Raw genomic sequence first — 56,219 nt, 5'->3', positions numbered from 1 at the left:
CACCACCAACCACCCAGCGAAAAGGCCAGCCCCGCGAAGACGAAGGTCAGCGCGGTTCCTACATAATGGATCGAGCGCGTCGCGGGGCGCGCGTGCTCGCGCAGATAATAGGGCCAGAAATCGGCATAGCGCGTGATCGGGCGGTCCATCGGGGAATGCTATTCCCATATTGTCGACACCGCAAACTCAGGCGGCGATCATCAATCGGTCCCGCCCCGCATTCTTGGCGGCATAAAGCGCGGTGTCCGCCGCCTTGAGGATACGGTCGGGATTGGCATGGCCGTCGAAGCTGGCGACACCGGCGCTCACCGTCACGCGAATGCTCGCATTGCCCCAGAACAGTGAGGTCTCCCCCACGGCGATGCGAAGTCGGTCGCAGATATAATGGGCCTGCTCGATCGTCACGCCGGGCAGGATGATCGCGAACTCCTCGCCACCCAGTCGCCCGATCAGATCAGAATCGCGCACGGTGCGCTTGGCGATCGAGGCGAAGCTTTCCAGCACCTGGTCACCGGCGTCATGCCCATAGGTATCGTTGACGCGCTTGAAATGATCGACGTCGAAGATCGCGAGGCAACCCTTGAGCCGGGATCCGCGCGCCTCCACGAGGCGCCGGTCAAGTTCCGCATTGAAACCGCGCCGGTTATAAAGACCGGTCAGCGGATCGATGGTCGCCGCGCGCGTCAGCTCGGCCTCGACCAGCTTGCGGTGGGAAATGTCTCGGATGGCGCTGACGACGCCGACGATCCGGCCGGCCTCGTCCAAAACGCTGCGCGTGGTCGTCTCGAACCAGCGGACGGTGCCATCGGCGGTCACGCCGCGATACTCGACCATGAAGGTCTGGGCAGGCGCGCCCAGCGCCGCGACATGGACCGCGCGAACGCGCTCGCGATCCTCGGACGCCACCAGTTCGATCACCGGCTTGCCCATCAACGCCTCGACCGAATAACCGCCGATCTGGACGATGGACGGGGAGACGTAGCGGATGGTCCCGTTGGGATCGAGATTCATCACGATGTCGGTCGAATTGTCGGTCATCAGGCGATAGCGCGCCTCACTGTCGCGCAGCCTGTCGCCCAGCCGTTTGCGGCGCTTGAGCTCGGCCGCGATCGGCAGCGCCGAGAGCACTGTCGCCGCCAGATAGAACTGGAAGAACTGGACGTGCGCGAGTGTGCCGCCGTCGATCAAATAGATCGGCCCCATGCCACGCGCGGTGAGCGCACCGCCGATGATCGCGATCAGCACCACCGAAACCGCCGCGCCCAGCCGACCGAGCCAGAAGGTCGCCAGGATCACCGGCAGGATCGGCACGAACAGGATCGGAAAGCGATCCTGCACGAACACCGTGAGCGTCGTCAGGCCAACCAGCGTGAGCACCGCGATCCCCTCGCTCAACTGTCGCCGCCCCGCCCCGCCGATCCAACGCTTGATGTCGCCGTTCAGGATGAAGGCGAAGACGGGGAAGAAGGCGAGTGCGCCGAGCGCATGGCCCAGGAACCAGTTGACGATGTTCGACCAGAGCGGCGTCGAAGAGGCGAGCGAGGCGGTCAAGCCGCCCGCCAGTGCACCAACGGCGGGCCCGGCCAGACCGGCGGCAAGCACGAAGGCAGAGAATTGCGACAGCGAACCCAGCGCATCCTTGCGCAGTCGCCAGCGCGCGAGCAGCGCGGCCGAGATCGCGACTTCGGTGAGGTTCGACAATGCCAGTGGCAGGGACGGACCAAAGCCCAGGCCGAAAAAGGTTGTCGCCGCCATGCCCGCCGCACCGCACACGAGCATCGGCGCGAGCCAGTCGCTGAACAGGCGGGAGGATAGCGCCGCCAGCAGCAGGGCGTTGGCGATCCAGAGGCAGGCCACCCCGCCTTCGAAACGGGTCAAGGCGACCGCGGCGCTCGCCGCCGCGAAATAGGCCAGGCCCAGCAAAACCACCCGACGACGGCGAGCGGCAGTCCCAAGAGAACGCGGCGCAAACATCATCACGGTCCTAACCGATCGCGGTTAACAAAGATTAACAACCATGGCCGGATCGGGTCGTTCCCCTACGGTAATTCGTGAACGCCCAAAATGTTCACTGTATGTTCCAAATGTGCTACTCCCCCTGGATGCAGACCGACTCGCCCCTGGCCTTTCCGCCGCGCCCGCTGCGTTGGCTCTATGTCGATCTGAACAGCTATTTCGCGGCGGTCGAACAGCAGCTCCAGCCCGCGCTTCGCGGCAAGCCTGTCATCGTGGCGCCGGTTGGCAGCGACACGACGGTCGCGATCGCCGCCTCGGTCGAGGCCAAGCGCTACGGCATTTCCACCGGAACGCCGGTGTGGGAGGCGAAGCAATTGTGCCGCGACATCGTCGTCACCCCGGCCCGGCACATGGAATATGTCCGCTTCCACGATGCGATCGTGGCCGAGGTGGAACGCCATGTACCGGTCCATGCGGTCTGTTCGATCGACGAGGTGGCGTGCCGCCTGCTCGACAACGAGAATGACGAGCTGGATGCGCGCGCGCTTGCCGGCCGGGTCAAGGCAGGGATCCGCGCCAATGTCGGCGATTGCCTGACGGCGTCGGTGGGCATCGCGCCCAACCGGCTGCTCGCCAAGCTGGCGTCTGACATGGTGAAGCCCGACGGGCTCGTCATATTGCGTGCGGAGGATCTTCCCGGCCGGTTGTTCGGCCTGCCACTACGCGCGATCGCCGGGATCGGCGCCAAGATGGAAAGGCGCCTGGCCCAGGACGGCATCAACGATATCGCGCAGCTCTGCGCGCGACGACCGCGCGATGCCGGCAATGCCTGGGGCGGCACCAATGGGGACCGGCTCTGGTATCTGCTGCACGGCGTCGACCTGCCCGACAAGCCGACCCAGCATCGCACGATCGGGCACAGTCATGTCCTGTCACCCGCGAAACGCGGACCGGAGGCGACGCGGCTTACCGCGCGCCGGCTCGCGCTCAAATGCGCCAGCCGTTTGCGGCGCAAGGGCTGCCGGGCGCGGCTACTGGTGCTCCACGCCAAGTTCGAGGACGACAAGAGCAACTGGCGCGCGAGCCACAAGCTGCCCGCCACCGAGGACAGTTTCGCCATCCTCGCCGCGATCGACAGCCTGTGGCCCAGATTGCGCGAGGCCGGATCGGCGCGCCGCGGCGGTTTCCGCATGCGCATGGTGGGCGTCACCATCGCCGGGATCGAGCCCGCCGAAGGCGAGCAGCCATCGCTTTTCGCGCACCTGGATCCGGACGATCCGCTGGCGCGCGAGGTCCGCAACCTGTCGCTGAGCCGCGCGATGGACCGGATCAACGAGCGATTCGGCCGCAACGCCGTCAGCGTGGGGCCATTGCATGGCGGCCGGATCGATCATGTCGGCGCGCGCATCGCGTTCGGACGTATCCCCAGCATGGCCGAATTCCACGAATAGATACGTTACACCGCAACTTTATTGCGCCGCACAAGGAAAATCGCCGGCTGTCACGGAAGTGAACTTGACGAACGGCGCCGCAGCCGCAAAGCGTCAGCCCGCTATGAAGATTCGATTCACCCTTCCCTTCGCCGCGGCTTCCGCACTCCTCGCCCTTTCGGCGTGCAACACCGAACCCGAGACCATCGTCGGCGGCGGCACGCCCGACGACATGGCCGCGGAACTCGCCAACGCGGCGCCGGTCGAGCTGCCGCCGTCGGTGAAGGAGAGCAAGACCTATCGCTGCAAGGACAGCAGCCTGGTCTATATCGACTGGCTGTCGGGCGATAAGTCGGCCAACATCCGCACCGACAAGGCCGGCATGCCCACACTCGTTAAGGCTGAGGAAGCCGGCAAGCCGATGGTCGCCGAAGGCTATTCGCTCGAGGGTGGCAAGTCGTCGATCACGATCACCCTTCCCGGCAAGGGCAGCCAGAGCTGCAAGTCCTGATCTTCAGATCCTGTTGAACCGGAAGGGGCCGGCGGAGCGATCCGACCGGCCCTTTTCTTTTGCGGGATACGCTCAGCGCAGCCCGATAACGCGCTTGCCACGACCGGCGGAGGCCCAGAGCGATTCCGCCAGCCCAGGTTCGATCGACTGGAACGGCGCGACCAGTGCGCACGCCTCCTCGATCGGCACCGGATGCGCGAACAGATAGCCCTGGCCATATTTCAGACCGAGATCGCGCAGGATACCAAGCTGGACCTCGGTCTCGATGCCTTCGGCGATGATGTTGATATCCAGGCTCGCGCCCAGATTGATGATCGCGGTGACGATCGCGAGATCGTCCTTGCTCTCCGCCAAAGTACGGATGAACGACTGGTCGATCTTGAGCGTATCGACCGGCAACTGACGGAGATGGACCAGCGAGGCATAGCCGGTGCCGAAATCGTCGAGCGCGATCTTGAAGCCCAGCCGGTCGAGCGTACGGATCGTTTCCGAGACAGTATCGACCTGCCGACCGAGGAACACGCCCTCCGTCACTTCGATCATGACTTCGCTGAACGAGATGCCGGCATCCGAGATGCGATTGGTCAGCCGGTCGACAAAGGTGGTGCTGCGGAATTCGGCGGTCGAGAAATTGACGCTGACCGTGCCCAGGTCGGTGCCCTGCTGCTTGGCGCGCACCATGTCCTTCAGCACGGCGCGCAGCATCGCGTCGCCGATCGCCTCGGCGACGCCGGCATCCTCGAACGCGGCGGCGATGCTTGATGGTGCGCAGATCCGGCCCTGGCGATCCTTGCGGCGCAACAGCGCCTCGAACCCGATCGGGCGGTTGCCGTCGAGCGAGACCTGCATCTGATAATAGGGAATGATCGAATCGGTCTCGACCGCCTTGCGGCCCAGATTGATCATCGCGACGCGGCGCTGCGTCTCCTGCTTCATGTCGAGCGAGAAGATCGTCATCTGGCCGCGCCCCCGCGCCTTGGCCTGATAGAGCGCGATATCGGCGTTCTTGAACAGCTCCGTCGGGCTCTGGCCGTGGAAGGGGAAGATCGACGCGCCAATCGAGACGCGGCATTCCACGCTCTGCCCGTTCACCGTCACGGGATCGCGCAAAGCCTCGAAGATCGTCGCGCTGACGTCGTGCAACTCGCTCAGCGGGCCGTCGAACGGCAGGATGATCGCGAACTCATCGCCACCGATGCGCGACAGCAGCGCCTTTTCGGGAAGCACGCGGCCGATCAGGTCGCCGAACGCCATCAGCAGCGAATCGCCGGCATCATGGCCGAGCACATCATTGACGTCCTTGAAGTTGTCGACATCCGCCAGCAGGATCGCAACCTTCAGGCCCAGCTTGTTCTCCTCGCGGATGATCCGTTCGAGCTGGCGGTTGAAGACCATGCGATTGGGCAGACGCGTCAGCGCGTCATGCTCGGCAGTCCAGCGGATCTGCTGTTCGATCAGGACATGGTCGTCGATGTCCTCGCTGTAACCGAACCAGCGGATGACCTTGCCGTTGTCGTCGCGCAGGGGATAGGCGGTCGCGCGCATCCAGCGATAGGCGCCGGCCGCGGTCCGCACGCGGCAACGCACGTCGAGGACGGTGCCGGTCATCACCGAATGAATGGTCCGGTCGCGCGTCACTTCCAGATCGTCGGGATGGACGACGAGCTCCCAGCCGCCGCCGACCAGTTCTTCCTGCGTGCGGCCGGTGAATTTCTCGTAACGCTCGGTGAAGGCGATGATGTTGCCGTTGGCATCCGCCAGCCAGGGAAGCTGGGGATTGAGCTCGACCGTGTGGCGCAGGTGATCGCGCTCGATCTCCAGGCTCTCTATATATTCGGTCTGGGCGGTATTCTCGCGCATGACGACGAAATAGCCGTCGCCCTTCTCGTCCGCCGACAGGCTCATCTTGATGAAGCGCCGTGCGGCGGCGCCCGCCTTTACCGGCACCACCATTTCGGCGCCCTGCTCGCCTTCGCCGGCAAGCTGCTCGTCGAAGAAGCGGACAAGCGCGCGACGCTTGCGGCGGTCCACCGTGCGCAACGCCTGTTCGATGGAAACCACGGTGTTGCGCGCGCCGAGCAGCGTGCGCGCGGCATCGCCGAGCACGAGCTGGCGCTCGGCACGCAGCAGATACGCCATCGCGACGCCCGCATCGGCGAGCGCGGCGCGAATCGGCGCCGGTACATCCTCGATCCTCTCAAGCACGCTTTGCACGCGGCCGGGATCGAGCGTCGCTATGGTGGAACGCGCGTTCGTCATGTCCCCATCAAGGCTGGCAGCCGGATCATCATCTACCCCCATAAGGCGAGGGACCTGCAAATCGGTTAACGCATCTGTAAATTCGCGCTTTGGTCTTTTTTAACGTAACGCGGCGATAACCATCGCATCGAAAGAGGATGCTATGGCGCGAGCGACCCGCTCCCTTACCAAACAGGATGAACATACCGTTCCCATGACGATGGGCGCGCTCCATGCGCGTGCCCAGACCATGGAAACGCTTGAGGGGCTGACCGAAATCTTCAGCGAATCGATCGCGACGGACGGATTTCAGTCGCATTTGTGCTTCGGAATCGGCGACACCGGCCAAATCGAACCGCTGTTCGGTGATGCCCGTTCATTATCGGTGCGCGCGCCCTTCGACGCGAATAGCTGGAATCGGCCAGGCCATCTGCTGCTGAAACTGCACGGCTGGTACGAGGGCGACCTGTTCATCAGCCTTGACGGGCGGCGCGTGCCGATCGGTCCGGCGCTGCGCGCATCGCTGCAGGGACGATCGGAAGTCTATGCCACCTATGGCCTGTCGCTGCTCGAGCGCGAACGCGATGTGATAACTGCATCCGGATTGGGTCTGGTTCAGCGCCAGTGCCTCGCCCGGCTGCTGACCGGCGAACGCGATCCGCAGATCGCCGAAGCACTGGGCCTTACTCCGCTCGCCATACGCGGACATATTGAAAGCGCTATGAAATTTCTGTCCGCGCGTAGCCGCGCCGAGGCGGTTTCGATCGCCGCGCGACGGGGCTGGCTGGCGGGGCTCGATCGCGAGCCGGAGATTCTTTTCGCACCAAATTAGATGTAATATGGTTAACTGATTGATAACCACCTGCATTCCGATCTAGACTCCTGCGAAACAAATCGGGGGTCTTTCGCACCGTGGTCATGCATCTGATCAATGCAGGCAATAAGCATCTCTACGGGCCGGAGCTCGAAGACCTGTATCGCGCGCGCAAGCAGATCTTCGTCGACGGATTCGGCTGGGATCTGAAGCTCACCAACGGCATGGATATCGACCAGTTCGACGACGAGCGCGCCGAATATGTCGTCGGCTATGATTCGGCGCTCAATTCGGTGATGTCGCTGCGCCTGCGCCCGACCGACGACATCTCGTTGCTCGGCGATCTGTTCGGCCACAGCCTGCCGGCCGACATGCGGCCGCTGACCGACGGCAAGACCTGGGAAGCGACGCGCGGCTTCTGCCTGGAATATGGCCGCAAGCCATGGAACATGCAGCGCAAGGGCGCCTGCATGTCTGCGCCGTTCGAGATCATGCACGCGCGCGGGCTCGACCGGCTCGTCGCCTTCACTGATACGCGCATGTTCACCTTCGTCGTCAATATGGGCTGGCAATTCCGCATCCTGGGCGATGCCGTGCCCTATGGCGAAGGATCGGGCTTCGCACTGGAAGTCGACGTCAACGACGCGCTGATCAAGTCGATGCGCGACATGTGGGGGCTGCCCGGCCCCGGCTATGTCTATGTCGAATCGCTCGAATCCGGCGAGACGGTGCACGGCGCCGCGATGCGGCTGGCGCGCGCGCAGGGAATCGATTTCCTGGCGGCACGCGACGACCTGAGCCGCTTGCGCCGCGATCGCTCCAAGCCCGCGGCGGAAGCGGCGGCCGCCTGAGCCGTACCGGGTGGCCAACGTCCGATTCGCGTCTTGACCAATGCCGGGGACGATCAAGGTCTAGTCGAACCGCGCCGCCCCCGCTAAGGCGCGGCGCATGACCGAGATCACGCCCGAAATCGTCGCCGAACACGGCCTGTCCCCCGAGGAATATGATCGCGTGCTGCACGCGATGGGGCGCACGCCCAATCTGACCGAGCTCGGCATCTTCTCCGTGATGTGGTCCGAGCATTGCTCGTACAAATCGTCGCGTATCCATCTGAAGAAGCTGCCGACGACCGGCCCGCAGGTGATTTGCGGCCCCGGCGAGAATGCCGGCGTGGTCGATATCGGCGACGGCCAGGCCGCCATCTTCAAGATGGAGAGCCACAACCACCCTAGCTATATCGAACCCTATCAGGGCGCGGCCACGGGCGTTGGCGGCATATTGCGCGACGTGTTCACCATGGGCGCCCGCCCGGTCGCGAATATGAATGCACTGCGATTCGGCCGGCCCGACCATCCCAAGATGCGCCACCTGATCGCAGGTGTGGTCCATGGCATCGGCGGCTACGGCAATTGCGTGGGCGTGCCGACGGTGGGCGGCGAGGTGAATTTCCACCGCGCCTATGACGGCAACATCCTGGTCAACGCGATGACCGTAGGCGTCGCGCAGACCGACAAGATCTTCTATTCGGCGGCGTCGGGCGTCGGCAATCCGATCGTCTATGTCGGCTCCAAGACGGGCCGCGACGGCATCCATGGCGCGACCATGGCCAGCGCGGATTTCGGCGAGGATGCGGAAGAGAAGCGCCCCACCGTCCAGGTCGGCGATCCCTTCACCGAAAAGCTGCTGATCGAGGCGTGCCTGGAACTGATGGCATCCGACGCGATCGTCGCCATCCAGGACATGGGCGCCGCCGGTCTCACCTCCTCTTCGGTCGAGATGGCCAGCAAGGGCGGCGTCGGCATCCGGCTCGACATGGACAAGGTGCCACAGCGCGAAACCGGCATGACCGCCTATGAGATGATGCTCTCCGAAAGCCAGGAGCGCATGCTGATGGTCTTGAAGCCCGGCAAGGAGGCCTTCGCCGAAGCGATCTTCCACAAATGGGAGCTCGATTTCGCGGTGATCGGTGAGGTCACGGACACCGGCCGGATGGTGCTCGTCCATCACGGCGAGACGGTGTGCGACCTGCCGCTCGCACCGCTGGCGGACGACGCGCCGCTTTACGATCGCCCGGCGATGGCGCGCGACGATTACAAGGCCTGGTCTGGCGTGAAGCCACTGGGCGACGTGCCCGAAAGCACCGACATCGCGGCCGATCTCGTCACGCTGATGGGATCGCCCGACATCGCCAGCCGTCGCTGGATTTGGGAACAGTACGACCACATGGTCGGCGCCGATACCGTCCAGCGCCCCGGCGGCGACGCGGCGGTGGTGCGCGTGCACGGCACGCAGAAGGGCATCGCGATCAGCACCGATTGCACGCCCCGCTATTGCTATGCGGATCCCTATGAAGGCGGCAAGCAGGCGATCGCCGAATGCTATCGCAACCTCTCCGCGGTGGGCGCCACGCCGCTCGCCGTCACCAACTGCCTGAACTTCGCCAATCCGCAGCGTCCGGAGATCATGGCGCAGTTCACCGGCTGCCTCGACGGCATGGGCGATGCCTGCCGCGCGCTCGATTTCCCGATCGTGAGCGGCAACGTGTCGCTCTACAATGAATCAAAGGCGACCGGCGGCGGCTCCGCCATCCTGCCGACTCCGGCGATCGGCGGCATCGGCCTGCTTTCCGACTGGTCGAAATCGGCGACGATCGCGTTCAAGAACGAAGGCGACGCGATCTGGTTGATCGGCGGGGATGGCACGCATCTCGGCCAGTCGATCTGGCTGCGCGAAGTCCATGGCCGCGAGGACGGTGGCGCACCGGCGGTCGATCTCGAACAGGAAAAAGCGCGCGGCGCGGCTGTCCGCGACCTGATCGGATCGGGCGCGGCCAATGCGGTCCATGACATCAGCGATGGCGGCCTGCTCGTCACGCTCGCCGAAATGGCGCTGGCCGGCAATCTCGGCTGCGAGCTCAGCATCGCGCTCGATGCCGCCAAGGCCTTTGGCGAGGATCAGGGCCGCTATGTCGTGACCGGATCGGCCGACGCCACGTTCGAGAACGCCGTCCGCATCGGCACGGTTCGCGGCGTCACCGTGGCGGGCGTGTCGATCGCCGACCTCCGCAAGGCGCATGAAGGCTTCTTCCCTTCGCTGATGGGGGCGGATGCCGCGCTTGCCTAAATGACGGTCCTGTTTCGTGTCCTGACCGGGCTGTTGCTTGCCTTGTCCGCGCTTCCCGCGCAGGCGGCCGGGCCGGCCACGGCACGCGTCAGGATCGAAACCAGCCTGGGCGTGATCACCGTGGAGGTCGATCTGAAACGCGCGCCCATCACATCGTCCAATTTCCTCGCTTATGCTGAGGAAAAGCGCTTCGACGGCACCACCTTCTATCGCGCCGCGCGCAACAAGGGCGATCCGACGCGCGGGCTGATCCAGGGTGGCATCGACAGCAAGGTGCGCAAGGCCCGCTGGCCGATCGACCATGAGCCGACAAGCAAGACCGGGTTGCGGCATGTCGACGGCACATTGTCGATGGCGCGCAACGCGCCGGGCAGCGCGATGGGCGATTTCTTCATCACCATCGGCCCGTCCTCCTATCTGGACGCACGCGAAGGCAGCCCCGGCTATGCCGCGTTCGGTCGCGTCGTCGGCGGCATGCCGGTCGTCCACCGCATCCTCGCGTTGCCCACCTGGCCCGGCGGCCGATCGATCACCACCAAGGGCCAGCATATCAAGCAACCGATCCGCATCATCAGTGTGCGTCGCGTTCGTTAGTCATTTTGCACCGCCGGAAGCGGATCGAATCCGGCGACAATTATCTGATCAGGACCATATCATCCCCATCAGGTTGCACGTGGCCGTGAATTGAGTCATGATCCCTCGATATAATCGGGGGAGCCGGCCATGATCTCGTTTGCGCGCGTAAGGCATATTGTCCTGTCCGCCATGGCCATCGCGCTGATCGTGCCGGCCATGGCGCTGACCCAGCCCCCGGTTCCAGCGCCCACCCCACCGACCGCCATCTCGCCACAAACGCCGAGCCTCGAGCGCGCCGATGTCGATGCCTGGCTCGACGGCCTGATCCCGGCAGCGATGCGCAGGGGCAAGATCCCTGGAGGCGTGGTCGTGGTGGTCAAGGACGGCCAGATCCTCACCGAGCGCGGCTTCGGTTATGCCGATATCGCGAAGAAGCGGAAGGTCGATCCGAGAGCGACGGTCTTCCATCCCGGCTCGATTTCCAAGACCTTCACCTTCACGGCGGTGATGCAACTTGTTGAACAGGGCAAGATCGACCTCGACGCCGACGTTAACACCTATCTCGATTTCAGGATCCCGCCGCGTGACGGCAAGCCGGTGACGATGCGACAGATCATGACGCACACGCCGGGCTTCGAAGAATCGATCAAGAATCTCACCACGGGCAGCCGGCCGTCGCCGCCGCTCGGCACCTATCTCAAGACCTGGGTGCCGGAACGCATCTTCGCGCCCGGCACGGTCCCCGCCTACTCAAACTATGCATCGGCGCTTGCCGGCTATGTCGTCCAGCGCGTGTCCGGGCAGGACTATTACGATTATATGGACGCTCATGTCCTCGGCCCGCTCGGCATGACGCTGTCCAGCTTTCGCCAGCCGGCACCCGCGAAGCTGCAACCATTCCTCAGCCAAGGCTATCCGGCGGGTTCGGAAGAGCCCAGCTATTTCGAGCATTGGAGCGTCGCGCCTGCCGGCAGCCTGCTCGCGACCGGCCACGACATGGCCAGCTTCATGATCGCGCATCTCCAGCAGGGTAGCTTCGGCGGCGCGAAGATCCTGGCGCCCGCGACGGCCGTACAGATGCAAACCATCCAGCCGCGTATCTTCCCCGCGCTCAACGGCATGGCGCTGGGGTTCTACGAGCATAGCCGCAACGGCCATCGCATCCTCGCGCACAATGGCGGCACGCAGTTCTTCCATAGCGACATGCACCTGTTCCTCGACGACGGCGTCGGCATCTTCATCTCACTCAACAGCCCAGGCCTGGAGGGTGCGGCATCGGGCCTGCACGATGCGTTCTTCCGCGGTTTCACCGATCGCTACTTCCCCGCCCGCCCATCCGCGAAGCCGAGCGGCATTGATACCGCGACGGCGATGCGCCACGCCCAGCTCATGGCCGGGCCCTGGGATTCGAGCCGCCGTTCGGATTCCAGCTTCCTCCGCCTGGGCAGCCTGATGGGGCCGTTCACGATCGCGACGAATGCCGACGGCACGATCGGCTTCGACATGCCCGGCCAGGGCATGACGAAGTGGCGCGAAATCGCGCCCTTTGTCTGGCAGGATGTCGACGGAGCCGACAAGATCCAGGCGCTGGTGAAGGACGGGCGACCGATCATGCTCGGTTTCGACATAGCCGCGCCCCAGGCGTTCATCCCCGTACCGGCCTGGCGCTCTCCGTCATGGCTGATGCCGGCGCTGCTCGCATCGCTCGCCCTGTTGCTGATCAACGGCCTCGCCTGGCCGGTTCGCGCCATGATGCGGCGGCGCTATGGTGCGGCGCTGGCCTATGCGGGCCGCGCGGCGACCTTTTACCGGCTCACGCGCGCGCTGAGCTTGGCCGCGATCGCCATCATCCTGACCTTCCTTGCGACACTGACCTACATGGCGGCCGATATCGAGCGATTCAGCGAAGCGATGGATCCGTGGCTGCTGTGCGTGAAGCTGGCAGCGGTCGCGATCTTCGCCGGCGGATCGGCGGCGGCGCTCTACGATCTGGTCGCGCATTGGTCTGCGCGAAAGGGCTGGGCAAGCAGGCTCTGGTCGATCCTGATCGCACTGGCATTCATCGTGCTGCTCTGGATCGCCTTCGCATTCAACCTGACCAATTTCAGCAGCCATTACTGAAATCAGGCGCGCATTCTCACGCCGCGCGCAATGGACTAGAACCTACCCTACAAAGGGGAGGATCTTATGCTCAGACCCATTGCGCTGGCGACGCTGATCGCCGGAACGCTCGATATCATCTCGGCCTTCGTCTTCGCCGGCATGGCCGGCATGTCCCCCATGGCCGTGCTCGTCTTCGTCGCGAGCGGCCCATTCGGCGACGCGCCGACCGCCACGATGGGCTGGGCAGCCGCCGGGCTGCTCGTCCACTACGCGATCATGACCTGCATGGCGGCGGCCTATATGATCGCCGCCCCCCGCATTCCAGCGCTGCTGCGCCATCCGGTGGTCGCTGGCATCGCCTATGGCGTGTTTCTGTGGATCGTCATGTACTGGATCGTCCGCCCGATGCGCTGGCCGGAAATGCCGCTGCCCCACACCGCCTGGGGCATCGGCAATGCGCTGTTCTCGCACTGCATCCTGGTCGGGATCCCGATTGCGCTGGTCGCCAGACGGTATTTTGCGGGGCGGGCGTGACCGCCGGCTATTCGGGCACGCCTCTCGCCAAGAAATTGTCGCTGAAACACGGGCAACGCACCTGGTTCGACAGCATGCCGGACAGCGTGTTCGCCGAAATCGGCGATGTCGGGCTCGATCGCCTGACAGCCCCCGCCGCGCCGATCGACGCGGCGCATATCTTCGTGACGCGGCGGGTGGAGATGGAAGCGAAGCTTGCCATGCTGCGTCCATTGCTCTCGGCGACCGGCTTCATCTGGGTGAGCTGGCCAAAAAAGGCATCGAAGCAGCCCACAGACATCACCGAAGACGTGATCCGCGCGGTCATCCTTCCCGCATCGGACCTGGTGGACGTGAAGGTGTGTGCGGTCGATCAGATCTGGTCCGGGCTCAAGCTGATGATCCGTAAGGATCAGCGGTGAGGATTACAGCACTGAATTCGTTGTAATCCTTCGATGTCGCTCCAGCGAAAGCTGGAGCGACAGGCAGGAACAGCCCGGATCAACCCGTCTCGTCCAGCCATCGACTGAACAGCGTGTGCGCGATGGCATAGGGCGGCGGCGGCAGGAAACAGGCGTCGGGATCGCCGTTCATGCTCGCCATAACCTCGTCGCGGGTCACCCAGATCGCGTCCTCCAGTTCGGTATAGTCGATGGTGAGCGCGTCATCCTCGACCTGAGCGATGCAGGCCATCATCAGCGACGATGGAAACGGCCAGGGCTGGCTGACGATATAGCGCACGCTCCGCGTCTTCATGCCCGCCTCCTCATGAAGCTCACGCGCGACGGCTTCCTCGATCGATTCGCCGGGCTCCAGAAAACCGGCCAGCGCCGAATAGCGGCGCGGCGGATAGCGCGGCTGGCGGCCGACGAGCACCCGCCCCTCATATTCGGCGAGCATGATCACCACCGGATCGACGCGTGGAAAATGCTCGGCGCCGCACGCACCGCAATTCCGGCCCCAGCCGCCGCGGAACATCGCGGTCGCTGTCCCGCATTTCGCGCAAAAGCCGTGGCGGATATGCCAGTCGATCAGGCTGCGCGCGGCGGCATAGGTCGACGCCTCCTCGGGCGGAAGCAGATCGAGCACGCGAAAGATCGCCATCGATCGCGTCGCGCCCTCGGGCAAATCAGGTCGCACCTCGGTGAAGCGCGGTCTGCCGTCGAGCACGCCAAGGAAGATCAGCTCGCTTTCCGGATCGGCTTCCGCCAGGCTTTTCCAGCCGAGCATCCCCATATCGTCGAGCACCGGATCGATTCCGTCGAGCGCCAGCAACCGCGCCGACAGGCTCGAGGTCATCGCCGCCAGCCGATCGGGATCGGTGCGGATCAGGTCCTCGCGATCGAGCGCGCTGCCGGTGAAGCCCGGCTGGTGACCGTCATGCCACAGGGTCATGCGAGATCCGCATAGACGGCCTTCGCGAACTCCTTCGGAAAACCGAAGGCGCTGTCGGGCATATATTGCGCGAAGCCCGCGCCGCGAATGCCGCGCGTCGGATCGACCCACGCGATGGTGGCGGCGGCGCCGCCCCAGCCATAGGTTCCCATGCCCTGCCCGCCCGGCGTCGGCTTGATCGTAACGCGGCCGCCCGCGCCGAAGCCCTGCCCCTCCGCGAAGGTGCCGGCGGTATCGACGCCGGGCGCCAGCAGGTTGGACATACCGAGCCTGACTGTTTCCGCCTTCATGATCCGCTTGCCCTCCACCGCACCCTGACCTGCAAGCATCAGCAGGAAACGATCATAGTCGCGCGCGCTCATCACCAGCCCCGCTCCGCCAAAGGGAAAGGCCGGCTTGTCGAGATAGATGCTCGTCGCCCCAGGATCGATCGGGATCAGGCCGATCGCGATCGCGAAATGATTGGTCACCAGCCGGTGCGCCTCGCTCGCCGGCACCTGCCAATAGGTGCTCGTCATGCCCAGCGGATCGAAGATGCGTTCCTGCAGGAACGCGTCGAAGCTCTTGCCCGACGCCAGTTCGATCACGCGCCCGAGCAGGTCGAGCGACACCGAATAGCTCCATTTCGTGCCCGGATCGGCGATGATCGGCAATGTCGCCAGCCGATCGGCGAATTCGGCCAGGCTTGGCGCCGTCGGAAAATCGGGGGCGCCGGGCATCTTCTGGCGGCTGAGCTGAGCGGGCAATATGCCGAGCCGGTTATAGGCGTCGAGCAATGGCCCCTTGGTGATGATCGAATAACCGAGCCCTGCGGTATGGGTCAGCAGGTTGCGGACCGTGATCGGCCCTTTGGCCGGGCGGCTTTCAAGGCTCTTGTCCGGATCGACAAGCACTTTGGGCGCCGCGAAGCCGGGAATGAAATCCGCGATATTCTGATCGAGCTTCAGCTTGCCATCCTCGATCAGCATCATCGCCGCCATGCCGGTGATCGGCTTGGTCATCGAATAGACACGCCACAGCGTATCCGCGTCGATCTTGACGGTGCTGTCCTTGGCGAGCGTGCCTGCGAACAGGAAATCGGCTGGCGCGGTCCCCTTCCCGATCGCGCCGGCAAGCCCCGGAAGCTTTGCGGGCGCGAGCGAATCCAGCAGTGCCTGGACGAGCGGCCAGTCGCCACCGGCAGCGCGCGCAAGTGCGGACGCGGGAAACGTTCCCGCAAGTCCCAAGGCGATCAGCGCGCGCAGGAAATCCCGCCGTTCGAACATCGTCTCAGCCATCCGCTTCTCCCTCGATCGCCCGCCGGGCCGCCTTGGCGAAGACGGTCGGCAAGCCTGCCGTGTCCAGCCGTTCGATACCCCACCATTCTCCGTCCAGTTGCGAGACGCAACCCTTTTCCGGCGCGCCCCGCACGACGCGAAGTTCAAGCGCGAAATGCGTGAAGACATGCTCGACATGTCCGCCGATCCATCGCCAGTCGAGCGCCGCCGGCGCATCCACCAACCCCGGATCGGTATCGGCCCAGGGGCCGGTCGGCAGCGCGCGCATGCCGCCGAGCAACCCCTTGTCGGGCCTGCGGACAAGGAGGACCGCGCCGTCATGCTCGATCCAGAAGATGGTCCCGTATCGGCGCGGGCGTGCCGCCTTGGGCGCCTTGCGCGGCAGGCGGGCGGGATCGCCCGATGCACGCGCCTTGCAATCGCGATCGAGCGGGCACAGCGCGCAGAGCGGGTTGCGTGGCGTGCAGATCGTCGCGCCCAGATCCATCATCGCCTGCGCGAAGTCTCCCGGGCGCTCGGAGGGCGTGATCCCACCGGTCAGCGCGTAGAGTTCGGGCTTGGCGGCGGGCAGCGGCGTTTCCACCGCGAACAGGCGCGCGACCACACGCTCGACATTGCCGTCCACCACCACGGCACGGCGCCCGAACGCGATCGCGGCGATCGCGGCGGCCGTGTAGCGTCCGATGCCCGGCAGCGTCAGCAGCCCCTGCTCGTCATCAGGGAAATGTCCGTCATGATCGGTGACGACCGTACGCGCGCAGGCGAGCATGTTGCGCGCGCGGGCATAATAGCCAAGCCCGGCCCAGGCGGTCATGACCTCTTCGTCGGGGGCCGCAGCCAGATCCCGTACGGTCGGCCAGCGCTGGATGAAACGCGCGAAATGCGGCCTGACCGCCGCGACCGTGGTCTGCTGGAGCATCACTTCGGACAGCCAGACGCGATAGGGATCGGGCGGCGGCGTCCCCGGCGGACTACGCCAGGGGAGCACGCGCGCATTGCGACCGTACCAGGCGAGCAAGTGCGATGCGAGCTTCACCGGCCCGCCCCTTTCCGAAATCCGTGGATAAGTCTTCGCGCGAACTCGACTGGCATGGGTCGGCTATGGCATGGAGTACCGGATGAGCGAAGGGCGTACACGAAAATCGGGAACCAACCTGGCTGAAGGACCGCGCGGCGGACGCACGCGTACCGTTGCCGAGATGCTGCCCGATATCGGCCGCGCCGCCTATCGCCGCTTCGGTTTCGTGCAAAGCGCGGTGGTCAGCCGCTGGTCTGAAATCGTTGGCGATCGCTATGCCGGGGTCTCGACACCCGAATCGATCCGTTTTCCCCAGGGCCAGCGTGCCGATGGCGTGCTGACGCTTGCCGTTGTCGGGGCGCATGCGCCGATGATGCAGCATGTGGCGCCCGAAATCGTCGAGCGCGTGAACCGGTTCTTCGGCTATCCGGCGGTCGCGCGCGTCGTCATCCGCCAGGGCGGCGCACCGAAACCGGCCACGCCGCGCAAGGCACCACCGTCGCTGAAGCCCCTGCCGATCGATCTTGGCGATAGCCTGCGCGCCATCGGCGACCCCGAACTCAAGGCCGTGCTCGAATCGCTCGCGCGCGGCGTCGCCGCGACACATGGACCGCCCGTTTTCGAAGGAGACGCATGATGAGGCGCTTCGCGATCCTCGCCTCGCTCGCGCTGGCGGGTGTTGCCGCCGCCGGGCTGGCCGCGCCGGCGCGAGACTGGGTGCGTACAGTGGCGCCGACAAAGGCCGGCACCTATGTGTTCGGCAACCCTGCGGCGAAGGCGAAGCTGGTCGAATATCTCAGCTATACCTGTTCGCACTGCGCGCATTTCACCGAGGAAGCGTGGCCCGCGCTGAAGCGCGACTATCTGGCGCGGGGCACCGCGAGCATCGAAGTGCGCCATGCACTGCGCGATCCGATCGACATGGCGGCGGCATTGCTCGCGCGTTGCGACGGCCCCGCGCGTTTCCTGGATCATAGTGAAGCGATCTTCGCGGCACAGCGCGACCTGCTGGCCAAGGGGCAGCAATTCATGATCGCCAATGGCGAACGCGTCCGCAAGCTGCCCGAAGTCCAGATCGCCAGCGAATTCGCAAATGGATCGGGGCTGGTCGCGCTCATGCGTTCGCGTGGCATGCCACAGGCGAAGATCAATGCCTGCCTGGCGAACAAGGCGCAGCTCACCGTGCTTGCCGCCATGGCCGACGAGGCATGGAAGGTTCGCAAGGTTCCCGGCACCCCCGCTTTCCTGATCAACGGCGCGCTGGCGCCCGACACCAATGACTGGGCTGCGCTCAAGCCGAAGCTCGACGCTGCCGCCAAATGATGTTCCAAGGAGCGACCACCAAGATGAAAAGCCTTACCGCCCTTCCCCTGATCGGCCTTGCACTGGCGCTCGCCGCATGCGGCAAGGATGCCGGCGACAACAACGCGACCGCGGCGAACAGCACCGCGAGCGCGGTATCGGCGCCGGCCGGCTCGGCCTGGACCGACACCGTTTCGAAGACGGCCGAGGGTGGTTTCGTCATCGGCAATCCCAATGCGGCGGTGAAGCTGATCGAATATGGCGCACTGAGCTGCAGCCACTGCGCCGAATTCTCCGAAAAATCGCATGACAAGCTTATGGGCTATGTCTCCAAGGGTACGGTGAGCTTCGAGTTCCGGCCGTTCATGCTGAACTCCTACGATCTGCCCGCGTCGCTGCTGGCGCGTTGCGCCGGCCCCGGCCCCTTCTTCGCCATCGCCGAACAGATGTTCGCCGCGCAGAGGGAATTCTTCACGACGGCGCAGTCGGTCCCTCCCGCCGTCCAGCAAAGCTGGCAGGGCCTGAAGGAAGATCAGCTCGCGGCCGCGCTCGCAAAGGCATATGGCTTTGACAGCTTCGTCCAGCAGCGCGGCATCAGCACCGCCCAGGCGAACGCCTGTCTCGCCGACACCGCCGCGATCAAGGAACTCAACGATATCCTGCAAAATGGCGTCAAGCAGTTCCAGATCACCGGCACCCCGACCTTCATCGTCAACGGCAAGAAAGAGGACGTGAACACCTGGGAAGCCGTGGAACCCTTGCTGATCGCGGCCGGCGCCTGACGGAAGCAGGCCAAAGAAAGAGGGGGCGCCAGACCAGGTGAAGATCAAGCGCCTCAAGCTTTCCGGGTTCAAGAGCTTCGTCGAGCCGGCGGAGCTCCGGATCGAGCCGGGGCTGACGGGCATCGTCGGCCCCAATGGCTGCGGCAAATCCAATCTGCTGGAAGCGATCCGCTGGGTGATGGGCGAATCCAGCGCCAAATCCATGCGCGGCGGCGGCATGGAGGATGTGATCTTCGCAGGGACCGACACCCGGCCCGCGCGCGCATTCGCCGAAGTCGCCATCCTGACCGAACGCCCGCCCGGTGAGACGCCGGGGCCGATCGCCGCCGCCAATGACGGCGATGTCGAGGTGATCCGCCGGATCGAGCGCGGCGCCGGCTCCGCCTATCGCGTCAATGGCCGCGACGTACGCGCCAAGGATGTCGCGCTGCTCTTCGCCGACGCCGCGACCGGCGCGCATTCGCCGGCCCTGGTCAGCCAGGGCCGCATCGGCACGGTGATCGCGGCCAAGCCGGCGGAACGCCGCCAGATGCTTGAGGAGGCGGCCGGCATCGCCGGCCTGCACGTCCGCCGCAAGGACGCCGAACAGAAGCTGCGCGCGACCGAGACCAATCTGACCCGGCTCGACGAACTGCTTGCCGACATGGAGGTGCGCGCGGCCGCGCTCAAGCGGCAGGCGAAACAGGCCGAACGCTATCGACTGCTGACCGACCAGATCAAGATCGCGGAGGCGCGCCTGATCTACGCGCGCTGGCGCGACGCGGCGGCGGCGGCGGATGCTGCGCGCAAGGAAGCCGAAACAGCCGAAGCGGCGGTTGCACGCGCAACCGAGGCCCATCGCGGCGCCGCTGCCTGGCAGGCGCAGGCCGTGCAGGTGCTGGCGGACAAGCGCTCCTCTGCACAGGCCGCGCGAGAAAAGGCCTCGGAAGCCGGGCATGTGCTTGCCACGCTGCGTAGCGAACGCACCGCGCTCGACCGGCGGATCGCCGAACTGGCCGCGCAGAAGGAGCGGATGGCGCAGGACCGCGAGCGTGAAGGTGCGCTCGCCAATGACGCCGCCGACGCGCTCGCCCGGCTCGGCGACGAAGTGAAGATGCTCGACGCACGCATCTCCGCATCGGAGAAGGATCGCCCCGGTCTCGAGCGCCGCGTGCTCGAGGCGGAAGCCGCCGCGCGCGATGCCGAAGTGAACCTGGCCAAGGCGATGGCGGCGCAGGCGAGCGAACAGGCGGAAGCGCGCGTCGCTCAGGCCGCGCTCGGCAACGCGCGCGCGCGCCTCGAACGCGCCGAACGCGAGACCACCCGCCTCGCGGGCGAACGCGATGCATTGGGTGACGAAGCGCCGCTGATCGCTGCGCGTGATGCGGCGGTCGCTACACGCGAAGCGGCGGAGGCCGAAGCCGGCGGCGCGACCAGCGCGATCGGCGACGCCGAACGTCGCCGCGACGAGGCCGCAACCGCGCGCCAGATCGCCGAAAGCGCAATGGCGTCGGCTAAGGCCGATCTGTCCGCACTGGAAGGTGAAGCCAAGGCGCTCCTTCGTGCCGTCGAACAGGGCGGCGGCAAGGACCGGCTGCTCGACCGGATCAAGGCCGCCCCCGGCTATGAGCGCGCGCTGGCGGCGGCGCTGGGCGACGATCTCGACGCCGGCATGTCGACGCAAGCCAAGCGCTATTGGGCAGGCGCGGAACCGCAGTCCGGCGATCCGGCGCTGCCCAAGGGGGCCACGTCGCTCGCCGATCATGTCAAGGCGCCCGACGCGCTCGCACGGCGGCTGGCGCAGATCGCGGTGGTCGAGGCGGATGACGGCACGCCGCTGGCGGTCGGGCAACGGCTGGTAACCCTGGGTGGCGTGCTGCGCCGCTGGGATGGCTATGTCGCGATCGAAGGCGGTGCCGCCGCCGCCGAGCGGCTGATCCGGCTGAACCGGCTTGCCGAGATAGAGGAACTGCTGCCTGCGGCACAGGCCGCGGTCGCGCACGCCGGCGAAGAGGCTGATGCGGCGCGGATCACCGTCGAAACCGCGCGCGCCGCCGCCGATGCCGCACGCGCGGCGCTGGCCCGCGCCGAACAGTCCGCACGCAATGCCGCGCGCGAAGAGGATCAGGCGAACGGACAGATCGAGCGGCTGGCGGCGCGACGCGCCGAAATGGCCGAACGGATCGCCCGCGCGAACGCGGAAACCGCCGAAGCCGGCGAGGAAGTCCGCCGGGCCGAAAGCGCGGTGGCCGCGTTGCCCGACGGTTCGGCGACCGCGCAGCAGGTTTCGGCGCTCCAGTCGGTGAACGAAGCCGCACGTACGACGGTCGGCCAATTGAAGGCCGAAAGCGCCACGATCGATCGCGCCATCGCCACCGATCGCGAACGGCTGTCGGCGGCGCAGGCGGAGGCCAAGGGTTGGCGCGCCCGCGCGGGCGAAGCAGCCAAGCGCATCGAGGAAATGGCGAAGCGCAACGAGGCGGCGGAAAAGGAAGCAGCGAGCCTTGCCGAAGCACCCGCCGCGCTCGACGCGAAGATCGCCGCGCAGGACGAAGCGAGCCGCACACTGACGCAAAGCGCCGAGACCTTGCTGGTCGAGGAGCGCGAGGCCGATGCGGCGCTGCGCAAATCCGAAGCCGCGCTGGCCGAAGCGGGGGAAGCCATGGCCGTGGTGCGCGAGGCGCGCGCTGGTGCGGTGGCGCGCGCGGAGAACCAGGAGCAGCGCCGCATCGAGATGAGCCGGATCTCGGGCGAGCGCTTCGAATGCCCGCCGCCAGTGCTGCCGGAGAAGATCGGCTTCGCCAGCGCCGATGTCGGCGATGCCGATGCGGAATCGGCGCGCAACGACAAGCTGGTGCTCGACCGCGAGCGGATCGGCCCGGTCAATCTGATCGCCGAACAGGAACTGGCCGAACTGGAGGCCGAGCGCACCACGTCCGCCGCCGAGCGCGAGGAACTGGGCCAGGCGGTCAACCGGCTGCGCGGGTCGATCGGCAGCCTCAATCGCGAAGGGCGGCAGCGCCTGCTTGCTGCCTTCGAAGCGGTCGACGGGCATTTCCGGCGGCTGTTCACGACCTTGTTCAACGGCGGGCAGGCGCATCTGGAGCTGGTCGATTCGGACGATCCGCTCGAAGCCGGTCTGGAAATCATGGCGCAGCCGCCGGGCAAGAAGCTGTCGACCCTCACCCTGCTTTCGGGCGGCGAGCAGGCGCTGACGGCGGTTGCGCTGATCTTCGGTCTGTTCCTCACCAATCCGGCGCCGATCTGCGTGCTCGACGAAGTCGATGCGCCGCTCGACGACGCCAATATCGAGCGTTTCTGCGACCTGCTCGATGTGATGGTGGGCGAGACCGAAACCCGTTATCTGATCGTGACCCACAATGCGGTGACGATGAGCCGCATGCATCGGCTGTTCGGTGTGACGATGGTCGAACGCGGGGTCAGCCGGCTGGTCTCGGTCGACCTGGGCGGCGCGGAACAATTGCTGGCGGCGGAATGATCGGCCGCGAACCGGAGCACCATCGCATGCGTATCGCCTTCCTTCTGTTTCCCGACGTCACCCAGCTCGATCTGACCGGCCCCGCACAGGTGTTGTCGCGGATCGGCGACGTCTCGGTCGAACTGGTCGCGAAAACCCGCGATCCGGTGCGGACCGATGCGGGCTTCGCACTGCTGCCGACCGCGACCTTCGACGAGATCGATATCGCCGATATCCTTTGCGTACCTGGCGGGTTCGGCACCGTCGCGGCGATGGAAGACGCGGAAACGCTGGATTGGGTGCGCCGTATCGCCGCCGATGCAGAATGGGTGACCAGCGTCTGCACCGGATCACTCGTCCTCGCCGCCGCCGGACTGCTCAAGGGATATCGTGCGGGGTGCCATTGGGCGTCGCGCCATCAGCTCGAATGGTTCGGCGCGATCCCGGTGGCCGAGCGCGTGGTGTTCGATCGCAACCGCGTGACCGGTGGCGGCGTGACCGCCGGCATCGATTTCGGCCTGTCGCTTGCTGCCGCGATCCGTGGCGAAGAGCATGCCCGCTTCATCCAGCTCAGCCTGGAATATGACCCCGCACCGCCTTTCGATTCCGGATCGCCCGACAAGGCGACACCGGAAACGCTCGCCGCCTATCGCGCACTGGTGGCCAAACATGCGCCCGGACGCGAGGACAAGGTCAAGGCGATCGCGGAGCGGCTGAGATTTGCGGACTGAAACCTGAGACTGAACGGTAGATTGGCCCGTTCGTATTGAACTCCCGACGATTCACCCCACACCACGCGCCGCCATCCGCAGTTCCTCGACAAAGCGCACACGTTCGGTCTCCACATCGCCCTGCATGCGCAACAGATAGCTGGGGTGGATGGTGATCCAGGCTTCGCCGCCATCGGGCAATGCAATCGCCCGGCCCCGGCTTTCGCCGATCTTCATCGCACGGCCGAAAAGCGATTGCGCGGCGGTGGCGCCCAATGCCACCGTCACCTTCGGGCGGATCAGCAGGCTTTCCTGCTCGATCCACCATTTGCACGCCTTGATCTCGCTCGTCAGCGGGCGCTGATGGATGCGGCGCTTGCCGCGCAGCTCATATTTGAAATGCTTGACGGCATTGGTGAGATAGACGCGGCCACGATCGATCCCCGCCTCCGCCAGGGCCTCGTCGAGCACCTTTCCGGCCGGCCCGACGAACGGGTGCCCCTGGAGATCTTCCTGATCGCCGGGCTGCTCTCCGACCAGCATGATCTCGGCATCCAGCGGTCCCTCGCCAAAAACCGTCTGCGTCGCGTGCTTGTAGAGGTGGCAACGCGTGCAGCCTTCGGCTTCGTCACGCAAGGCGGCCCATGCGGCCTCGATATTGGTTGAAGGCTTGGCCCTTGCCGTCCGGATCATGCCGCTCTCCCGCGCCTGCGCACCCGCGATCAATTGCGGCACCAACGCGGTTTCGGGCATGTTGTGCCAGTATCGGCGCGGCATTTCCTTCAACATCATGCCAGGCTTCAACCGTGCCGGATTGAAGATCGAGGCATAATAGGTCTTCCACACCGCTTCGACCGGATCATCGCCAGGCGCATCCTCGCGGCATGCACCCGGCCCCTCGGAAAGCGTTTCGTCATCCCAGTGCAGCGACAATTCGGGCGTCAGGATCGACCAGCGCATATTGGGGAAACGACGGACGAAGAAGCCGGCATTGGCGCGCACGATATGATGTTCGGGCTCGAACCAGGCGACGAAGCGCGGCCCTTCCGCATCGGACGTTTCACGAAAGCGCAGGAAAGCGCGCATCTTGTGCATGTCGCGCCGCACCGATCCCGCCATATCGATCAGTCTCCGGACGAGCGGATCGGCACGGTCCTCGATCAGGCCGGGCTGGCGCCTCGCCCGCAACAGCAATGTGTAGAGCAGCGCAAAACGCTCCCGATCGCGGTGAAGGATCGCGGATTCGGCGAGAGCGAGAAAGGCACGCGGGACCGAAAAGGCCGCATGATCCGTCGGCACCACCGGCATATCGGCAAACAGGTCGGTCGCGGCCGCGCCGACCTGCCATGTCACCTGTCCGGGCGGCACGCCGGCGATCGCCAGCGTTCGGGCATCGCGGCGCCAGCCTTCGAAATCATCCTCGCCGGCCAGCGCAGCGACCTGCATGCCCTGACCTATTTGGCCCGTTCGAGTTCGGCGGGTTTTCGACGCTTGAAGACCTCGGCCAGCCGCGCCTCCTCGGCATCGGTCAATTCCTTCGCCGCGTCTGGGAACATCTCCTCCTCTTCCTCGTCGATATGATGCTCGTAGCGATCGCGCATCGCGCGAAAGCGCGTCAGCCAGCCGGGTGACGAGAATTCCATCTCGTCGAGCTCCTCCAGGAAATCGTCGATCTCCTTATGCTCGGATACCGAATGCTGGGCATCTTCGCGCAGATCGGGCTTCGCGAGCATCGTCGCGTAGAGCGATTCCTCCTCTGCGGCGGCATGCGCGGTCACTTCGACGCGAAATGCCTCGAACAGCGCGCGCCGTTCCGCGCTGTCGCCCTTGGTCTCGTCGATCTTCGCCAGCATCGTGCGATGCCGGTCGTGATCCTGCTTCAGTCGTTCGAAGATTTCCGGGGTTGCCATCGACCTGCCTCCATTCAGTACGGAGGATCAACGGCCGGAGCCCGGTCCGGGTTCAACCGATCAAGCGATAGAGCCCGCTCCAGAGGAAAGGCACGACCACGGCGGCGCCCCACAGCAAGGCCGCGGCGCCGCGAAAACCGCTCGCATCGCGCCGGGCGAGCCAATGCGCCTCGAAGCGCGCCATGAGCGGGATCGCTCCAGCCACAGGCACGACGAGCGCGATCATGTGAGACACCGCCGCATGGCCCGATGCGGCCGCGACGCAGAGAATATGCAGCAGGGCGAAGACCACCAGCGCGCCCGCGCAATTGTTGGACACCCGCCGTTTCCAGACATCTTGATCGAAAGGCTGGGATGCCATGATTTCTCCCTCGACTCGCCCCTAATGAAGCCGAGTCGGAGCGCCATGGCAAGAGCGCATGAACGCGACGATCCGGATTGTTCATGCGCCGAACAGTTCGAGCTGCTGCCGGCGCCTAGGCGCGACCAGCGGGCGGATGTCCGCAGCGTCGGACAAAGCGACCGGCCGCCAGTCCTCCGCGATCAGAAACGGACGCAACCTGGCGACCGAACTGGTCAGCCGTGCAAGGTCCGCAAGCCCCAGCCGGCGCCAGCGCCGTGCGGTCAGGATCGCATCGACCGCCTTGACGCCGAGCCCCGGAATCCTGAGCAGCAGCGCACGCGGCGCGCGATTGATGTCGACGGGAAAACGGTCGCGATGCTTGAGCGCCCAGGCGAGCTTGGGATCGATATCGAGCGGCAGCATGCCCGTATCGCTATCGGCGGCCGCCACCACCTCCTCCGCCGCGAAGCCATAAAAGCGGATCAGCCAGTCAGACTGGTAAAGGCGATGCTCGCGCATCAGCGGCGGCCGGCTGAGCGGCAGCACGGCGCTGGCATCGGGTATCGGGCTGAAGGCCGAATAATAGACGCGGCGCAGCGCGAAACGATCGTACAGGCTGTTCGCGCGCATCACGATATCGCCATCGGTCGCGGCATCGGCGCCGACGATCATTTGGGTCGACTGGCCCGCCGGCGCGAAATCCGGCGCATGGCGGTAGCGACCGCGCGCATCGGCGGTGTCCGCGATCGCGGTTCTGAGCCCAGCCATCGCGCCCTCGATCCGCACGCCCGATTTTTCGGGCGCCAGCCGCTTGAGGCCGCGCTCGGTAGGCAATTCGACATTGATCGACACGCGATCGGCGTGGCGCCCCGCCTGGTGGATCAGTTCGGGATCGGCGTCCGGGATCGTCTTGAGATGGATATAGCCGCGAAAATCGTGATCCTCGCGCAACGATCGCGCCACCTCGACGATCTGCTCCATCGTGTAGTCCGAGGATCGGATGATGCCCGAGGAGAGGAACAGCCCCTCGATATAGTTGCGCCGGTAGAAAGCGAGCGTCAGGTCCACCACCTCCCTGGCGGTGAAACGCGCGCGGCGCACGTTCGAACTCTTGCGGTTGATGCAATAATGACAGTCGAAGATGCAGCTGTTGGTCAGCAGGATCTTGAGCAGCGAGATGCAGCGCCCGTCGGGCGCATAGGCATGGCAGATGCCCATGCCCTCGGTCGATCCCATCCCCTTGCCCTTGGCCGAGTCGCGCTTGACCGTTCCCGATGACGCGCATGACGCGTCGTATTTGGCGGCATCGGCGAGGATTTCGAGCTTCTGGCGGACATCGAGCTGAGACATTTGTTCACTGTACGTTCTGACAATCGACTTGTCGCTGATTTTGATCAATCCAGTGGTGGTTCGGGTCAGCATGATCCGGTTCGCATCGAACCGGATCATGCTGCATCGCCTCTGTCTGCCGTGGTCCCGAGCCGGCAGATGAACCATCTGCCTCGGAATCACTTCAGAAACCGATCCGCCCCGCCATGCCGGGTTTCGCCTGCGCCTCGCTTTCAAGCAGCGCGACAATGACCTGCGGCTCCAGTCCGGCGCGAAATCGAAGCTGGCGTTTCACCACCGCGAAATCGCCGGGGGTCAGATTGTCGGGCATCGGCACACCGGCCGGAGCCGCCATGCCGAAGAAGCGTTCGAACGCCCTTGTCGCGCGGATCCTCGACAGCGGCCGAAGCGACAGCTTGAACACGAAGCGCCGCAGCGCGGCGGGATCGAGCCGCCCCGGATGGTTGGTCGCCGCGAACACTGGCAACCCATGGCCGTCGAGCCAGGTCAGCAGTTCGTTGACCTGCGCGACTTCCCAGGATCGCGTGGCATCCGCACGATCGAACAACAGCGAATCGACCTCGTCGAACAGCAGCACCGCGCCATCGCGCCGGGCATCCTCGAATGCATCGGCGATGTTACGCTCGGTCTCCCCCACCCATTTGCTCAGCACGTCCGACGTCCGCTTGACGTGGAGCGGACGATCGAGCCCGCGTGCGACATGGCCGACCAGCGCGGTCTTGCCGGTGCCGGGTGGGCCGGTGAGCAACATCGAGAAATCCACGGGGGCGCTAGGCATCGTCAGCCTTTCGACCAGTTCGGCGACTGGCGGATCGCTCTCGAACAGGTCGAGATCGAGCAGCGGTTTCGCCGTTTCACGCGGGCAACCATCCTCGTCGCGCAGTCCGCGCACCAGCGCACCCGCGACCATGGCGGCCTCGCCCGCGTCGCCGCCGGCGATCCGCGCTGAGCGCAGCGCCACACGGGCGATGCTCGGCAGTTCGACGGCGTCCCGCGCCAGCACGGACAGCGGTTCGGCCGCGCCCGGCATCTCCTCCAGCGCAGCGATCCGCGACAGGATGCGCGCGCGGTCGCGTCCGCGCGGATGGTCGAGCTTCAGGACGAAGCTCATCCGCCGCAGATGCGCCGCATCGATCATCGAGATGGCATTGCTCGTCCAGATCACCGGGACCGCGTTGGTCTCGAGCATGCGGTTCACGAAGATCTTCGAGCCCATGCGCGCGTCCGAATAGCCATTGCCGCCCTGCCGCGTGCTGCCGATCAGATCCTCCATCTCGTCGAACAGCAACAGCGTCCCGCCGCGCCGCTCCATCGCACGCTGGGCGCGACGGAGCGCGGAGATACGATCGAAGCGCGAAGGCTCGTCGCCATCCTCGTCAACCTCACCCACGGCATGGAGCGCCGCGCCGGCGGCGGCGGCCAGCGTCCTTGCCAGTTCGGTCTTGCCTGTGCCCGGCGGCCCGTGGATCAGGATATTGACGCCACTCTCGCGCCCGATGACCGCACCTTTCAGCAGCCGCACAAGCAGGCCGGCTTCGGCGACGCCCGAAAAATCGTCGAGCGTCAGCACCGCGCCCTGGCGCGGACCGGCAAGCGCATCGGCAAGCCAATCGGCCTCCGGAATACCGCGATTGAGCAACCGCTCGAACGTCCAGGTCAGATCGAGATCGACGCCGCCGAGAGATTTCATCGCGACCTCCAGCAGCCCGAGACCGACCGGCAGGCTGGTGCGCACCGCAAAGGCCGCCCGCCCCGGCTCCGCGCCGGCCAGCATGCCGAAGAGCACCGGCATGTCGGCCCGCTCCTTTTCGAGCGCCGCGCGCAGCCCGGTCAGCCGGTTGGCGCGATGGAAGCCGATCACGGCGACAAGAAGCGCGCGATCGAAACCATCGAGCGCCAGTACGTCGGCGATCGCCCCGGCAAGCCGCAGCGGCGTGCCCGGCGCTTCGCAGGCCGCGATCCGATCGGCGAAAGCGCCGATCATTTCCCAATCCACCGCCTCGGGCGCTTCGCCCGACGGCCACAGCCAGTCGCGATGCTTCTCGATCCATTCGACCAGCGCCTTTCCGGCACCGGACTCCGCTTCGATATGTTCGCGCAGCAGCAGGATCATGCCCCGCGCAAGGTCTTTCTCGCCCATGTTTTCACCCGGTCGGCCCGTCGGACGCAAAGCGCCACGGGCATTGATTCTGGAATTTTCGGGATGATGGCAGCCGGATCCACGGACCCGGCCGAGGGCGCGACTAGCGCTTCGGCGAGGTCCGGACGGCCGCGGGGATCAATCCCGGCAGATGCAAGCGTCCGAACATTGCAGTTCCTTTCGCCCGCCGGGATTGGCGAGCGGGCGCGTCGTTAGCGATGCGAAACGGCAAAGTCAATCGGCGCCCGATCTCAGAGTCTGTTTGGGAAATGTGCGGAAGAGCACATTTCCAGAGCCGCACCGGCCCGCTCCCCCACCCGGCCTCCCAACGGCAGTATCTTGTGGGAGGCCGGGTGGGGGAGCGGGCCGGTGCGGCAATGCGCTATCGGCGCATTTCCAAACAAACTCTCAGGCGTCGTTCGCCTCTACACCAAGTTCACGGGCACGCATGGCCAGCCTGACGGCCTCGTCGATCAGCAACGCGGCCATATCCGACTGTGCTTCCCGAACCGCGATGGCCAGGCAATTTTCCGCTTCACGCCGCAACTTGCCGGAGCGCCGCAAGCGGCGCGCCTCGATACTCATCCCGCTCATGGCGCATAGAATGGACATGCCCGCCCGCGGGTTCCGGATTCAGATCACCGTTCGTCGCATCGCGGTCCGGACGGTCGGGAGTAGGCATGGGGCAAGGATTTGATTAGCGTTGCGGCCTTCCACCTTCCCGCAAGGAACATCGATGCGCCGCTGGCTTCTGACCGCCCTGTTCCTGTCCGCCAGCCCCGTGGCCGCGGCGCCCACCGACGATTTCAAGCGGCTGCAGGATGATTACGAAGCGTGGATGCTGCGTGAATCGCCGACGCTGGCGACATCGCTCGGCGTGCGGGACCATGACGATCGCATCCGCGACATCAGCCTGGCGGCGGCGGACCGGCGCGCCGCCGACAATGCCTCTTTCCTGACGCGGCTGGAGGCCATCCCCGATGCCGGCCTGTCGGCCGCCGACCGCGTCAACAAGGCGATCCTGCGCCGCACATTTTCGGAGGCGGTCGAGGAGAACCGGTTCGGCCAGCGCACCATGCTCTTCACCACCTATTATGGCTGGCATCAGGGCTTTGCCGGCATGGCGGACGACCTCCCCTTTCGCACGCGCGCCGACTATCAGAGCTATCTGACGCGGATCGCGCAATATCCCAGGCTCAACGACGAAGCGTTGAAGATCACGCAGCAGGCGGTCGATGGCGGTTATGTTCTGCCCTGTATCGCGCTCCAGGGTTATGAAAGGGGCATTATCGGCGTGGTTTTCGCCGACCCGGAGAAATCGCGCTTCTATGCTCCGTTCCTGAAACCCCGCCCCGCCGACATGACCGATGCCGACTGGACGGCGATGAAGGCACGAGCGCGGGCGATCGTGACCGATGTGATCAACCCCGCCTACGCCAAGCATCACGACTTCTATCTCGGCACCTATGCGAAGAAATGCGCGAAAGCGCCGGGCATTTCGGCGCAACCGGGCGGTGCCGCCTATTATGCGTTCCGCATCCGGCAGGAGACGACGACCGACCTCAGCGCCGATGCGATCCACCGGATCGGCCTGAGCGAGGTGGCGCGGATCCGCGCCGAGATGGAGGGTGTTGCGAAAAAGGCGGGTTTCGCGAGCCGGGAGGCGATGATCGCCGACATGCGGACCAATCCCATCTATTTCGCGAAGACGCCGGAGGAACTGCTCGAAAAGTCCGCACGCATGGCGAAGACGATCGACGGCATGATGCCCGGCCTGTTCGGCAAGGTCGCCCGCTTGCCCTATGGCATCCGCGCCATCCCGGCGGAAACCGCCGAGCGCACGACGACCGCCTATTATGGTCCCGGATCGCCCGTCACGGGCATCGCCGGCACCTATTATGTCAACACATCCAAGCTTGACCAGCGCCCCTTCTGGGAGATTCCGGCACTCACCAGTCATGAAGCCGTGCCCGGTCATCACCAGCAGATCGCGCTCCAGCAGGAACTCGATATCCCGCTCTGGCGGCGCTACGGCAACGGCTTCACTGCCTTCACCGAGGGCTGGGGCCTTTATTCGGAGCGGCTGGGGATCGAGACCGGCATCTACGACACCCCGCAAAAGGACATGGGCAGGCTGTCATACGAGATGTGGCGCGCCTGCCGGCTGGTGGTGGACACCGGCATCCACGCCAAGGGCTGGAGCAAGGACCAGGCGGTCGCCTTCATGAAGGACAACAGCGCGTTGACCGACGCCAATATCGACGCGGAGGTCAATCGCTACATCACCTGGCCGGGCCAGGCGCTTGCTTACAAGTTGGGCGAACTCAAGATCCGCGAATTGCGCGACCGCGCCGAAAAGTCGCTGGGAGGCCGGTTCGACCTGCGCCGCTTCCACGACGCCGTGCTCGGCCAGGGCGCAGTGCCACTCGACGTGCTCGACGCGCAGATCAACGACTGGATCGCTGGAGAGGCGGCACGCACAAAATAGCCGGTTGCCAACAGGCCATTGGCCGCATGCGACCGCCGACTTTTGTACCCGTTCAATCGTCGCTCCAGCGAAAGCTGGAGCGACAGAATGTTATTTCGGCTGCTTCGCGGCTTCGGCTTCCCTGGCAGCCTTCGCCGCTTCTTCCGCCTTCACGCGCGCTTCGATCGCATCTGAATCCGCGTCGATCCGGCCGACGCGCTCCTCACGCGCCTTTTCGACCAACGCGACCCAATTGGTGCCATCGCCCTGTGCACGCTCGGCACGTGCCTGACGGACGAGCTGGTTGAAGCAGCCGCTCATTCCGCCGGAACCTGTGGGCGTGCAACTGCCGATGCCATTGCGGCCGACATATTCGAGCTGTTCCGCGCGTGCGCCCCAGGCCGCATTTTCCGGTGCGTTCGGGTTGCTGCGCAGGGGCTTGGGAATACGATAAGGATCCGCGCGCCGTTCGCAGATGACGATCTCGTCGGCGGCGCCCTTGGGGCATGGCTGATCGCCATAGACGATCACCTGATTGATCTTCTCATTCTCGCCCGGATCGGGCACCGCCTGGGCATGCGCGGCGGCCGGCGCAAGCGCGAGCACAAATATCGGGGCCAGGAACCGCATCGTCATTCTCCGTCATCCTCATGTTCGTCCGCATCGCTGAGCGGGCGATCATTCACGCTTGGAATAGCGCCGTCCGCACGGCGCTGCGCCCGGCGATCGGCCTGGGCCTCGCGCAGGAACTGCGCGTAGCAGCCGGTCCAGCCGGCAGGTCCCACCACCGAACACTTGCTGATGCCAGTCGGCGACGCCTCATTCAGCGCCTCGGACCGCACCGCCCAGCTTTCATTGGCATTGCCCGGCGCGACATCGGGATTGCGGAAGCGCTTGGGCACGCGGTAACGCTCGCTTTCCGGCCGCCTGGGGCAGACGATGATTTCCTCGCCCTCCTTCGCGACCGGGCAGGGATCGTCGCCGTAGACGACGATCACACGCTGTTCCTGCGCCTGTACAGGCGCGTCGACCATCGCGCCGCCAAGGGCGGACAGGGCGACGGCAATGAGGAACACGCTACGCATGACACCGGTCCTTGCTCAATCGGGGAACGCGCGGGCGTTCCATAATGTCCGTCAAATCCGCTTCGAAAGCGCGATCGCGGCTCTACAACCCAGCCGGATCGCGGCGCTCAGCACCGGATAGGCCGGCGCCCGTTCCGCGCCTGCGGCCAACGCTTGATCGCGGTGCTCGACTTCCTCGGCGCGAAACTCGGCGATCGCCTCCGACAATTCGGGGTCGCTGTCGCCAAGCTGCTCGAGCTGCTCGCGATAATGGTTGTCGATCTCGGTCTCGATCGCCGCCGTGCACGCCATCGCCGCTTCAGGGCCGATCGCCGCCGTGGCGGCCCCCAGCCAGAAACCGGCGACATCCCAGATCGGCTGCAGCAGCGTGGGCCGCACGCCCCGCGCCACGATCATCCCGTCGAAATGGCGGCGGTGGCGTTCCTCCTGCGCGGCCATTCCCGCGATCATCCGCGCCGCCGGCGTGCGATCGCCCATCACCGCCATCTGACCCGCATAGATGCGAGTCGCGCCATATTCGCCCGCCTGATCGACACGCAGCATCGATGCGGTATCGGGCCTCGACAGACCGGTCATGCCTTGCGCGCCTTTGCCATCAACCCGAATATGGTGAGCGCCGCGCCGATCGAAAAGATCGCGTTGAACCCGGCAAGCGAAATGCCCGCCAACGTCCATTGCGCCTCATCGCAGCGAACCACCGGCGCCTGCATGAGGTTGCGCAACATATCATCGACACCGCCGCCCGACGTTTCGATGCGCGAACAGGTCGTCAGTCCTTCCCACCAGCCATATTCGACACCCGCATGAAACACACCGATCACGCCGCTGGCCAGGATCGCCAACGCCGCCAGCGCCAGGAACAGCCGGCCAACGGCCTGTCCACGAAGGGCGATGGCGAGCAGCGCCAGCGGGATCGCCGCATAATGCGGCCAGCGCTGCCAATGGCACATCTCGCACGGATAAAGGCCACCCAGATATTGCGAGCCGAGCGCGCCGGCCATCAGCAGCGCCGGCGTCAGCAATGCGAGGGTGCGGGCAATCTTGAGGCGATCCATCAGCAACCTTCTTCTTGTCGCGCGGGATGCGCGGCGCCCGGCATCAGGGCGACAGCCGGCTTTCTCCGGGATGACCGGACGGGAAAACGACGATCCGTCAGCGGCGGCCACCCGGCCGCGCGGCCGCGTTCGCCGCCACCACCGGCTTGCGCGAACGCGCGATCGCCTTGATCGCATAGTCGAGCTGGAAATCGGTGATGCCCGCCTTCTTGAGCTGATCCGCCGTCTGACTGAAGCGCGGATCGGCTTTCGAATCTGCCTCCAGCACGCTGTTGTCGACCTTGGCGGCATTGATCAGGTGCAGGTTCAGATCGGCCTCGCGGAAGCGCGGTCGCGTCTTGTAATCCGGATCCGAAAGCTGGGGCACGGGCAGGTCGGGCTCGATGCCTCCCTCTTGGACCGATCGGCCCGATGGCGTGTAGTAACGCGCCGTGGTCAATCGCAACTGCGTTGTTTCGGTCAGTGGGACCAATGTCTGCACCGAGCCTTTGCCGAAACTGCGTTCACCTATCACCACCGCGCGATGATGATCCTGCAACGCACCCGCGACGATCTCCGCAGCTGAAGCCGAACCGGCATCCACCAACACCACGATCGGCAATCCACGCGCCAGATCGCCTTTCACCAACTTTTCCGCGTAAAAACGTTCGATGTCGTTCTTTTCGCGGCCGCGCTGAGAGACGATTTCGCCACGATCCAGGAACATGTCCGAAACCTCGACCGCCTGATCGAGCAGACCACCGGGATTTGAACGAAGATCGATGACGTAGCCGAGCGGCGGCGCGCCAAGCGACTTCTCGATACCGACAATCGCACCACGCACATCACGCCCGGTCGTTCTCGGCAGGAAGCTGTTTATGTTGATGATGCCGACCCGGTCCTTCACTTCCCATTTCACCGCCTTGATCTCGATGATCTCGCGGACCATCGTCACGTCGAACGGCTTGTCACGCCCCGGTCGAACAACGGTGACCGTGATGCTCGTGCCCGGACGGCCTCGCATCTGATCGACCGCCTCATCCAGCGTTCCGCCGATGATGTTCTTTCCATCAATCTGCGAGATGTAGTCGCCAGCCTTGATACCCGCACGGAAGGCCGGCGTGTCCTCGGTTGGCGCGATCACCTTCACCGCCCCGTCTTCCATCGAAACTGTAAGGCCCAGGCCGCCATAGGATCCCTCGGTTTGCGTCCGAAGATTCTCGACTTCACGCTCATCGAGATAGCCGCTGTGAGGATCGAGAGCCGCCAGCATCCCATTGATTGCTCCCTTGAGAAGCGTCTTGTCATCCACCTCGACGACGTATTTGCTTTTCACTTCCTCGAACACCGCGATGAACTGGTCGAATTCGCGCCAGGTCTTGGCATCGACCGCCGCCATGCTGGCAGTGGTCGCAGGGACAAGAGCGATCGCGGAAACGGCGATGGCGGCGTGGATGATCGACTTGGACATCTGCAACAGGCTTTCCGACTGACTGGAACCCAGACTTGTTGAAGGAGCATACAGGCTTTTGGCCGTCCGCAAAACCGGAGTCGGGGCACAAAAGCGCGGCGCGGCTGAACCTCAGCTGACGAGCGGCGTGATATCCACCGGCCGCCCGTTGCGGCGCAATTCCACGGTCACCGTCGGGCGACGGCCCGCATCCGCCCGGCCCAGCGGACTGCCCTGGGCCACCACATCACCCACCTTGACGTCGAGTCCGGCGAGGTTGGTGATGAGCGATGTCCAGCCCTGGCCATGATCGATGATGACGATCTTGCCGAAGCCGCGATAATCGGCCGCATAGGCGATGCGCCCGCGCGTCGGTGCGACCACCTGCGCGCCCGGCCGGGTTTCCAGCGTCAGCCCCTTGGCGCGCACGCCCGATGCGGAGACCTCGCCCAATCCGGTCACGACTTCACCGAACACCGGCAGGCGATAAGGCGGGTTGCGCGGCTGCGTCAGGCGCGGATCGTCTGGTGGCGCCTGCATCCCGCCTGGACGCACTGGACGGAGCAGCGGTCCCGGCAAGCTTTGCAGCGCCTCTCGCACCCCCGCCTGCTCGTCGAGCGCCGACATGAGATCGACGATATCGCGCGCGCGTTCGCCCAGCGCGATGGCGCGATCGGATTCGAACATCGCGTTATCGGCGAACTGGCGCGAACGCTGGCGATGCGCGGCCTCCATCTTGGCCAGCGCCAATCGTTCGGACTGAAGCCGCTCACGTCCCTTGCGCAGCGACAGAGCGGCGAGATCGGCGCTGCGGCGCAGCGCCCGGCTGCGCACGATCTCGTCGCGCAACCCGCTGGTCCGTTCCTCGACCACGGGCACGATCGTCGCGAGCAGCGAACGGACATGGACGAGATCGGCGGTCGATCCCGGCTGGACCAGCGCGAGCGCCGATGGGCGGCGCGCCATGGTCTGGAGCGCGGCGGTGAGACGAATGATCGGCTGCTGGCGCTCGGCAAGCCGCGCGCGCTGCGCCGCCTGCAACCGCGCGAGAATGCGGATACGCGCCTCGGCGGCGGCGATTTCGGCCTCTGCGGACTGGATGCGCGCGGCGACAGCGGCCGCCTGTGCCTCGGCGCGCGCGGCCTCATCGCGCTCCGCCGCCGCATCGCGCTCAAGCTGCGCCGACCGCGCAGACGCTGCCGCGGCGTCACGGCGCGCCTTGACCAGCGAACGCTGTTCTTCCGCGATCGTCGTCGCCGCCGGTGCATGAACGGCGAAGCCCAATGCCGCGACGGTGGCAAGCACCGGCAGGGTGATCAGGGCGATGCGCATCACGCGCTCACCCTTCGCGATGATAGGGATGATTGGCAAGGATCGAGGTCGCGCGCCAAAGCTGTTCGGCCAGCATCGCACGCGCCATCAGATGCGGCCATGTCGCCCTGCCGAACGCGATCAGCAGATCGGCTTCCTGGCGCATCGCATCGTCGAAGCCGTCAGCAGCGCCGATCAGGAAACGCGCCTCGCGCCGGCCGTCGTCGCGCCAGCGTTCCAGCTTGCGCGCGAATTCCATCGATCCGAGTTGCTCGCCCTTCTCATCGAGCATGATCAGGACAGTGCCCGGATCACGAGCCGGCACACGTCCGCCAGTGTCAGGCAGTTCGGTGAGCTTGAACGGCCAGTTCAGCCTCTTTACGTAGCGATCGACCAGGTCCGCCTCTGGCGAACGACCGATCCTGCCCCTGGCGACGATATGGAGAAGCACGCGGATCCAGCTCCGTGTCATCGCTCCAGGCATTCCGGACGAGCGCCCGAAATGCCCGGACGGTTCTCAATCTTCGTTGGCCGGCGGCGCGTCGCCGAAATTCCACATCCGTTCCAGATTGTAGAAGCTGCGCACTTCGGGACGGAAGAGGTGGACGATCACGTCGCCCGCGTCGATCAGCACCCAATCGGCGGCAGGCAACCCTTCGATACGCGCGCTGCGGCCACACTGCGCCTTGATCTTCTCGGCGAGCTTGGTCGCCATCGAGGCGACCTGACGGGTCGAGCGGCCAGACGCGATCACCATATGATCGGCGATGCTGCTCTTGCCGGCGAGCGGAATCGAGACGGTTTCGACCGCCTGGTCGTCGTCGAGCGAATCCAGCACGAGCCTATGGAGCGCCTCGACCTCCTCTGGGCCGGAAGACGCCTTCGATGCGGAAGCGGATGGAGGCAAGAGTGTTCCTTCTAGGATACCGGCAATCGCGTGACGCGGTCGCGCGGAACGCGGACGGCAAAATCGCGATGCCAATGGGGGTCTGCCTGTCGCAGACGGGTTGCGGAGGTTGGATCGGGGCGAAAGCGCAACAGCACGAGCGCCGGCAATCTCCAATTCGTCCAACTTTTTCGCTGGCTGGCGGGCCGGACGAAGCGCCGCAGCCATCCCATAGCACCACCTGCATGGGCGGCACGATCATAACCCGGACGGGCGATTACGGCAATCGGAACTATTCGCGCTATTTTCCGCCAGTCGCGCCACTGGTGGAACTGGTCGAGATTATCGGCCCCCATCAACCAGATGAACCGATATTTGGGGTAGCGGCGCACCAACGCGTCAAGCGTATCGACGGTGTAGCGCGTGCCCATCGTCCTCTCGATGGCGGTCGCGCGGATCGGCAACCCCCGGCTCATCCGGAGCGCCGAGCCAAGCCGCGCTGGCAGTGGCGCCATGTCCCTGGCAGGCTTCAGCGGATTGCCGGGCGAGACCATCCACCAGATCTCATCCAGCCCAAGCGCGTCGAGCGCGAAGCGACTGATATCGCGATGCCCCTGATGCGCGGGATTGAACGAGCCGCCAAGGAGACCGATGCGCATCAGGGACGCGTCTGGCCGCTGCCCCGCACCAGCCATTTATACGTCGTCAGCCCTTCGAGCGCGACCGGACCGCGTGCGTGGAGGCGGCCGGTGGAAATCCCGATTTCCGCGCCCAGGCCGAATTCGCCGCCATCGGCGAACTGGGTCGACGCGTTGTGCATCACGATCGCGCTGTCCACTTCACCAAGGAAACGTTCTGCGGCGGCCGCGTCCTCGGTGACGATCGCGTCAGTGTGATGCGAACCATGTGCCGCGATATGCGCGATCGCGGCATCGAGCCCGTCGACCAGCGCGACAGAAGCGATCGCATCGAGATATTCGGTATCCCAATCGGCATCGGACACCTCGTCAACGCGCGGATCGAGTGCCTGCGTCGCGGCATCGCCACGCACTTCGCAGCCCGCCGCGATCAGCGCATCGACCAGATCGCCGGCGCCGACATAGGCACGATCGATCAGCAATGTCTCCATCGCACCACAGACACCCGTCCGGCGCATCTTGGCATTGACGACGATGTCGCGCGCCTTGGCCGGATCGGCGGCCACATCGACATAAACATGGTTGATGCCGTCGAGATGCGCGAGCACGGGCACGCGCGCCTCCGCCTGGACGCGCGCGACCAGCGACTTGCCGCCGCGCGGCACCACCATGTCGATCAGCCCCATCGCCCCCAGCATCGCGCCGACCGCCGCGCGATCGGTCACTGGCACGAGCTGGATCGCCGCTTCCGGCGCGCCTTCCGAAGCCAGGCCGCGCACCAGCGCGCGATGGATCGCACGATTGCTCGCCATCGCCTCGGATCCGCCGCGCAGGATCGCCGCGTTACCCGATTTGAAGCAGAGCGCGGCGGCATCCGCCGTCACGTTCGGCCGGCTCTCATAGATGATCCCGATCACGCCCAGCGGCACGCGCACGCGCTGCAGGATCATGCCGTTGGGCCGGCGGGTCTCGTCGATGATCGTGCCCGCCGGATCGTCGAGCGCGGCCACCGCCGCGATGCCGTCCGCCATCGCGCCAAGCCGGCCGGGATCGAGCCGCAACCGATCGAGCAGCGCGGACGAGAGGCCGGCGGCGGTCGCGCGCGCCATGTCCTCGGCATTGGCGGCCAGGATCGCCGCCTCGTTCGCGCGCACCGCCTGTGCGGCAGCGGCGAGCGCAGCCGCCTTTCGCGGCCCCGACATCGCGGCCAGCCGGCCGGCGGCGGCGCGCGCGGCCGCCGCCATCTCACGGATCAGGGTTTCGCAATCGTGCGGATCGTTCATGCCGGCGCGCCTAGCATGATCATTGTCCACACGAAATAGCGCTTCCCCGCCTCCCGGCCCGGCTGCTACGAACCGGATCATGTCAGGGGGCATCGAAGCAGCGGGAGACGCGGTGAGCGCGGGTTTGGTGGCGCATGCCGTCGAACCTGCCACGGGCGGCCATGACGGCGACGCGTCGCACGGCATCTGCCTCAATTGCGGCACCGCGCTTGCCGGCCCCTATTGCCATGCCTGCGGCCAGGCGGGGCATATCCACCGTTCCCTCGCCGCGATCTGGCACGATCTCGCGCATGGCGTGCTCCATTTCGAGGGCAAGATCTGGCGCACATTGCCGATGCTCGCCTTTCGGCCCGGCGAACTGACCCGCCGCTATGTCCATGGCGAACGCGCGCGCTTCGTCTCTCCATTGGCGTTGTTCCTGTTCTCGGTCTTCCTGATGTTCGCGGTGATCAACCTGTTCGGCGGGCATCTCGAAACACCCGAACTGAACGTGACGACGAACCCGCAATTACAGGCGCAGGCGGCAAGCCAGATCGAAATCCAGCGCAAGGGCGTCGAGAATGCGGAACGCAAGATCGCCGAAGCCAGGGCCGCTGGTCGCGACACCGCCGCCCTCCAGGAGAATCTGGCCACGCGCCGGGAGATGCTGAAGACCGTCGAGGCGGCTTCGCGCGGCAAGCCGCCGAGCTTCGCCAACATCAAGACGGGTTGGCCGAAGCTGGACAAGGGCATCGCCAAGGCGAGCGCCAACCCCAATCTCGCGCTCTACAAGATCCAGTCCAATGCCTATAAATTCTCATGGGCGCTGATCCCGATATCGGTGCCGTTCGTCTGGCTGATGTTCCTGTGGCATTTCCGCCGACGGGTTTACGACCATGCGATCTTCGTCACATATTCGCTTGCCTTCATGTCGCTGCTGACGATCCTGCTGACGATGCTGTGGGTCGCCGGCCTGAGCGGCGATCTGATCAGCGTGGCGGCGCTCGTCATCCCGCCGGTCCACATCTATTCCCAACTCAAGGGCGCCTATGAGATCGGACGTTTCGGCGCGCTGATCCGAACCTTCCTGCTGATCATCTTCGCGTCGATCGCGCTGGTGATGTTCCTGCTCTTCCTGCTCGGGCTCGGCATTTCCGGCTGATTTTTTTGCACCGCAACACTGGCAATCGGCCGCTTGATGCGCCAAGTGGCCGCCTATGGATTCACCCGCATCCCAGGAAACGCCCGTGGTGGAGCGCCCCGGGCCGCGCGAATTCATCGCGCTGATCGCATTGATCATGGCGACGGTTGCGTTGGCGATCGATTCGATGATCCCGGCGCTCCCCGCGATCGGTCAGTCGCTGAACGTGGTTCACGACAATGATCGCCAGTTCGTGATCGGGGCCTTCCTGATCGGCTTCGGCGTCTCGCAATTCTTCATCGGCACCTTGTCCGACCGGTTCGGCCGGCGCCCGGTGCTGCTGATCTCGGTCGCTGGCTATGCGATCTTCAGCCTGGCGGCCGCATTCGCGCCCAGCTTCGAGCTCTTGATCGCCGCGCGCATTGCGCAGGGTGCCGGTGCGGCCGGTGGCCGCGCGCTCGTCGTCTCGATCGTGCGCGATCGCTATGTCGGCCGGCAGATGGCTCGAGTGATGAGCCTGGCGTTCATCGTCTTCATGGCGGCCCCAGTGCTGGCGCCCAGCGTGGGGCAAATGATCCTGCTGGTCGCGCCATGGCGCTGGATCTTCGTGGCGCTGGCCGCGATCGGCATCGGCATCCTGCTCTGGGCCGGACTGCGACTGCCCGAGACCCTGCCCAGGGAACGCCGCATCGCCATCACCCCGGCGGGGCTCGGCGCATCCTATGCCACGGTGCTAGGCGACCGCCAGTCGAACGGATACACGCTCGCCGGCGCTTTCATCAACGGCGCGCTGATGAGCTTCATCCACTCGGTCCAGCAGATCTTCACCGACGTCTTCGATGCGCCGGGAATGCTCTCCATCGTCTTCGCCGCGGTCGCGGCCACCATGGCGATCGGCTCGCTGATCAATTCACGGCTCGTCGTTCGGCTGGGCATGCGCTTCATCGGCCACTGGGCGCTGATCGGCTTCACGCTGTTCGGCGGCATCCACCTGGCCGTATCCCTGTCGGGTCATGAAACCATGATCGACTTCGCCTTGCTTCAGGCGGCCGCGATGGGCTGTTTCGGGCTCGCTGCCGCGAATTTCGGCGCGCTGGCGATGGAGCGCGTCGGTCATGTCGCCGGCACCGCCAGTTCATTGCAGGGCGCATTCCAGACGATCTTTGGCGCCGCGATCGGCATCAGCGTCGGCCGCCAGTTCGACGGTACGACGATCCCGCTCTACACCGGCTTTTTCCTCTGCGGGCTCGCCGCGCTCTGCACGATACTCGTCACCGAGCGCGGCCGGCTGTTCCACAGGACGCCACAGCCCACCTGATCGCTACTCGGACAATGTGTGCGTCAGGGTGATTTCGGCCTTGAGCAGCTTCGACACCGGACAATTGGCCTTCGCGCCGGCCGCGATCTCAGCGAATTTGCCGGCGTCGATTCCCGGGACGCTTGCCGAGAGCGTCAGGTCCGAACGGGTGATCGAGAAGCCGTCGCCATCCTTGTCGAGCTTCACCGCCGCCTTGGTCTCGAGCGTTCCGTCCGAAAACCCCTCGCGCGCGAGGGCGAAGCTCAACGCCATGGTGAAGCAGGCCGCGTGCGCCGCGGCGATCAACTCCTCGGGATTGGTTCCCGCGCCGTCCTCGAAACGCGTGTTGAAGCCGTAATTGGTGTCCGAAAGCACGCCGGACTGGCTGGAGACATGGCCCTTTCCGTCCTTGCCGAAGCCTTCGTAGCGGGCGGATGCGGTGCGGGTGATCATCGGGCGGCTCCTTTGGATTGGGTGTGCCGACGATAAAGCATCGTCCGGATTCGCCGGAAACGCTTTTCGGCCGAAACGATCTGTCCGAGAGATTGTTGGAGCGGGATCGCACGGATGCGATATGACCACGCATGGAACCCCGATCGGAGGATGTGATGACCGACCGCGCCTATTGGCTGATGAAATCGGAACCGGACGCCTATGGCTGGGACGATCTCGTGCGTGACGGCGAAGGTTATTGGGACGGCGTGCGCAATCCCACCGCCGCGATGCACATGCGCGCGATGAAGCTGGGAGACCGGGTGCTGTTCTATCACAGCAATATCGGGCTGGAGGCCGTCGGCATCATGGAAATTTCGGGCGAGGCGGAGCCCGATCGCACCGACAGTACCGGTCGATGGGTCGCCGTGCGCGTGAAACCGGTCAGGCCGCTCAAAAAAACCGTATCGCTCAAGGCGATCAAGGCCGAGCCGAGACTGGCCGATTTGCCGATGATCCGCCAGTCGCGGCTTTCGGTGGTTCCCATCGCCAAGGATGAATGGCGCGTTCTGATGGAAATGGCCGAGGAACCAACGACATAATCATTCGTTACAATTCGAATCGGCCACGAATCGGGCCATCGATTCTCATGAATCCGGGCGCATAACCGCGCTTTCGGCGAAGCGAATACATATAGTTTTTTAATCTTCTTCTTCGTCTCGTCCGAAGACTCACCCGACTCGTCACGAGTCCACCCTTCATGATTTCGCGACTCGCGCGCCTGCCACTATGCGGGCGTCAATCCATCAATAATCGCAGGTCGCGCGGTGCCCGTTACAACGAAGCAGCGGTCCGGGTTCTATGCCCGGCTGGTGCGGTTCTTCCCTGATCATGAAATCTATGTCCGCTCTGGCGGGCAGATGCGTTTCCTCCGGATCACCACCGGTTTCCAGATCAAGCTCGCGGCGCTCGCCGCCCTGCTCTTCTCGATCTGGCTGGTCTCGACAGTGTTCATGGTCGGCCTGCAGATCCGCACGGTGCAGGATCGGATCGCGCTGGGCGCGCAGCAAAGCGCGGTCGATCGTTCAGCCGGACGCGTCGAGGCCTGGCAGTCGAATGTCGAGGGCATGGCGAGCCGGCTGGAGAAGCGCCAGCAGCTTCTGGACCAGATGGTGACCCGCTATTTCGGCGCGGTCGAACCCGCGCCCACCCCCGTTCCCGCCACGGCGCCGGCCAAGATCGGCGCGGTCATTCCTGAAGCCGCTCCACTCGCACGGATCGAGGCGCGCCAACTCGCGTTCACCAATACGCTGACAATGGCAGCGACCATGCGCGCGCAGGAAGCGGAAAAGGCGATCCGCCGCTTCGGCGTCGATCCACGCGCGATGGCGCCGCATCCGGCGATGGGCGGACCCTTCATTCCGTTGCGTACCACGGCACCGCGCACCCTGAAGGATCTGAGCCTCACGCGGCTCGCGACATCGCTGCGCCAGCTCGACACGATGGAACGCGCGCTGATGGCGCTGCCCAATTCGGCACCGGCCATGCCGCTGACGCTCAGCAGCAGCTTCGGTGTGCGGTCCGATCCGTTCAACGGCGCCGCCGCCCTTCATGCTGGCATCGACATCACCGGAGATCGCGGCCAGCCGATCATGGCCGCCGCCGCCGGCCGCGTCGTTTCGGTCGGCCAGCAGGGCGGCTACGGCAATCTCGTGATCGTCGATCACGGCCATGGCATCCAAACCCGCTACGGCCATTTGTCCGGCTTTGACGTTCGCCCCGGCCAGATGGTGACGCGCGGCCAGCAGATCGCCCGCATGGGCAGCACCGGCCGTTCGACCGGCGACCATCTCCATTTCGAAGTGCGCGTCAACGATCGTGCGATCAACCCACGTCCGTTCCTGGAGGCCCATGCAGATGTTCTCAAGGTCCAAGACAGCGTCAAACGGCGGTTCGACGGGCAATAATCGCGCCGGCGGATCCTTTTCGGTGATCGGTGCAGACGTTTCCATCACCGGCAATATCGGCGCACAGGCGGACCTGCATATCGACGGCGCGGTCGAGGGCGACATCCAGTGCGCTGCGCTCGTCCAAGGGGAAAGCAGCCGAATCAAGGGCAGCGTGACCGCTGATTCGGCGCGGCTCTCCGGCATCGTCGACGGGTCGATCAGCGCCCGGGAACTGGTGATCGAGCGCACCGCGCACATCACGGGCGACGTTTCTTATGAAACGATCAGCATAGCGCCAGGCGGCCGGGTGGAAGGGCGCTTCACCCTGCGCGGCGGCGCGCTGCTCACCGATGGCGGCGAAGCCCAGCTCAAGCTGGTTTCCGTGGCGGAGTGACCGTTCCTCGCATCTGAACGGGCTTGAGCAGCACCGCCAGCAGCAGCGCCCAGCCGGCGCCGACAAGCCAGCCCGCGACGACGTCGCTCGGCCAATGCACGCCAAGCCAGACGCGTGACAGGCCGATCGCGAACACCAGCAGCCCGGTGACGGCCCAGATCGCGCGACGCTGCCGCTTGCGCCACCACAGCACCGTCGCGACCAGCGCGATAGCGCCATAGACCGCGGCGCTGTTGGCGGCATGGCCGCTTGGCAGGCTCCAGCTCTGATCGACCTCGACCAGCCTGGGCACGATATCGGGGCGGGCGCGCATCACGATCGCCTTCAGCACCCAGGCATTGAGCGCGGCGATGCCGAGCGCGGTGTAGAGGATATAGGATGCCGCGCGCGCCAGCCGCCGGATCATCAGATAAACGATGAAGCCGATGGCGAGGATCGAACGTGGCCAGCCATCGCCCAGCCAGCTCGCGCCACGCATCAGATCGGTCGCGAATCCGGGCAGCGCGTTACCGAAGCTCCTCAGGCCGCGCAGGGCCGCGTCATCGAAGGACTGGAGCACGCCACCCCATGCCAGTGCGATCACCAATATCCCGGCGAGCCAGCAGATGAACGACAGCCGCGCGAAGCGGCGAACGATCGGATCCATGTTCAATCCGCCTTCACCACCTCGCCGCCCTTGATCACGACGTCGACATGTTCGAGCGCGCGGACGTCGGCGAGCGGATCGGCGGACACGGCGATGATGTCGCCATAGCGGCCGACCGCGATCGCGCCGACATCGCGTTCGCGCCCCAGCGCCTGCGCGCCGCTTCGCGTCGCCGCCTGGATCGCCTCCATCGGCGTCATGCCGTACTGGACCATATATTTGAACTGACCGGCGGCGGTCTCATGCGGCATCACGCCTGCATCGGTGCCGAACAGCATCTTCACTCCGGCGGCATGCGCCTTGCGGAAATTGTCGCGCTGGATCTGCGCGATCTCGCGATCCTTGCGCAGATTATCCTCGAGCACGCCGTTCTTCGCGCCTTCCGACTGGGTATAGTCGGTGTTGAAGATATCCATGGTCAGCCATGTGCCCGCCTTTTTCGCGAGCGCAATGCCCTCGTCGTCGATCAGGCTGGCATGTTCGATCGTATCGATGCCCGCGCGGATCGCGGCCTTGATGCCCGACGCACCATGCGCGTGCGCCGCCACCTTCATGCCCGCCATATGCGCCTCATCCGCAATCGCCTCCAGTTCGGCGGCGGTCAGTTGCTGCTGGCCGGGTTCGTCGCCGCGTGAGAAGACACCACCCGTCGCGCAGATCTTGATGACCTCGGCGCCATATTTCTTCTGTTCGCGCACTTTCTGGCGGAAACCGTCAGCGCTGTCGGCCACGCCTTCACCCACACGCTTGAATGAAGGCGGCAGGAAGGTCTCGTCGCAATGGCCTCCGGTCGCGCCCAGCGCATGGCCGGCCGGCACGATCCGTGGCCCCTCGATCCAGCCTTCCTCGATCGCTTCCTTCAGCCCGACATCGGTATAGTTGTTGGCGCCGACATTGCGCACGGTGGTGAAGCCGGCGCCGAGCATCCCCCTGGCATTGGCGGTCGCCTGGATCGCCCAGAAGCTGTCGGTGAACTCCAGGCCGTTATAACCGCTATATTTGGGGTGCCCCTCCAGATGGACATGCATGTCGATCAGCCCAGGCAAAATGGTCTTGCCGGGCAGATCGATCCGTTTCGCATCGCCCGGCACCGCCACCGATCCGGCGCTGCCCACCGCCACGATGCGGCCATTCGCGATCACCACCACCGGCTTGTCGATCGTCTTGCCCGCCAGCACATCCACCATGCGATCGGCGGTGACGACCACCGTCTCGGCGGCGGCGGGTGCGGCGGCAAGCGCGGCGGCGAGCATCGCCGCGAACGAAACGGTTTTCATCACATCAAGGCCCCTTGTTGATCGCGCTCTTGGTGGCACCCTGTGGCACGCGCGGCAAGCGGTGCTCAGACCGCGGCGACCATATCGACGAAGAAGCCGATCCACATCGCGGAGAGCGTCGCGCAGGATGCAAGATAGACCATGAAGCGCGGCTGCACCTTTTTCGGCCCGATATGGATGAAGCTGTGGATGGCGCGCAGCGCCACATAGATCCAGGCGAGCGCGACCTGCGCATGGCCCGCCTGATGGGTGAACAGCAGCAGAGGCACCAGCGCAAGATACAGCACCGGCATCTCGAACAGGTTGCGCAGATTATTGGCCGGCATCTCCACCGGCGCGAAATAGCGCATCGCCGCGTCGCCGGTCGCGAAATCCTCGCGGCGCGGCGGGTTGCGGCGGATATGCGCCATGCGCTGGACAAAAAGAACGAACCAGACCGCGAAGACGAGCGCAACCAATGCAAAGGTCGGCCACAGGATCGCGGTCGGTACCGTCATATGTGCAGGGCTTTTCCGTAAGCGCCCAGTACGCTTTCGTGCATCATCTCCGACAAGGTCGGATGCGCGAAGGTGGTGGCCATCAGTTCCGCCTCGGTGGTTTCGAGCTCGCGGGCGATGACATAGCCCTGGATCAGCTCGGTCACTTCGGCACCGACCATATGCGCGCCCAGCAATTCGCCGGTGGCTTCGTCGAACACGGTCTTCACGAAACCATCGACCTCGCCCAGCGCGATCGCCTTGCCGTTGCCGATCGCCGGGAATTTGCCGACCTTGACCTTGTAGCCCGCTTCCTTGGCCTTGGCTTCGGTCAGGCCGACGCTCGCGACCTGCGGGCGCGAATAGGTGCAGCCCGGGATATTGCCGGTCTCCATCGGATGGACGCCCTTCACCCCAGCCATCGCCTCGACGCAGACCACCGCCTCGTGCATCGCCTTGTGTGCCAGCCAGGGCGCGCCGGTGACGTCGCCGATCGCCCAGATGCCGTCGACATTGGTGCGGCCATAGCCATCGGTTTCGATATGGCGGTTCTGGCGCTGCTTCACGCCCGCCGCTTCCAGCCCGATATCCTCGACATTGGGGACGATACCGATCGCGACGATCGCATGGCTGTATTCGCCGCTCTCGATCTTGCCGTCGGCCGCCTTGATCTCCGCCTTCACGCCCTTGGCGCCGGCTTCCAGCTTCTGCACGCCGGTGGCGGTGTGGATCTTCATGCCTTGCTTGGTCAGCGCCTTGTGGACGAACGCGCTCACCTCCTCGTCCTCGACGGGCAGGATCCGGTCGAGCATCTCGACCACGGTCACCTCCGCGCCCATGTCCGAATAGAAGCTGGCGAATTCGATACCGATCGCGCCCGATCCGATGACGAGCAGCTTGGTCGGCATCTCTTCCGGCACCAGTGCGTGGCGATAGGTCCAGACGCGCTTGCCGTCGGCCTTGGCGAAGGGCAATTCGCGCGCACGCGCGCCGGTCGCCACGATGATGTTCTTCGCCTGAAGCTCGACGGTCTTGTCGCCCTGGGTCACGATCAGCTTGCCCTTGCCGGCCAGCTTGCCCGTGCCTTCATGCACCGCGATCTTGTGCTTCTTCATCAGCCCCTTGACGCCGCTGTTGAGCTGATCGGCGACCTTGCGGCTGCGCTGGACAATCTTCGTCAGGTCGTATCCGGGCTTCTCGACCGTCAGGCCATAGGCCTCGGCATGGGTCATGTAATGATAGATCTCGGATGTCCGGAGCAGAGCCTTGGTCGGGATGCAGCCCCAGTTGAGGCAAATGCCGCCCAGCCGCTCGCGCTCGACGATCGCGGTCTTCAAGCCCAATTGCGCGGCGCGGATCGCCGCCACATAGCCGCCAGGCCCCGAACCGAGAACGATAAGGTCGTAGGTATCAGCCAAGGATAGCTCCTGCTCTTTGCAATAATGGTATCCGGTGCGCCGCAGGACGCGGCTATTTGTTTCTACTGACCTGCAGCAGGATGAAGCTGAGCAGGGTCACCAGCACGAAGACCGGCCACGACCAGCGCAGCCAGATTCCGGCGATATTGAACGCGGTGGAGCTGTGATAGATGAACTCCGCGACATTCACGTCCACATCGCGCAGGATGGTCGGCACGCCGAGTGCCGCGAGCGCCCCGAAAATCGCGGAGCGCGTCATCGCCATGTCAGGCCACCATTCCCAGCGGCTTTTCGACAAGCTGCTTGAACGCGGCCATCAGTTCCGCGCCGATCGCGCCGTCGATGGCGCGATGGTCGAAGCTGCCCGTGGCGCTCATCACCGTGGCGATGGCGAGCGCATCGTCGACGACATAGGGACGCTTCTCGCCCGCGCCCACCGCCATGATCATGCCCTGGGGGGGGTTCACCACCGCATCGAACTGCTTGATGCCGTACATGCCGAGGTTGGAGATCGAGGCGGTGCCGCCCTGATATTCCTGCGGCTGCAATTTGCCGTCACGCGCGCGCGCGGCCAGATCCTTGGCCTCCACCGCGATCTTCGAGACCGCCTTGCCGCCCGCATCGGTGATGATCGGGGTGATGAGACCGCCGGGGATCGCCACCGCCATCGAAATGTCGGCGCGCTTGTACTTGATCAGCGTATCGCCGGCGAAGCTGACATTGGCGTCGGGCACTTGCTCCAGCGCGACACCCAGCGCCTTGATCAGCAGATCGTTGACCGACAGCTTGATGCCACGGCTCTCGAGCCCCGCATTGAGCTCGGTCCGCAGCTTGAGCAGCGCATCGAGATTGCAATCCATCGTCAGATAGAAATGCGGCACGGTCGTCTTGGATTCAACCATGCGCCGCGCGATCGTCTTGCGCATCATCGAAAGCTTGATGCTTTCCGATGGAATGTTCGAGTCGGGCTGAACGGCCGGTGCGGCCTGCACGGCGGCGGGCGCCGCTTCGGATGCGGCAGACGCTTCGGCAGTTGGGGCCGGCGGCGCCGCACCCGGCGCGGCGGCGTCCAGATCGGCCTTTACGACACGCCCACCAGGGCCGGAGCCCCGCACCGATGTGAGATCGACACCCTTTTGTTCGGCAAGGCGGCGCGCCAGCGGGCTGGCCTTCACGCGATCAACCTCATCCGCCTTCGGCGACGGCGCGGCAACAGGTGCGGGTGCTTCGGCCTTGGGTTCAGGCGTCGCGGCCTTGGGCGCTTCCGCCGGCTTTTCTGGCGCGGCCTTTGCGGCGGGCGCCGGGGTTGCCGCGACATCCTCGTCTTCGCCGGCGATCAGCGCGATCACCGCGCCCACCTTCACGCCTTCGCTGCCTTCGGGCACCAGGATCTTCGCGATCGTGCCTTCATCGACCGCTTCGAACTCCATCGTCGCCTTGTCGGTTTCGATTTCGGCCAGCAGGTCTCCGGAGGACACGCTGTCCCCTTCCTTGACCATCCATTTGGCAAGCGTGCCTTCCTCCATGGTCGGCGACAGGGCAGGCATCTTGAGCTCGATGGGCATGTAGGGACCAAACCTCGCGTTGATTCCGTGGATCGTCGCCTCCTCTCCACCCGATTGCCTGTTCGGGTCAAGGCCGCAGGCTTGCGGCGACCGCAATATTCGCGCACGCTCGTCGCGTTTGGGGGAGGAGAACAGCCGGTGCGGACCTATCTGGTCGTTATCGACGAGACCGAGGAAGCCGGCATCGCGCTGCGCTTCGCGGCGCGCCGGGCCGCGAAAACGGGCGGCGCGATCGAAATCCTGGCGCTCATCCCGCCACCGGAATTCGTGCAATGGGGCGGCGTGCAGGCGACGATCGAGGAAGAAGCGCGGCTCCGCGCCGAGGCGCTCGTCGCGGGCGCGGCCGGCACATTGGTCGACGAATCGGGCGTCCGACCTTCAATCACGGTCAAACAGGGCGATCCGATCACGGTCGTCCGCAAGATGCTGGAAGAAAATCCGCATGTCGCGGCCTTGGTGCTCGGCGCGGCCGCGACAGGCGGTCCGGGGCCATTGGTCGCACACTTCACCGGCGCCGGGGCCGGGGCCCTGCCCTGCCCGGTGATGATCATACCCGGCTCGCTCGACCGCGACGCGATCGACCGACTGAGCTGATCCGGATGCGAAGAACCCGGAGCCGTTGCCGGCCCCGGGCTCTCCATCCCCGCTCGGATTCCTGTTACTTACACGCGCATTTCGGCCTGGGCTTCCACACCCGCTTGGCCTTTGCCCGCCACGCCTTACGCGGCGCCGCGACTTCCTCGATATAGGTGGTCGTGGTCGTCGTCGTGGTCATCATCGCCGGCTGGACGACGACCGTGGTCACGCCTGGGCCATAATAGGTGTAGACCTGCGGCGCCGGGCCGGCATGCGGCCCCGAATGATGGACGATCGGCGGCGCCCCGTGATGAGCCATCGGCGGCGGGCCGCGATCGTCCGGCGCCGGATAGCTCGCCCCCGGCGGGCCTTCATAGCTGCCGGTCCAAGTGCCTTCGTAGCGGTCGGGCGTCTTCCAGCTCCCGTTCCAGCCGCCCGAATAGCTGCCGTCGGTCACGCGATCATCGACATAGCCGTAATCATAGCCGGGCGTACCGTCGGCATAGGGATAGGGAACGGCGGGACCACCCGGTCCGCCGCGACGGCCCTTGTCCTCCGCCTTGTCGATGGCGAGCCCCGCAAGCGCGCCGACGCCCGCGCCGATCAACGTCCCTTCGGTACGATTGCCACGACCCGCGATCCGGTTGCCCGCGATCGCGCCGACCGCGCCGCCGATCAGCGCACCACCGACACCGTCGTCGCGGCGTTCGTAACCGCGTCCGTCGTCGTCGCGGTCATCGTCATAATAACCACCGTCACGATCCCAATCCACGCCGCTGCGGCTGTCATAGACATAGCCGCGTCCGTCGATCAGCACCGCATCGTCATAATAGCGCGACCAGCCGAGGCCGTAGGCAGGCTGCGGCAATCCATACCCACCCCAATTGCCGATATAAAAGCTGGGGGCGACCCAGTAGCGCGGCACATAGTAGCCGCGCATCGGGCGACGATACGCCGCCCAGCCGCCAGGCGCACGCCAGCCACCGATCCAGCGGCCATTCTGGCGAGGCCCCCAGCGATGCATGGGAGGACGAACCTGAGGGGGACGCATCTGGGGAGGGCGCATCTGCGGGGGACGGGCATGCATCATCCGTGGAGCGCCGGTCATCATCGGGCGGGCGCCGCGCGAGTCGCCGCGTGCCTCGGCCGCGCCGGGCAGCAGCGCGATCACGGCGGCAAGGCCCATAAAAGCTAGTGTTTTCATCGTCATCGCCTCCCTGGGTCACAGCGGACGCTCCGCCCATGAAACGGGCAGTCGTTAACGATTTTTTAACACTCGGGATGCGGCTATGCCACCACCTTAACCATCTTCATATGTCCCGTTGCGGGTCAGCCGATCGAGGAAATCCGGGCGGCGAGCAGAGCTGCCAGCGCTTCGCAGCCGGCCGCATCCGCCTCATCGAACCGCCCCGGCAGCGGGCTGTCGAGATCGAGCACGCCCAGCAGGCCCCCGTCGCGAACGATCGGCACGACCAGTTCGGACGCGCTCGCCGCGTCGCAGGCGATATGGCCGGGAAAGGCGTGGACATCGGCCACAAGCTGGGTCTCGCGTGTCGCGGCGGCGGCTCCGCAGACACCCGCGCCGATCGCGATGCGGATGCAAGCGGCCTTGCCCTGGAAGGGGCCGAGCACAAGCGTGTCGCCGATCAGCCGATAGAAACCCGCCCAGTTGAGGTCAGGCAGATATTCCCAGATCACCGCCGCGGCATTGGCCATGTTCGCGATCGGGTCGGGCTCATCGGCGGTGATCGCATCGATCGCGGACAGCAGGTCGCGATAAAGCTCGGCCTTGGCGCCGCCGCGATCGATATCGAACTGGTACATGATCTGGTCCTTCATCGCTCGGGCGGGCCTAATCCACCGAAACCCTGCCCCGCCCCTTCTTGACCTGGGAACGCGCCGATTTGGATTCCATCCGCCGCGCCTTGGCCGCCCTGCTGGGTTTGGTCTTGATCCGCTTCGCCTGGCGCTCATACGCCCTGGCGACCAGTTCCGCCGCCCGCTCGCGCGCATCCGAGCGATTGGCGTCCTGCGTGCGGAAGCGTCGCGCGGTGATCAGCAACTCGCCTTCGGCGGTGAGCCGGCTGCCGGCAAGTATCTTCAGTTGCGCCCAGGCATAGGGCGGTAATCCCAGCCGAAATGCATTGATGCGAAGCTGGACGGCGGTCGCAACCTTGTTGACGTTCTGCCCTCCCGGGCCGGTCGCCGCGAGGAATTTCTCCTCGACGATGGCGTCGTCCGGGATCGGTGGAAATTCAGTCTTCGCCATAGGCGAAGCCGGCCTTCACGAACCGTTCGGGCACCGGCGCCGTCGCTTCGGCGGGCGGCTTGCCGTCGCGCGGCACCGAAAGTCGGTGCGCATGGAGCAGCATCGGCGTGCCGCCCTTCCCATAGACGGGGTCGCCCACGATCGCGAAGCCCAGCCCATGCAGCGCATGGGCGCGGATCTGGTGCGTCCGCCCGGTCTGCGGTGCAAAACCGATCAGCGCCCGTCCACCGGCCACCGCAAGCCGCGTCCAGCGCGTCATTGCCTGCTTGCCCCGGTCGCTCACCGTCATGCGCCACCCCTGCTCGCGCGAACTGATCTTGGCGAGCGGCAGATCGATGACCCCGGCCTCTGCGTCCGGCACGCCCTCAACCACCGCGATATAACGCTTCTCCACCGTGCCGGCCTCGAACGCGGCAGCGAAGCGCTTATGCGCCTTGGGATTGCGCGCGAGGAGCAGGCAACCGCTGGTGTCGCGATCGAGCCGGTGAACGGGCAATGGCCAGCGCTGGAAACCGAAGGTCAGCGAGGCGAGATGATTCTCGACGCTGATCGATCCGTCGCGCGGGGTATCGACCGGCAGGCCGGCGGGCTTGTCGACGATGATCGCCTCGCCGTCGATGAAGAGCACTTGGTCGGCCAGCATGGCTACAGCCTAAGCACCGGTTACGCGGAAGTTACAACTTGTTTGAGAAAGCGCGAAAGCGCTTTCTGGAGCTGGTACCAGCCCGCTTTCTCAAACAGGCCTCAGCACTGCGGGATTTCGTCCGCCCCCTTGCCGGGCGCGAAGGTCGCGCCCGTGCGGGTGTAGGGAATATCGCGCGTCACCGTGCCCTTGTAATGCACGGTGAAGCTTTGCCCGCGCTGCCCTTCGGCGATCGTGCCTGCCACTTCGCGCGGCTTGGTCTCATCGACGATCGCGCCGGCATCGCTGTAGCTGAGCGGAATCCGCTCCGCGATCGCCTTGGGCCCATCGGTGGTGAGTTCGGTAAGCCGCGCGACCGAGCAGCTATAGCCCTGCCAGGTGCCGCCGCCTTCGGATTCGATGACCGGCGCGGTCGTCAGGTCGGTGCGCATCTTCCATTCGGGCGCGCCGCCGAAGCTGGTGCCCGGAATCGCGTCGTTCCAGCCCTTGACCAGTTGGAAGCCATCATCCGTGCGGTTGAGATAATGGATCGCCAGCCAGCCCGAACAGGCATGGCAATCGGGTCCGGTGCCTTCCGAAAGCAGCACCCAGGCCTTGTCGAGCCGATACAGCGCGGTGGGCGAATATGTGTAGCTGTCGTCACCCACCTTCTGTTGCGGCGTCTCGAACGCGGCGGAAAAGGCGAGTTTGAGCGCGGCAGGATCGCTCGACTTTTCCGCGAGCGGCGCCAGATTGGCGCTGGTCAGGTTGGCGGTTCCGCCATTGTCCTGTGCGGGCGGCGTATCCTTGCACGCCGCGATCCCGAGCAGGACCGGAACGAGAACCAGGGCGGAGCGACGCATGCGGGGCCTTTCGTTACGCGAAACCGCCGCCAGCAATGGCCCCGCGCCATTGCCTCCGTCAACCGTCGGCAGCGGCATTTGATCGACGTTTCGGGCCGGTCAGCCTGAAGCGGTTCCGGCCTGGACGGGCCGAAACCGCTTCATCGCCATTCAGCCGTGCAGCTTGGCCGCCGTCTCGGCGATCTTCCGGCCCTGATAGCGCGCGCCTTCCAGCTCGACGTCGCTGGGCTGGCGGCTGCCGTCGCCGCCAGCGATCGTGGTCGCGCCATAAGGCGCACCACCGACGACGTCGTCATGGCCCATCTGACCGGCATGGCCATAATCGAGCCCCACGATCACCATGCCGAAGTGCAGCAGATTGGTGATGATCGAGAACAACGTGGTCTCCTGCCCGCCATGCTGGGTCGCGCTGGAGGTGAAGGCACCGCCGACCTTGCCGTTGAGCGCGCCGCGTGCCCACAGACCACCGGCCTGATCGAGAAACGCCGCCATCTGGCTCGACATGCGGCCGAAGCGCGTGCCGGTGCCGATGATCACCGCATCATAATCGGCAAGCTCGGCGACGGTTGCGATGGGCGCCGCCTGATCGAGCTTGAAATGATTGTTGCGGGCGATCTCCTCAGGAACAGTTTCCGGAACACGCTTCACGTCCACCGTCGCGCCTGCGGACCGCGCGCCTTCGGCGACGGCGTTCGCCATCGTCTCGATATGCCCATAGGACGAATAATAAAGAACCAGAACCTTTGCCATTATCGTGCTCCTGTCAGGAAATTGAGAGGAAGAAAGGGGCCGCCCGCGTCCAGGGGGGAGGATGACGCGGGCGGCGGTCGACACGTTATTCGGCGTCGACCAGGACGATCTCGCTGTCTTCCAGCGCAGTGATGGTTACGGTGCGGCCACCGGTGAGCGCCGCGCCATCGCGGGCGTTGACCTCTTCACCGTCCATCTCGATCCTGCCGATGGCGGGGACGAGATAGGCGTGCCGCCCGGCGCCGACCTGATGCTCCAGGCTCTCACCGGCCTTGAGCGTCGCGCCGAGCACCCGGGCATCGGCCCGGATCGGCAGGGCGCCCTCACTCGCCAGATCGCTTTCGAAACCGCTGGCGAGCGTCACGAACCGGCCGGAACGATCGTCCTTCGGGAACGGCTTCGCGCCCCAGCTCGGCTGGCCGCCCAACCTTTTGGGCTGGATCCAGATCTGGAAGATCCGGGTCGTCTCGGGCTCGAGATTATATTCGGCATGGCGCACGCCGGTGCCAGCGCTCATCACCTGAACGTCGCCGGCGCCGGTGCGGCCCTGATTTCCCATGCTGTCCTGATGCGTGATCGCACCCTGGCGGACATAGGTGACGATTTCCATGTCGCGATGGGGATGCGGTGGGAAACCGCTATTCGGGGCGATCTCGTCGTCGTTCCAGACGCGGATCGCGCCCCAGCCCATCCGGGCGGGATCATGATAGTCCGCGAAGGAGAAATGATGACGCGCATTCAGCCAGCCGTGATCGGCATGGCCGAGCGTGTCGAAGGGGCGTTTGTCGATCATCTCTTCAAACCTCGCTTGAGGGGTTGCTTGAAGACGAGATAGCGCGCAGGATCAGATCATAAATAGAAACCTTTGAAACGGATCGTTTCCACATGCGGCTACCGGATTTCGAAGCCTGGGCCATGTTCGCCGCCGTCGTCGAACATCGGTCCTTCACCGCCGCCGCCGATGCGCTCGGCGTTTCAAAAGCGACCGTGTCCAAGGCGGTGACGCGGCTCGAAACCAGCCTGGGCACTGCGCTGTTCCATCGCACCTCGCGCCGCCTGTCGCTGACCGAAAGCGGCAAGCCGCTCGCCGAACATGCCCGCCGCATCCTCCTCGAAGCCGAAGCCGCCGAGGAAGCCGCGCGCGACGGCGCAACCGCGCTGAGCGGCGCGATCCGCCTCGCCGCGCCCATGACCTTCGGCCTGATGCACGTCGCCCCGGCCATCGCCGATTTCCTCGCCGAGCATCCCGGCATTTCGATCGACCTGCATTTCAGCGATGAGAAGATCGACATCATCGAAATGGGGTTCGACATGGCGCTGCGGATCGCGGCCTTGCCCGACAGTTCGATGCGCGCGCGCCGGCTGGGTGACGTACACGCCCATGTCGTGGCCGCGCCCGCCTATCTCGAACGCCGAGGCACGCCGACACATCCCGCGCAACTCGCCGAGCATGAATGCCTGAT

Annotated in this window: 58 protein-coding genes (2 of these 58 only partly in view); 22 read left to right on the top strand and 36 right to left on the bottom strand. The window is 65.4% G+C overall.

Annotated elements, in window-relative coordinates; genetic code table 11:
* Positions 1-149, bottom strand: partial view of an Mpo1-like protein gene (locus ACODTA_RS12850; protein WP_489066305.1) — the 5' end (the start) only. The gene continues 178 nt to the left of window position 1, outside the view; 149 of the gene's 327 nt are visible here — the first part of the coding sequence; its start codon is at positions 147-149; its stop codon lies off the left edge, out of view.
* Between the two features lie 37 nt (positions 150-186).
* On the bottom strand, positions 187-1,929 hold the full coding sequence (locus ACODTA_RS12845; RefSeq protein ID WP_489066304.1) for a GGDEF domain-containing protein: 1,743 nt from the start codon (positions 1,927-1,929) through the stop codon (positions 187-189).
* Between the two features lie 173 nt (positions 1,930-2,102).
* On the opposite strand from ACODTA_RS12845, the gene ACODTA_RS12840 reads away from it, so the two are divergent.
* Together ACODTA_RS12840 and ACODTA_RS12835 are read left to right on the top strand one after the other, a co-directional pair.
* On the top strand, positions 2,103-3,407 hold the full coding sequence (locus ACODTA_RS12840) for a Y-family DNA polymerase (protein WP_489066303.1): 1,305 nt from the start codon (positions 2,103-2,105) through the stop codon (positions 3,405-3,407).
* Positions 3,408-3,516: 109 nt separating this feature from the next.
* A complete protein-coding gene (locus tag ACODTA_RS12835; protein WP_489066760.1) occupies positions 3,517-3,897 on the top strand; it encodes a hypothetical protein in 381 nt (126 codons plus the stop codon).
* A 72-nt stretch (positions 3,898-3,969) separates the two neighbouring features.
* On the opposite strand, the gene ACODTA_RS12830 is transcribed toward ACODTA_RS12835, so the two are convergent.
* Positions 3,970-6,156 carry a putative bifunctional diguanylate cyclase/phosphodiesterase gene (locus ACODTA_RS12830; RefSeq protein ID WP_489066302.1) on the bottom strand — a complete coding sequence of 729 codons (2,187 nt, stop codon included), beginning with the start codon at positions 6,154-6,156 and terminating at the stop codon, positions 3,970-3,972.
* Between the two features lie 193 nt (positions 6,157-6,349).
* Between ACODTA_RS12830 and ACODTA_RS12825 the strand changes: the two genes are divergently transcribed.
* The 7 genes from ACODTA_RS12825 to ACODTA_RS12795 all read left to right on the top strand — a co-directional run bounded on the left by ACODTA_RS12825 (position 6,350) and on the right by ACODTA_RS12795 (position 13,686).
* Complete coding sequence (locus ACODTA_RS12825; protein ID WP_489066301.1) at positions 6,350-6,967, top strand: helix-turn-helix transcriptional regulator; 618 nt, start codon at positions 6,350-6,352, stop codon at positions 6,965-6,967.
* Between the two features lie 86 nt (positions 6,968-7,053).
* On the top strand, positions 7,054-7,800 hold the full coding sequence (locus tag ACODTA_RS12820; protein WP_489066299.1) for an acyl-homoserine-lactone synthase: 747 nt from the start codon (positions 7,054-7,056) through the stop codon (positions 7,798-7,800).
* Between the two features lie 97 nt (positions 7,801-7,897).
* Positions 7,898-10,072 carry a phosphoribosylformylglycinamidine synthase subunit PurL gene (gene purL / locus ACODTA_RS12815; RefSeq protein ID WP_489066298.1) on the top strand — a complete coding sequence of 725 codons (2,175 nt, stop codon included), beginning with the start codon at positions 7,898-7,900 and terminating at the stop codon, positions 10,070-10,072.
* Positions 10,073-10,666 (top strand): peptidylprolyl isomerase, encoded by a 594-nt coding sequence (locus tag ACODTA_RS12810; RefSeq protein WP_489066297.1) that lies wholly within the window; start codon positions 10,073-10,075, stop codon positions 10,664-10,666. It begins immediately after the preceding gene.
* Between the two features lie 129 nt (positions 10,667-10,795).
* Entirely contained in the window at positions 10,796-12,769 is a 1,974-nt protein-coding gene (locus ACODTA_RS12805) for a serine hydrolase domain-containing protein (RefSeq protein ID WP_489066296.1), read from the top strand.
* Positions 12,770-12,835: 66 nt separating this feature from the next.
* Positions 12,836-13,285, top strand: a complete 450-nt coding sequence (locus tag ACODTA_RS12800) for a hypothetical protein (RefSeq protein ID WP_489066295.1) — start codon at positions 12,836-12,838, stop codon at positions 13,283-13,285.
* Positions 13,282-13,686 (top strand): hypothetical protein, encoded by a 405-nt coding sequence (locus ACODTA_RS12795; RefSeq protein ID WP_489066294.1) that lies wholly within the window; start codon positions 13,282-13,284, stop codon positions 13,684-13,686. Before ACODTA_RS12800 ends, ACODTA_RS12795 begins: the two co-directional genes overlap by 4 nt.
* A 79-nt stretch (positions 13,687-13,765) precedes the next feature.
* Here ACODTA_RS12795 and nudC read toward each other — a convergent pair whose 3' ends face one another.
* Genes nudC through mutY form a run of 3 tightly spaced genes read right to left on the bottom strand, consistent with a single transcriptional unit; the run spans position 13,766 to position 16,972 of the window.
* On the bottom strand, positions 13,766-14,659 hold the full coding sequence (nudC, locus tag ACODTA_RS12790) for an NAD(+) diphosphatase (protein ID WP_489066293.1): 894 nt from the start codon (positions 14,657-14,659) through the stop codon (positions 13,766-13,768).
* A complete protein-coding gene (locus tag ACODTA_RS12785) occupies positions 14,656-15,936 on the bottom strand; it encodes a serine hydrolase domain-containing protein (RefSeq protein WP_489066292.1) in 1,281 nt (426 codons plus the stop codon). The genes nudC and ACODTA_RS12785 overlap by 4 nt, the downstream gene beginning before the upstream one ends.
* Positions 15,929-16,972: an A/G-specific adenine glycosylase gene (mutY, locus tag ACODTA_RS12780; protein ID WP_489066291.1), complete on the bottom strand. Its 1,044-nt coding sequence runs from the start codon at positions 16,970-16,972 to the stop codon at positions 15,929-15,931. The genes ACODTA_RS12785 and mutY overlap by 8 nt, the downstream gene beginning before the upstream one ends.
* A gap of 82 nt (positions 16,973-17,054) precedes the next feature.
* Between mutY and ACODTA_RS12775 the strand changes: the two genes are divergently transcribed.
* The 5 genes from ACODTA_RS12775 to ACODTA_RS12755 are packed head-to-tail and all read left to right on the top strand — an operon-like array spanning position 17,055 to position 23,226.
* Positions 17,055-17,591: a DUF721 domain-containing protein gene (locus ACODTA_RS12775; RefSeq protein WP_489066290.1), complete on the top strand. Its 537-nt coding sequence runs from the start codon at positions 17,055-17,057 to the stop codon at positions 17,589-17,591.
* Positions 17,591-18,277 carry a DsbA family protein gene (locus ACODTA_RS12770; RefSeq protein ID WP_489066289.1) on the top strand — a complete coding sequence of 229 codons (687 nt, stop codon included), beginning with the start codon at positions 17,591-17,593 and terminating at the stop codon, positions 18,275-18,277. Before ACODTA_RS12775 ends, ACODTA_RS12770 begins: the two co-directional genes overlap by 1 nt.
* Positions 18,278-18,300: 23 nt before the next feature.
* Positions 18,301-19,038, top strand: a complete 738-nt coding sequence (locus ACODTA_RS12765) for a thioredoxin domain-containing protein (RefSeq protein WP_489066288.1) — start codon at positions 18,301-18,303, stop codon at positions 19,036-19,038.
* A gap of 37 nt (positions 19,039-19,075) precedes the next feature.
* The gene (gene smc, locus ACODTA_RS12760) at positions 19,076-22,516 is read left to right on the top strand and encodes a chromosome segregation protein SMC (protein ID WP_489066287.1); all 3,441 of its coding nucleotides are present in this window, start codon (positions 19,076-19,078) and stop codon (positions 22,514-22,516) included.
* A gap of 26 nt (positions 22,517-22,542) precedes the next feature.
* Complete coding sequence (locus ACODTA_RS12755; RefSeq protein ID WP_489066286.1) at positions 22,543-23,226, top strand: DJ-1/PfpI family protein; 684 nt, start codon at positions 22,543-22,545, stop codon at positions 23,224-23,226.
* A 51-nt stretch (positions 23,227-23,277) separates the two neighbouring features.
* Here ACODTA_RS12755 and ACODTA_RS12750 read toward each other — a convergent pair whose 3' ends face one another.
* From ACODTA_RS12750 to ACODTA_RS12725, 6 genes are all read right to left on the bottom strand, one after another.
* The gene (locus ACODTA_RS12750; RefSeq protein WP_489066285.1) at positions 23,278-24,651 is read right to left on the bottom strand and encodes a UdgX family uracil-DNA binding protein; all 1,374 of its coding nucleotides are present in this window, start codon (positions 24,649-24,651) and stop codon (positions 23,278-23,280) included.
* Positions 24,652-24,659: 8 nt separating this feature from the next.
* On the bottom strand, positions 24,660-25,115 hold the full coding sequence (locus ACODTA_RS12745) for a hemerythrin domain-containing protein (RefSeq protein WP_489066284.1): 456 nt from the start codon (positions 25,113-25,115) through the stop codon (positions 24,660-24,662).
* 52 nt (positions 25,116-25,167) lie between these two features.
* Positions 25,168-25,476: a hypothetical protein gene (locus ACODTA_RS12740; protein ID WP_489066283.1), complete on the bottom strand. Its 309-nt coding sequence runs from the start codon at positions 25,474-25,476 to the stop codon at positions 25,168-25,170.
* Positions 25,477-25,557: 81 nt separating this feature from the next.
* Complete coding sequence (locus ACODTA_RS12735) at positions 25,558-26,808, bottom strand: putative DNA modification/repair radical SAM protein (protein ID WP_489066282.1); 1,251 nt, start codon at positions 26,806-26,808, stop codon at positions 25,558-25,560.
* Positions 26,809-26,971: 163 nt separating this feature from the next.
* Positions 26,972-28,948: an AAA family ATPase gene (locus ACODTA_RS12730; RefSeq protein ID WP_489066281.1), complete on the bottom strand. Its 1,977-nt coding sequence runs from the start codon at positions 28,946-28,948 to the stop codon at positions 26,972-26,974.
* Positions 28,949-29,356: 408 nt separating this feature from the next.
* Complete coding sequence (locus tag ACODTA_RS12725; RefSeq protein WP_489066280.1) at positions 29,357-29,533, bottom strand: hypothetical protein; 177 nt, start codon at positions 29,531-29,533, stop codon at positions 29,357-29,359.
* Positions 29,534-29,684: 151 nt separating this feature from the next.
* On the opposite strand from ACODTA_RS12725, the gene ACODTA_RS12720 reads away from it, so the two are divergent.
* Positions 29,685-31,436 carry a DUF885 domain-containing protein gene (locus ACODTA_RS12720; RefSeq protein ID WP_489066279.1) on the top strand — a complete coding sequence of 584 codons (1,752 nt, stop codon included), beginning with the start codon at positions 29,685-29,687 and terminating at the stop codon, positions 31,434-31,436.
* 90 nt (positions 31,437-31,526) lie between these two features.
* On the opposite strand, the gene ACODTA_RS12715 is transcribed toward ACODTA_RS12720, so the two are convergent.
* From ACODTA_RS12715 to ACODTA_RS12670, 10 genes are all read right to left on the bottom strand, one after another.
* Positions 31,527-32,051 (bottom strand): hypothetical protein, encoded by a 525-nt coding sequence (locus tag ACODTA_RS12715; protein WP_489066278.1) that lies wholly within the window; start codon positions 32,049-32,051, stop codon positions 31,527-31,529.
* Positions 32,048-32,500, bottom strand: coding sequence for a hypothetical protein (locus ACODTA_RS12710; RefSeq protein ID WP_489066277.1), 453 nt, complete (start codon positions 32,498-32,500; stop codon positions 32,048-32,050). The genes ACODTA_RS12715 and ACODTA_RS12710 overlap by 4 nt, the downstream gene beginning before the upstream one ends.
* A 51-nt stretch (positions 32,501-32,551) precedes the next feature.
* Positions 32,552-33,076 carry a demethoxyubiquinone hydroxylase family protein gene (locus ACODTA_RS12705; RefSeq protein ID WP_489066276.1) on the bottom strand — a complete coding sequence of 175 codons (525 nt, stop codon included), beginning with the start codon at positions 33,074-33,076 and terminating at the stop codon, positions 32,552-32,554.
* Positions 33,073-33,555, bottom strand: coding sequence for a disulfide bond formation protein B (locus tag ACODTA_RS12700; protein WP_489066275.1), 483 nt, complete (start codon positions 33,553-33,555; stop codon positions 33,073-33,075). The genes ACODTA_RS12705 and ACODTA_RS12700 overlap by 4 nt, the downstream gene beginning before the upstream one ends.
* Before the next feature lie 97 nt (positions 33,556-33,652).
* Entirely contained in the window at positions 33,653-35,005 is a 1,353-nt protein-coding gene (locus tag ACODTA_RS12695; RefSeq protein WP_489066758.1) for a S41 family peptidase, read from the bottom strand.
* Positions 35,006-35,116: 111 nt separating this feature from the next.
* Entirely contained in the window at positions 35,117-36,316 is a 1,200-nt protein-coding gene (locus ACODTA_RS12690; protein ID WP_489066756.1) for a murein hydrolase activator EnvC family protein, read from the bottom strand.
* 7 nt (positions 36,317-36,323) lie between these two features.
* Complete coding sequence (locus ACODTA_RS12685; protein WP_489066755.1) at positions 36,324-36,746, bottom strand: 23S rRNA (pseudouridine(1915)-N(3))-methyltransferase RlmH; 423 nt, start codon at positions 36,744-36,746, stop codon at positions 36,324-36,326.
* A gap of 66 nt (positions 36,747-36,812) precedes the next feature.
* Positions 36,813-37,202 (bottom strand): ribosome silencing factor, encoded by a 390-nt coding sequence (rsfS, locus tag ACODTA_RS12680; protein ID WP_222993271.1) that lies wholly within the window; start codon positions 37,200-37,202, stop codon positions 36,813-36,815.
* An 11-nt stretch (positions 37,203-37,213) separates the two neighbouring features.
* The gene (locus tag ACODTA_RS12675) at positions 37,214-37,843 is read right to left on the bottom strand and encodes a nicotinate-nucleotide adenylyltransferase (protein ID WP_489066753.1); all 630 of its coding nucleotides are present in this window, start codon (positions 37,841-37,843) and stop codon (positions 37,214-37,216) included.
* Entirely contained in the window at positions 37,840-39,102 is a 1,263-nt protein-coding gene (locus ACODTA_RS12670) for a glutamate-5-semialdehyde dehydrogenase (RefSeq protein ID WP_489066274.1), read from the bottom strand. Before ACODTA_RS12670 ends, ACODTA_RS12675 begins: the two co-directional genes overlap by 4 nt.
* Positions 39,103-39,214: 112 nt before the next feature.
* Between ACODTA_RS12670 and ACODTA_RS12665 the strand changes: the two genes are divergently transcribed.
* Positions 39,215-40,243, top strand: a complete 1,029-nt coding sequence (locus ACODTA_RS12665) for a DUF3667 domain-containing protein (protein ID WP_489066273.1) — start codon at positions 39,215-39,217, stop codon at positions 40,241-40,243.
* 55 nt (positions 40,244-40,298) lie between these two features.
* A complete protein-coding gene (locus tag ACODTA_RS12660) occupies positions 40,299-41,540 on the top strand; it encodes a multidrug effflux MFS transporter (protein ID WP_489066272.1) in 1,242 nt (413 codons plus the stop codon).
* Positions 41,541-41,543: 3 nt separating this feature from the next.
* Here ACODTA_RS12660 and ACODTA_RS12655 read toward each other — a convergent pair whose 3' ends face one another.
* Positions 41,544-41,972 carry an OsmC family protein gene (locus ACODTA_RS12655; protein ID WP_489066271.1) on the bottom strand — a complete coding sequence of 143 codons (429 nt, stop codon included), beginning with the start codon at positions 41,970-41,972 and terminating at the stop codon, positions 41,544-41,546.
* A 131-nt stretch (positions 41,973-42,103) separates the two neighbouring features.
* Here ACODTA_RS12655 and ACODTA_RS12650 point away from each other — a divergent pair, with 131 nt between their 5' ends.
* The 3 genes from ACODTA_RS12650 to ACODTA_RS12640 all read left to right on the top strand — a co-directional run bounded on the left by ACODTA_RS12650 (position 42,104) and on the right by ACODTA_RS12640 (position 44,294).
* Positions 42,104-42,553, top strand: a complete 450-nt coding sequence (locus ACODTA_RS12650) for an EVE domain-containing protein (RefSeq protein ID WP_489066270.1) — start codon at positions 42,104-42,106, stop codon at positions 42,551-42,553.
* Between the two features lie 318 nt (positions 42,554-42,871).
* On the top strand, positions 42,872-43,918 hold the full coding sequence (locus tag ACODTA_RS12645) for a M23 family metallopeptidase (protein ID WP_489066269.1): 1,047 nt from the start codon (positions 42,872-42,874) through the stop codon (positions 43,916-43,918).
* A 22-nt stretch (positions 43,919-43,940) separates the two neighbouring features.
* Positions 43,941-44,294, top strand: a complete 354-nt coding sequence (locus tag ACODTA_RS12640) for a bactofilin family protein (RefSeq protein WP_489066268.1) — start codon at positions 43,941-43,943, stop codon at positions 44,292-44,294.
* On the opposite strand, the gene ACODTA_RS12635 is transcribed toward ACODTA_RS12640, so the two are convergent.
* The 6 genes from ACODTA_RS12635 to ACODTA_RS12610 all read right to left on the bottom strand — a co-directional run bounded on the left by ACODTA_RS12635 (position 44,269) and on the right by ACODTA_RS12610 (position 49,676).
* Positions 44,269-44,940 (bottom strand): phosphatase PAP2 family protein, encoded by a 672-nt coding sequence (locus ACODTA_RS12635; protein WP_489066267.1) that lies wholly within the window; start codon positions 44,938-44,940, stop codon positions 44,269-44,271. The genes ACODTA_RS12640 and ACODTA_RS12635 overlap by 26 nt on opposite strands.
* A 2-nt stretch (positions 44,941-44,942) precedes the next feature.
* Complete coding sequence (locus ACODTA_RS12630; protein ID WP_489066266.1) at positions 44,943-46,217, bottom strand: Xaa-Pro dipeptidase; 1,275 nt, start codon at positions 46,215-46,217, stop codon at positions 44,943-44,945.
* Positions 46,218-46,282: 65 nt separating this feature from the next.
* Positions 46,283-46,714: an MAPEG family protein gene (locus ACODTA_RS12625; RefSeq protein WP_489066265.1), complete on the bottom strand. Its 432-nt coding sequence runs from the start codon at positions 46,712-46,714 to the stop codon at positions 46,283-46,285.
* Positions 46,711-48,111, bottom strand: a complete 1,401-nt coding sequence (gene lpdA, locus ACODTA_RS12620) for a dihydrolipoyl dehydrogenase (RefSeq protein WP_489066264.1) — start codon at positions 48,109-48,111, stop codon at positions 46,711-46,713. The genes ACODTA_RS12625 and lpdA overlap by 4 nt, the downstream gene beginning before the upstream one ends.
* Positions 48,112-48,163: 52 nt before the next feature.
* Positions 48,164-48,376 carry a hypothetical protein gene (locus ACODTA_RS12615; protein WP_222993293.1) on the bottom strand — a complete coding sequence of 71 codons (213 nt, stop codon included), beginning with the start codon at positions 48,374-48,376 and terminating at the stop codon, positions 48,164-48,166.
* Between the two features lies 1 nt (position 48,377).
* Positions 48,378-49,676, bottom strand: a complete 1,299-nt coding sequence (locus ACODTA_RS12610; protein ID WP_489066263.1) for a pyruvate dehydrogenase complex dihydrolipoamide acetyltransferase — start codon at positions 49,674-49,676, stop codon at positions 48,378-48,380.
* Positions 49,677-49,814: 138 nt separating this feature from the next.
* Between ACODTA_RS12610 and ACODTA_RS12605 the strand changes: the two genes are divergently transcribed.
* Complete coding sequence (locus ACODTA_RS12605; RefSeq protein WP_489066262.1) at positions 49,815-50,270, top strand: universal stress protein; 456 nt, start codon at positions 49,815-49,817, stop codon at positions 50,268-50,270.
* 64 nt (positions 50,271-50,334) lie between these two features.
* Here ACODTA_RS12605 and ACODTA_RS12600 read toward each other — a convergent pair whose 3' ends face one another.
* The 7 genes from ACODTA_RS12600 to ACODTA_RS12570 form a co-directional block, all read right to left on the bottom strand.
* The gene (locus tag ACODTA_RS12600) at positions 50,335-51,456 is read right to left on the bottom strand and encodes a glycine zipper 2TM domain-containing protein (RefSeq protein ID WP_489066261.1); all 1,122 of its coding nucleotides are present in this window, start codon (positions 51,454-51,456) and stop codon (positions 50,335-50,337) included.
* Between the two features lie 125 nt (positions 51,457-51,581).
* Positions 51,582-52,076: a GAF domain-containing protein gene (locus tag ACODTA_RS12595; RefSeq protein ID WP_489066751.1), complete on the bottom strand. Its 495-nt coding sequence runs from the start codon at positions 52,074-52,076 to the stop codon at positions 51,582-51,584.
* A gap of 28 nt (positions 52,077-52,104) precedes the next feature.
* Positions 52,105-52,521 carry an alternative ribosome rescue aminoacyl-tRNA hydrolase ArfB gene (gene arfB / locus ACODTA_RS12590; protein ID WP_489066260.1) on the bottom strand — a complete coding sequence of 139 codons (417 nt, stop codon included), beginning with the start codon at positions 52,519-52,521 and terminating at the stop codon, positions 52,105-52,107.
* Complete coding sequence (locus ACODTA_RS12585; RefSeq protein ID WP_489066259.1) at positions 52,508-53,164, bottom strand: RluA family pseudouridine synthase; 657 nt, start codon at positions 53,162-53,164, stop codon at positions 52,508-52,510. Before ACODTA_RS12585 ends, arfB begins: the two co-directional genes overlap by 14 nt.
* 101 nt (positions 53,165-53,265) lie before the next feature.
* Positions 53,266-54,006, bottom strand: coding sequence for a hypothetical protein (locus ACODTA_RS12580; RefSeq protein ID WP_489066258.1), 741 nt, complete (start codon positions 54,004-54,006; stop codon positions 53,266-53,268).
* 150 nt (positions 54,007-54,156) lie between these two features.
* On the bottom strand, positions 54,157-54,756 hold the full coding sequence (gene wrbA, locus ACODTA_RS12575) for an NAD(P)H:quinone oxidoreductase (protein WP_489066257.1): 600 nt from the start codon (positions 54,754-54,756) through the stop codon (positions 54,157-54,159).
* A gap of 85 nt (positions 54,757-54,841) precedes the next feature.
* Entirely contained in the window at positions 54,842-55,549 is a 708-nt protein-coding gene (locus ACODTA_RS12570; protein WP_489066256.1) for a pirin family protein, read from the bottom strand.
* 92 nt (positions 55,550-55,641) lie between these two features.
* Here ACODTA_RS12570 and ACODTA_RS12565 point away from each other — a divergent pair, with 92 nt between their 5' ends.
* On the top strand, positions 55,642-56,219 hold the 5' portion of the coding sequence (locus ACODTA_RS12565) for a LysR family transcriptional regulator (protein WP_489066255.1). 331 nt of this gene lie beyond the right edge of the window; only the first 578 of its 909 coding nucleotides appear in the window; its start codon is at positions 55,642-55,644; the stop codon falls past the right edge of the window.

It is taken from the genome of Sphingomonas sp. FG14 (assembly GCF_057809675.1).
The sequence above is the reverse complement of the archived record's forward strand: the minus strand, read 5'-3'. Positions and strand labels throughout refer to the sequence as shown.

Bases quoted from the DNA above. Each gene is read 5' to 3' on its own strand.
- ACODTA_RS12810 (WP_489066297.1), top strand. From the start codon at position 10,073: ATGACGGTCCTGTTTCGTGTCCTGACCGGGCTGTTGCTTGCCTTGTCC.
- ACODTA_RS12755 (WP_489066286.1), top strand. From the start codon at position 22,543: ATGCGTATCGCCTTCCTTCTGTTTCCCGACGTCACCCAGCTCGATCTG.
- ACODTA_RS12800 (WP_489066295.1), top strand. From the start codon at position 12,836: ATGCTCAGACCCATTGCGCTGGCGACGCTGATCGCCGGAACGCTCGAT.
- ACODTA_RS12695 (WP_489066758.1), bottom strand. From the start codon at position 35,005: ATGTCCAAGTCGATCATCCACGCCGCCATCGCCGTTTCCGCGATCGCT.
- wrbA (WP_489066257.1), bottom strand. From the start codon at position 54,756: ATGGCAAAGGTTCTGGTTCTTTATTATTCGTCCTATGGGCATATCGAG.
- ACODTA_RS12775 (WP_489066290.1), top strand. From the start codon at position 17,055: ATGAGCGAAGGGCGTACACGAAAATCGGGAACCAACCTGGCTGAAGGA.
- ACODTA_RS12725 (WP_489066280.1), bottom strand. From the start codon at position 29,533: ATGAGTATCGAGGCGCGCCGCTTGCGGCGCTCCGGCAAGTTGCGGCGT.
- ACODTA_RS12710 (WP_489066277.1), bottom strand. From the start codon at position 32,500: ATGCGTAGCGTGTTCCTCATTGCCGTCGCCCTGTCCGCCCTTGGCGGC.
- ACODTA_RS12715 (WP_489066278.1), bottom strand. From the start codon at position 32,051: ATGACGATGCGGTTCCTGGCCCCGATATTTGTGCTCGCGCTTGCGCCG.
- ACODTA_RS12785 (WP_489066292.1), bottom strand. From the start codon at position 15,936: ATGGCTGAGACGATGTTCGAACGGCGGGATTTCCTGCGCGCGCTGATC.
- ACODTA_RS12670 (WP_489066274.1), bottom strand. From the start codon at position 39,102: ATGAACGATCCGCACGATTGCGAAACCCTGATCCGTGAGATGGCGGCG.
- ACODTA_RS12570 (WP_489066256.1), bottom strand. From the start codon at position 55,549: ATGATCGACAAACGCCCCTTCGACACGCTCGGCCATGCCGATCACGGC.
- ACODTA_RS12730 (WP_489066281.1), bottom strand. From the start codon at position 28,948: ATGGGCGAGAAAGACCTTGCGCGGGGCATGATCCTGCTGCTGCGCGAA.
- ACODTA_RS12740 (WP_489066283.1), bottom strand. From the start codon at position 25,476: ATGGCATCCCAGCCTTTCGATCAAGATGTCTGGAAACGGCGGGTGTCC.
- ACODTA_RS12825 (WP_489066301.1), top strand. From the start codon at position 6,350: ATGACGATGGGCGCGCTCCATGCGCGTGCCCAGACCATGGAAACGCTT.
- ACODTA_RS12750 (WP_489066285.1), bottom strand. From the start codon at position 24,651: ATGCAGGTCGCTGCGCTGGCCGGCGAGGATGATTTCGAAGGCTGGCGC.
- purL (WP_489066298.1), top strand. From the start codon at position 7,898: ATGACCGAGATCACGCCCGAAATCGTCGCCGAACACGGCCTGTCCCCC.
- ACODTA_RS12585 (WP_489066259.1), bottom strand. From the start codon at position 53,164: ATGCTGGCCGACCAAGTGCTCTTCATCGACGGCGAGGCGATCATCGTC.
- ACODTA_RS12600 (WP_489066261.1), bottom strand. From the start codon at position 51,456: ATGAAAACACTAGCTTTTATGGGCCTTGCCGCCGTGATCGCGCTGCTG.
- ACODTA_RS12625 (WP_489066265.1), bottom strand. From the start codon at position 46,714: ATGACGGTACCGACCGCGATCCTGTGGCCGACCTTTGCATTGGTTGCG.
- ACODTA_RS12735 (WP_489066282.1), bottom strand. From the start codon at position 26,808: ATGTCTCAGCTCGATGTCCGCCAGAAGCTCGAAATCCTCGCCGATGCC.
- ACODTA_RS12610 (WP_489066263.1), bottom strand. From the start codon at position 49,676: ATGCCCATCGAGCTCAAGATGCCTGCCCTGTCGCCGACCATGGAGGAA.
- ACODTA_RS12660 (WP_489066272.1), top strand. From the start codon at position 40,299: ATGGATTCACCCGCATCCCAGGAAACGCCCGTGGTGGAGCGCCCCGGG.
- ACODTA_RS12580 (WP_489066258.1), bottom strand. From the start codon at position 54,006: ATGCGTCGCTCCGCCCTGGTTCTCGTTCCGGTCCTGCTCGGGATCGCG.
- ACODTA_RS12635 (WP_489066267.1), bottom strand. From the start codon at position 44,940: ATGGATCCGATCGTTCGCCGCTTCGCGCGGCTGTCGTTCATCTGCTGG.
- nudC (WP_489066293.1), bottom strand. From the start codon at position 14,659: ATGACCCTGTGGCATGACGGTCACCAGCCGGGCTTCACCGGCAGCGCG.
- ACODTA_RS12820 (WP_489066299.1), top strand. From the start codon at position 7,054: ATGCATCTGATCAATGCAGGCAATAAGCATCTCTACGGGCCGGAGCTC.
- ACODTA_RS12770 (WP_489066289.1), top strand. From the start codon at position 17,591: ATGAGGCGCTTCGCGATCCTCGCCTCGCTCGCGCTGGCGGGTGTTGCC.
- ACODTA_RS12650 (WP_489066270.1), top strand. From the start codon at position 42,104: ATGGAACCCCGATCGGAGGATGTGATGACCGACCGCGCCTATTGGCTG.
- ACODTA_RS12765 (WP_489066288.1), top strand. From the start codon at position 18,301: ATGAAAAGCCTTACCGCCCTTCCCCTGATCGGCCTTGCACTGGCGCTC.
- ACODTA_RS12630 (WP_489066266.1), bottom strand. From the start codon at position 46,217: ATGAAAACCGTTTCGTTCGCGGCGATGCTCGCCGCCGCGCTTGCCGCC.
- ACODTA_RS12615 (WP_222993293.1), bottom strand. From the start codon at position 48,376: ATGGCGATGACGCGCTCCGCGATTTTCGGGGCGCTCGCGGCACTCGGC.
- ACODTA_RS12595 (WP_489066751.1), bottom strand. From the start codon at position 52,076: ATGTACCAGTTCGATATCGATCGCGGCGGCGCCAAGGCCGAGCTTTAT.
- ACODTA_RS12805 (WP_489066296.1), top strand. From the start codon at position 10,796: ATGATCTCGTTTGCGCGCGTAAGGCATATTGTCCTGTCCGCCATGGCC.
- ACODTA_RS12840 (WP_489066303.1), top strand. From the start codon at position 2,103: ATGCAGACCGACTCGCCCCTGGCCTTTCCGCCGCGCCCGCTGCGTTGG.
- ACODTA_RS12690 (WP_489066756.1), bottom strand. From the start codon at position 36,316: ATGCGCATCGCCCTGATCACCCTGCCGGTGCTTGCCACCGTCGCGGCA.
- ACODTA_RS12645 (WP_489066269.1), top strand. From the start codon at position 42,872: ATGCGTTTCCTCCGGATCACCACCGGTTTCCAGATCAAGCTCGCGGCG.
- ACODTA_RS12655 (WP_489066271.1), bottom strand. From the start codon at position 41,972: ATGATCACCCGCACCGCATCCGCCCGCTACGAAGGCTTCGGCAAGGAC.
- ACODTA_RS12830 (WP_489066302.1), bottom strand. From the start codon at position 6,156: ATGACGAACGCGCGTTCCACCATAGCGACGCTCGATCCCGGCCGCGTG.
- ACODTA_RS12700 (WP_489066275.1), bottom strand. From the start codon at position 33,555: ATGGATCGCCTCAAGATTGCCCGCACCCTCGCATTGCTGACGCCGGCG.
- ACODTA_RS12745 (WP_489066284.1), bottom strand. From the start codon at position 25,115: ATGGCAACCCCGGAAATCTTCGAACGACTGAAGCAGGATCACGACCGG.
- ACODTA_RS12720 (WP_489066279.1), top strand. From the start codon at position 29,685: ATGCGCCGCTGGCTTCTGACCGCCCTGTTCCTGTCCGCCAGCCCCGTG.
- arfB (WP_489066260.1), bottom strand. From the start codon at position 52,521: ATGGCGAAGACTGAATTTCCACCGATCCCGGACGACGCCATCGTCGAG.
- ACODTA_RS12705 (WP_489066276.1), bottom strand. From the start codon at position 33,076: ATGACCGGTCTGTCGAGGCCCGATACCGCATCGATGCTGCGTGTCGAT.